Below are 52,640 nucleotides of genomic sequence, written 5' to 3'. Positions count from 1 at the left end.
CTGTAATCCCTCGGGTTTGGCACTATTGCCTTTACCTAAAAACCCTAGATTCACAGGAAATGCATCCGCAGCTTGCAGCATCCGGTGAATATTCCAAGCACCAGGAGTACAGGTAGTGGCGTTAGTGCCAGTGGCTGGACCTGTACCACCGCCGATCATAGTAGTGATACCAGATGCGATCGCAGTTTCAATCTGTTGGGGACAAATAAAGTGAATGTGAGCATCAATCCCCCCTGCGGTGAGAATCATTCCTTCCCCAGCAACTGCTTCGGTGCTAGGACCAATAATAATAGTGACATTGTCCTGGATGTAGGGATTTCCGGCTTTGCCAATGTTGACTATTTTCCCGTCTTTAATACCAATATCGGCTTTAACAATACCCCACCAATCCAGGATCAGGGCATTAGTGATCACCAAATCCACAGCACCCTCGGCGCGGGAGATGGGGGATTGTCCCATCCCATCTCTAATCACTTTGCCACCACCGAATTTAACTTCATCACCATAGGTGGTGTAGTCCTGTTCCACTTCGATCACTAGTTCTGTATCAGCCAAGCGGATGCGATCGCCTACAGTAGGACCATAAGTTTCGGCGTAGGCACGACGATCCATACGATAACTCATCAATAACTCCTTGATTGAGGGTAATGGGTAATGGGTAATGGGTAATGGGTAATGGGTAATGGGTAATAGGTAATGGGTAATGGGTAATTTTATCCCCTTGGCAAAACTCTGGGATTACCTCTCGGTAGCGCTTGCTTAAAAAAAATAGTAACTATATATCAACTTGAGCTATCAAGTTGACCATTAATTTTGCCATTGAAGCCGTACACCTGACGGCTACCGACAAGAGTGACTAATTCCACCTCTCGTTCGTCTCCCGGTTCAAAGCGGATAGCGGTGCCAGCTGGAATATTTAAGCGCATGCCTGTAGTAGCTTCCCGGTCAAATTGGAGAGCTTCGTTGACTTCAAAGAAGTGAAAATGAGACCCTACTTGAATAGGGCGATCGCCTGTATTCGCTACCCGTACTCTGATGGTGGCACGAAACGTTGGCATCTCGATGGTAGCTTAATCGATACGATTCCAGCCCATAGTCTAAAAATTGTCTGTTTGAGATTCAGTGGGGATGGTGAAATTATGGCTTCCGCTAGTGCTGATAAAACGGTGAAACTGTGGAGTTTGGATGGTAAACTGATCACTACCTTACAAGGACATCAAGCAGGAGTTAGAGGTGTTGTTTTTAGTCCAGACAGTCAAATGATTGCTTCCGTTAGTTCTGATAGGACGGTAAAGCTTTGGACTCGTGATGGTAAGGAATTCAAAACCCTAAAAGGACATCTTGCTCCTGTGTGCAATGCCTGTTTCCTGGCTGACGGTCAAACTTTGGTATCGGTCAGTGAAGATGGTACTGCTAAAATCTGGAATATCGATGGTACAGAAATCAAAACCGTTGGCGGACCGATTAATGGCAGTACACTCCTAGGTGTAAAACCTGGACAGGGGATAGTTACCAGGGGGAGTCATACCACTAGCTGTGATTTAACCTCTGATTTAAAGAATTTATTGGTGAAGGGGTGCTATTGGATCAGGGACTATTTGAAGCATAATCCGACCTTGAGTGAAAGCGATCGCAAATTGTGTGATGGGATTTTGCCAGAACTGTTGAATGGGGAGTAGGGAGTAGGGAGTAGGGAGTAGGGAGTAGGGAGTAGGGAGTAGGGAGTAGGGAATCGGGAATTGGGAATCGGGAATTGGGAATTGGGAATTTGGTCACCTGGGTCCGCACCTTGTCAGCCCCGTGGAAACCAAGCCAGTTGCTGATCTAACTCCCCATCTCCCCATCTCCCTATCTCCCCATCTCCCCATCTTCCCATCTCCCCATCTCCCTATCTCCCCACACCTCCCACACCTCCGACACTCCCCTCTCTTTCCCTACTCCCTTTAGAGTCTAAAAATTCTCCCGATTCCGATTTGCCTGCTCCATCTTTTCTACAACCAGGTCTATGGGCATCATTCCCAATTCCCCAGCGGCACGGGTACGAATATTTAAACTGTTTGCTTCGACTTCCTTGGCACCAATCACACTCATCACCGGGATTTTAGCCTTTTCGGCATTACGAATTGCTTTACCAAGCCTTTCCCCACTGGTATCGACTTCTGCTCGAATGCCATGCGATCGCATTTTTGCTGCCACTTCCTGAGCAAAAGGCAACTGTGCGTCCCCGACTGGTAACAATCGTGCTTGTACTGGTGCTAACCAGAACGGGAAGTCTCCCCCATATTCTTCAATCAATATCCCAGTTAGCCGCTCCAGGGACCCAAAGGGGGCACGGTGAATCATAATCGGCCGTTGGCGAGTACCATCTTCTGCCACATACTCCAAATCAAATCGTTCTGGCAAGTTGTAATCCACCTGTACCGTTCCTAACTGCCATTCCCTGTCCAGGATATCCCGGAAGATAAAGTCCAATTTGGGACCATAAAATGCCGCTTCCCCTGGTGCTTCAAAGGATTCCATGCCCAAGGTATCCACAGCACGGCGAATTGCTCCTTGGGCTTTTTCCCAAGCCTGATCGGAACCAATATACTTATCCGAGGCCGGGTCACGGAAACTCAACCGTGCTTTAAAGTTCTTCAGTTGCAGACTTTTGAACACTGACAGGATTAAATCCACCACACTGATGAATTCCTGATCCAACTGATCCGGCATCACAAATAGGTGAGAATCATCCACCGTGAAACCGCGCACCCTGGTTAACCCCCCCAGTTCCCCAGATTGCTCATAGCGATACACTGTACCAAACTCTGCCAAGCGCATGGGCAACTCCCGGTAGGAGCGCAATTCACTCTTATAAATTTGGATATGGAAGGGGCAATTCATCGGCTTTAGGACAAACCCTTGTTCTGCGGCTGCTGCTTCCTCATCCTCAGCCATCATCGGGAACATATCCTCTTTATAGTTCTGCCAGTGACCAGATACCTTAAACAAGTCCACTCGACCAATATGGGGTGTCACCACTGGTAGATAACCTCGTTTAAGCTGTTCTTGCTTGAGGAAATCTTCCAAAAGGGTACGCAAAACCGTTCCTTTCGGGGTCCACAGGGGTAATCCTGGTCCAACCGGGTCAGAAAAAATAAACAGTCCCAGTTCCTTACCCAGCTTACGGTGATCCCGTTTCAGGGCTTCTTGCTTACGGCGCTTATATTCCTGTAGTTGCTCTGGATTTTCCCAAGCTGTACCATAAATGCGCTGGAGTTGAGCATTACTCGCATCCCCTCGCCAGTAAGCCCCAGCCACACTTTCCAATTGAATTGCCTTAGGGTTGATTTCACTAGTGTTTTCCACATGGGGGCCAGCACACAAATCCCACCACTGATCCCCCAGGTGGTAAATCGAGATCGGGTCTTCTAAATCTGCCAAAATTTCCAGTTTATAGGGTTCACCCAGTTCCTTGATCCGCCGTTGAGCTTCTTCCCGTGGCACCTCTTCCCGAATTACCGGAAGCTTCCGCTTAATGATTTTGACCATTTCCTTTTGGATTTTCTTCAGGTCTTGCTCAGTAAACGGTTCTGGCTGATCAAAATCATAATAAAAACCATTTTCAATCCAAGGACCGATAGTCACCTGAGCCTTCGGAAATAGCTTCTGGACGGCCATTGCCATCACATGGGAGGTCGTATGACGGAGCCTTTTTAGGGTATCGGATTCGCTAGTACGGGGCAAATGAATTTTTTCAGGCTGTTCGGAGGCTTCTGAGTTAACCATCGGTGACTGTTCTATGGAATTGAGTAACGCGCTATGACCGTAACACCAATTTTGTGCTATTCCTCTATGATACAAACCTTAATTTTTGGGGCAGTACATGTTTCTGGCGTAGTACTCTCTCAATTTAGTTTTAAGGGCAACGGGTTACGGGTTACGGGTTGGCGTAATGGTTTTGGTACTTAATGGATAACACAAATGCATAGTACAAGGCTGCCTAATTGGCCAAGGTCTATTTTAGATCATGTCAGGATAATTACCCTTAATCAAAATCTGCCCCATTTAACCATCTGGCCATCAATCGTCTTTATGATGGGTATTCAACCGGACTTGAGCTTACCCCTCAATGTAAGCATTCAGCTATCAGCTTTCAGGGATCAGCTATCAGCTATCAGCTAATGGATCCGATGCGTCGAAGCCTGTGCCACGCTACAGATGGTGCTTTTGAATAAGCGATGCCTCAGGTGCGACCCGTGGCGAATTTAATTACGGGTCAAACGCACCATTACGGTCTTGGGGAGGCAGCGCGGTCTTGGGGAGGCAGCGCGGTCTTGGGGGTCTCCCCCATGAGCGACTGCCGTGGTTTCCCCCATGAGCGCTTTGCATCAAGAAAACAGGTAACCATTCCAATAATGCTGAGTTACGTCTGCTAACGGCTGACCGCTGACGGCTGACCGCACCTCAAGTAGCATCTCAAGTAGCGCATATGCTTACCCCTCAATTGAATTTTGAGGGAGTAGTAGTGTTCTAAAAGTGTTAAGGGTTATGTCACAAATTGTAAAAAAATGTAAATATAATTAAGGTAGACTATGAAAAAATAAACCCTTTTAATATCATGGATCAACCCCAGCCATCAACACCGGAGTTACTGAAAACCATATTGGAACCGCTACTAGTAGATTTTGAGTACTGGTTTGAGCGATCGCTTTCGTTGTTAGAAACTGAAGATATCACCTTTTTGAGCACAGAGGAACAATCTGACCTACTCAAGCGGGTAAAGCAAGCCCAGAAGGAGGTAAATACAGCTAAAATGCTTTTTGACGCCACTAATGGTCAAGTAGGAGTTGAACTTTCTACCATGATGCCATGGCACCAATTAGTGAGAGAATGTTGGGGAGTGGCAATCCGGTTGCGATCATTGGCATCCGGTGCATCCGAGTCAGCGGCCTCAGGGAATGACTAATCTTGACGCACCTAGATTCAGGAAATGAATGAGGAAATAGTGGACTACCTTTTGTTAAGGTTAACTAACCACCTATAAAAAGCCGTTTTTTATCCCTGAGCAAGACAAGGAGTTAAAGACCAACTATTTGGTCGGGAGGACAATACGATGTTACACCTAATTTATCTAATTGCCTTTACTGTTATAGCATTTTTAGCGATTGGGAATTTAATTCGTAACCTATTAAGTTTGAGTTTTGATTCCCAGCGTTCTTTCTCAGCATCGGGAAAATCACCCGCCCAATGGGGTCGGAATCAAGTGAATGCCAATCCATCTCCTGCTAAGTCAGTACCGCACCCGGAACTGCTTGATGATAGTGGCAACCCTATCAATGAACCGCTGTTAGTGATGCGGTCAATGACCGTTGAAGACGCTCGCCAACAGTTAGACGCTATATACAATTCTTCTCCCGGTAACAGCAAGGGGAAGACAGAAGAAAACCAGTAGTCTATTGATTTCACGTTAGGGCTAGACAAAGGGAAAGGGGATAACCAAAACTATTTCCCCTGACCGATTCGTGGGTGGAAAAACTATAGCGCTGCGCCCAGGCAATAGGAAATAGGGAATAGCGATGCAGCGCTGAATCCATTTTCCTTGACGAACACCATTCAATGATAAGTATTAAACCGGACTAGATCTGATTTATTTGCCATAGGCAAACCAACTTGCATTAGCACTGTAAACCCGCGTGTCTCCCCAGGTTTCCAATACATACTGAAACCCCTCTCGGTTGACATCAGTGACATCAACTTTTAATCGGAGATTTTCATCATTATCACTATCGATGTCGTTTAAAGCAATATAAACCACAGGCTCGGAAGCAAAGTTGGTATTAAACTTTTGCTCACCTGATATTCTTCGTCTGCCATCACCCTTTGATAAATTCCCTTCCCTAACAGAAATTTCTCCACTCTCCAGTTTAATCTGTGAACTAGCCACTTCTTCGATACTGCGAGAGATAGTAATCAGCTGATTACTATCTTGAGTTAAGTTATTTATCCGTTCAACTATATCTCCCAAGGCTACTGGGTCTGATTCTAGAAGAGCATTAAGTTTTTTCTCTATAGTAGAAGCGTTGATATCTAAGCTTTGTACCTTACTATTTAGATAGTGAGCTTGTTTTTGATAGTCTTGAGTTTGGGCTTTGATAGTTTGAGTTTGTTGCTGAAGAACTTGCAGATCAACTCGGTTATCAAATAGAGAATTGTTTATACGTTTGTTGAGTTTCTTAAGTTGTTCTTCTTGATCTTTGATATGTCCTTTTACCGAACTATCAACAAGACTAGACATAACTACAAAACCACTGACGGTGGTCAATAGGGTAGTGAAAACCAACAAGGCAATCACGAGGTGAAATTGTGTTCTGAATTCCTTCCTGAGTTCCTCAGCTATTTTTGGGGAAAATAGTTGTAATTCTGTATAAATTAAAGCTCTGATATCTGTAGAGCGCTTATCCAGATAACTTCGGTAGGTATCTAGTTCTTTCTTGAGATCATCTCGTTCGCTTCTTAGGCGATCGATAGTTTTTTTAAGTATGTCAAAATCATTCATAGTAACCAACTGGCTAAACACCGACAATTCCTTAGATAGTTTAGATAATAATCAACTATCTCCATTATTTCGACAAGCCCGCCAAATACCCTATGGGCTGTTATAGCTGAAATTGCTCTATTCGCCAACTACAGAGCCTGATCGGATGGCAGCCAGGATAATCCATGGTGAACAGTAAATGGTGATAGTAAATGGTGATAGGTAGGGGTTTGGCACAATTCTCTCTTACCCATTACCCATTACCCATTACCCATTACCCATTACCCATTACCCATTACCCATTACCCATTACCCATTACCCATTACCCATTACCCATTACCCATTACCCATTACCTACTATAGCGCTAGTTGCTCTAATCATTGAAGTTAAATAATGCTTCGGGAGACCGGTAGCTGGGGGGATTCCGCAGATCTAAATCTAAATTTAGAAATTTTATAATCAATTGAGACGATCAGCATCAGCCAAAGGATTCCAGACTTAATGCTCATGGTGAGGGGCGTTACGTACCTTCCTGATTGTATAGGGCAAAACCCCTACCAGCAGAGCAAAGGCTTCATCTGGCAGTTGGGCAATAGTGTTGGCATCAAAACCAAATCCCTCAAACTGTTCAAGAATCTGTTGGGTTCGTTGTATAGGACTTGGATATTCTGTAATTTGTTTAGTCAGTCGAATCCATTGCCGCCGAATCAAATAAGCACGCCGTCGCTCTTCAGCTGATTCTGGAGAAACCAATGATAGATTGCCCACTGGGACTACTCCCTGACAATCAAGATCAAATATTCCTCCTACAGCCGAACCTGGTCCTGCGAATTCTGCATGGTAGTGCTTATATATGATTAGGCCATTGCGACGCCTACTATTAACAATTAACAATTGTTTATCCCGAAATTGCGAGAGAATTTCTGATGGCTGTGAGTCTCTCATCTGATTCTTGCAGAGGTTCAGGCTTTCCTGGTTCATGCCACTTAGGGGTTGAGGATTGGCGAGACCCTGGTTGTGAGCAACCACCTCCTTTGGGTAAAGAGCTATCTGGTAATAGTGTTGGTATTCACTCTCCATCTGAAACTATATGGCGTAATATCTTAGAGCAGGTAAGCACCCAAGCTAAAAGCCCCGATCCGCTTTCCTTAAAATAGCTGTAAATTTTTGAAAATACACAAAACGGAGAGTCAAGTCTTGTTCAACTACCATTTCCAACTATAAACTTGGGTTTAACCTAAGTTACTAGTTATCAAAAAACACCTCAAAATGGCTTCAAGACACCAAAACTTTGTATGGCTAGATCCTAAATTATAGATTATTGGTATCAATAGCTACAATTTATTGGTATAAAGCAACTTTTGTGGTTTACTAGGGTAGATTTCATGGGATTTACAAGTAGACCGTAGCACAAATAAACTAAATTTCGATCCGGGCAAGGTCTTCAAAAACCAATTTTCTTGAAAACTTTATCAATAACCCCATTTTTGTTCTGTTACAAAAAAGATACTCTGCTACAGATAGTCAGCAGCCAAAATGTTGTATTACATATTTTGTTTGTTTTGTCAATGTGATAAATCCCCAAATGTATGTGTTATTGGTCAGCTTGATAACTCCATTATGACGAAATTCAGCCTACTAAGACAGACTCTGACCCGGTGAACTAAGACCAGCAGGATTAATCTGCTTGTGTAAGAGCAAGCGTTTGGGAAGCCTAAGCAATCCTCCGGTATAGCTTGGTTCTACCCGATGCAGTTCATATCCCCTCTTGAGATAAAGTTGCCTGGCCTGATAATTGTTTTCCAAAACATGCAAGTAGAGGTCTTGAAAGCCCCATTCTAGGGCAGTTTGCTCACAAGCCAAGAGCAAATTTTCTCCGACTCCTTGCCGCCGACAAGACTTTCTGACAGCCAGATTGGAGAGGTAAAGATGTTGGCAGTTGGGCTTTGGCCAGCAATAGCGAGAACGGAGTGTTAGCTCTACAGTACCAGCTAGCATCTCACTGGTACCAGCAGAACCGGAAACGGTAGTGACGGCGACTAAACACAGGTAATGGGGTAAACTAGATCGCAGTCTGTGGCGCAAATCTTCGTAAATACCCAGTCTTAATAGAGGGTGAACCCAGCTGATCAGCCCTTTTTGAGGGTGAAAGCTATCTGCAAGAATATCTGCTAGAGTGCTGATATCCTCAAATTGAGCATCACGTATAGTGACTTGAGATATACCACCAGCCAAGGTATCTTGACCAGTAGGGACAGATTTATGAAGGGTTAAGAAAGAAAAGCAGGAATCCACAACTACAAAATTATTTGGGAATGGTAAACTCTAACTAAAGTATGTAGACTATACGCCGAAGGGGTTCTAATTTACCCCTTAGCTTCCCGTAGATTGAAGGGAGCAGAAGGTATATGGCTAAGCACTTTGAATCAGGTATGAGCAATTGAGCTCGAAACTATTTACCCCATTTCAGGTCAGGTAAATAGTAAGGTAAATAGGAGACATTAAACGTTATACTTAATAATTAATACCTTTTTGACCAGTTTGAGCAAAATCGGCTGACGGGATTAGCTTAAGTCATTCCCGACCACCTTCAACTAGAAATTCTTCAACGTCAGGTAGTTCACATTATTCTATCGCTATTGAAACATGACGAATCATAAGACTGACTGGACCCCAATCATTAAGAAATTTGTGGCGATAGTAGGCAAAAATGGTGTGGTTCAACGTCGTGAAGAATTGTTGACCTATGAATGTGATGGTCTGGCCAGCTATCGCCAACGACCAGCGGTAGTAGTGCTACCACGCACTACCGAACAAGTCTCAGAGGTGCTTAAGATATGCGATCGCTATTCTATCCCTTGGGTGGCACGGGGGGCTGGCACAGGATTATCCGGTGGTGCTCTACCTATAGAAGATGGTGTGTTGATTGTCACTGCCCTCATGAAGGGTATCCTGGACATTGACCTGGAAAATCAGCGAATCGTAGTACAACCGGGCTTAATCAACAACTGGGTGACCCAAGCAGTCAGTGGTGCGGGTTTCTATTATGCCCCTGATCCCTCCAGTCAAATTATTTGTTCCATTGGTGGCAATGTGGCTGAGAACTCTGGTGGTGTCCATTGCCTCAAATATGGCGTGACCACTAATCACGTCATGGGATTAAAATTGGTTCTTCCTGACGGTTCAATCGTGGATGTAGGGGGATCAGTTCAAGAAATGCCTGGTTACGACCTAACTGGCTTATTTGTTGGTTCCGAAGGCACCTTGGGGATCGCTACAGAAATTACGCTGCGCATCCTCAAGAGACCAGAATCAATTTGTGTCCTCCTAGCGGACTTTACTAGCATTGAAGCTGCTGGTACTGCGGTTACTGACATTATTGGTGCTGGAATCATTCCTGCGGGTATGGAAATGATGGATAATCTCAGCATCAATGCGGTAGAGGACATAGTGGCAACAGGTTGTTATCCGAGGGATGCTGGAGCAATATTGCTCGTAGAACTGGATGGCTTAAAGGTAGAAGTGGACACTAATAAACAGCGGGTTGCCCAACTGTGTAAACAGAATGGGGCAAGAAATATCACTACGGCTAGTGACGAAGAAACCCGCCTGAAATTATGGAAAGGTCGCAAGGCTGCTTTTGCTGCGGCAGGGAAGATCAGTCCCAATTATTTCGTCCAAGATGGGGTGATTCCTCGCACTGAGTTAGCCGGGGTTTTGAGGGAGATTGAGGCATTAAGCGAGAAATCTGGGTACACAATAGCTAACGTATTCCATGCGGGTGATGGAAATCTACACCCCCTAATCTTGTACGATGAAAAGGTGCCTGGGGCATTAGAAGAGGTAGAAAATGTTGGTGGCGAAATCCTCAAACTCTGTGTGAAAGCAGGGGGTAGTATATCTGGGGAACATGGGATTGGTGCGGATAAGAACTGTTTTATGCCAGATATGTTCACTAAGGTGGACTTGGAAACGATGAAATGGGTTAATCAGGTATTCAATCCCAAGGGTTTAGCCAATCCAGGCAAGGTATTTCCGACACCCCGGACTTGTGGAGAGGCAGCAAATGCCAGAAAAATCAAGGAATTTGAGTCTATCGAGCGTTTTTAAACCAAGTTTTGTGAGTTCGACATGAGCCTTCGTTCCTTATCCAGGACTCAGGAGCTTCGAGTTAGGTTGAGATTAGGCAAAAAAATTACCTTTTGCCTTTTGCCTTTTGCCTTTTGCGGTTCCCAGTCAGTCGCTGATTTTCTTGCCAAGCCACAAAGGCAATTCCCCACAAAAAACTCAAACTGACGACTAATCCTGAAGGATTACCAAGACTGATTAACAGCAAGACGAAAAAAAAACTCCCAACTTGAGCTGTTTGCTGGAGTAGGGAATTCAATCCAGCTTTGGCTTCCTGCTCCAAAGTAATTTTGTTACGGCTTAACTTCATTCTAAAACCAAGAAGGAAAATACCTCAACCGATTTAAAAATGTTATAATTAAAAGTTTAATGAGATTAAAAATTATTGAAATGTGCCCACAAACGACCAATTATGCGACCAGCAATCAGGATCCAGAGCAAAAAATTAGCGGCACCGATGATTAAGCTGGCATAAAATTGGACACCAATGGTACTATCTAGACAAACACTAAAATCTAAGAAGGTGTTGGAGAGAATTAACTGCCCGATTAAACTAGGAATGTAGAGGATTACAAGCAGAGCGATCGCATCCTGAAAGCTCAGGTATACACTTCTCCACATATGCCCTAGTAAAGCTTTACCAAGCTTATCCACAGAAGTCCATATATTTTGCATCAGTTTCTTGGAAGCACAAATGTGATCTGGCAGGTTTTGACACTAAGCCAGTATTCATTTCCACCGAACCGAGATCCGGATACTGATGTATGGTGGTTTGTTGAAGGTTGAGCGTGGTTTCCACCCCAGTTGCTGATCTGAGTCCCCATCTCCCCATTTCCCCATCTCCCCACACTTCCCACACTCTCTCTGCCCTTTCCATACTCCCAACTCCAAGGGCGAGGTATCTCACCCAATAGAGAACTGCTATAAGGTATGAGTCCCCTGTTGCGGTTCGGTGTCGGCTGGATTAATCTAGAAGCATCATTTCCCGGTAGTCTAGATGTCTACTAAATCGAAAATTCATCCGAGATCTACCCAAGTCAGTGACTGGTCAATTGAGCAGTTGCCCGGATTAAGTATTCAAGATCAATCAAAACTCAAAGCATTGGGGATTACCACCACTAGGGAGTTGCTCGAAAAGGCAAGCACTGGCCAAGCTAAACAAGCGCTAGCTAACCAGTTAAAGGTTAAGACTCAGTACGTCAATAAATGGGTCGCCCTAGCAGATTTAGCCCGTATCCCTAGCATTGGCTGCCAATATTGTGGACTAGTGTTACATGCAGGAATATGCTCTTTAACCCAACTAGCTCAGACTCCCCCTCACCGCTTGCACCAAAATATTTTACGCCTACAGGTAGCAACCATGCAGCGCCGAGACCTTTGCCCTGGTGTTGATCAGGTGGCACGATGGACTAAACAAGCACGAGATTTAGTTCGTCATTGGTAATTTTTAATTTTTAATGGTCAATTGGCATTTTCAATTTGTGATTTTCAGGGATTCCTACTCTATTCCTTCACCAACACTCCATTGAGGAAAATATCAGCAATGCCTTCTGCCATTTCTTGAATCTCTTTGGGGGAGGCATCTGAATCGAGGATGGTATTGTGACTGAAACCAGCAACGGCAAACATGCCCAAGAACACCTGAGCCAAAATATTAGGGTTCATAGGGCGATAAATGCCTCGCTCAATGGCGGTTTCAAAAAAGGCTTCAGCCACATCCGTCATTTTAATAATTACTTCTGACTGAATGCGATCGCGCAATTCTGGGTGGAATTGGGCTTCCATAAAGCATACTCGCATCAGATCCGCATTCTCACCCATACGCATCATTCGCCGCCGCATCATCTGTGCTACTGCTTTATAGCTGCCCATTTCACTGAGTTCCGTGAGCAAATCGGTGAGAATGTCTACCCAACCCTGGGTGGCGACTTCTATCAGAATTGCCTTTTTGTTTTCAAAATGACGAAATAGGGTACCTTCAGCGACCCCAGCAGTACTGGCTAACTCCCTGGTGGTTGTCCCGTTATAACCTCGACTGGCAAACAAACGTCGTGCTGCTCTCAGGATACGTTGCCTGGTCTCTGTCTCTGACTGAGTTGGCTGATTAATTATTCCCATGGGTGTCAAAATGAAACTTGTAGCGCTATTATCCAAATTGTCCAACACTTCACCCCATAATTGTCAAATTTGAGACAGAGTTGGCTTGAGCTTCTAGTAGTAGGTGATGGTAATCATGCCTTGATTGTGACCAAAAATTTGGGTTTCAAGCTGGCCTTTGGCCACGCTACTTGAGGTGCCCATAAACGGGCGATTTTTCCGGAATTTGTCAAGGCAAAGGTTTATAATACAATAATTGTGTAGAAAGCGCACAGGTAGGATTCGTCGGTACTACCTGATTCAATAACGACAATTACGGGCAGGATGCCCGTTCCACGCAAAATGCTAGTACACGAGGCGCGAAAAACCTCGCCGGTGCGCTTTCCGTTCTCCGTAGGAGACGCGGGGCGCGTTCGGCTAATTAAATTCGCCACGGGTCGCACCGCTAAAACGCATGGGTCTTAACGGATACCGAAAACCAGTAAAGTAGCAAATTCAAAATATATAACGTACCGTGGGGCACACGGGAACGAGGGAAGGGAGAAACAGTTATATTAGACACTCCTAGTACCTAGCGCTTAGGGAGATAAGCCCACTGGGATTAGTTAAGTTAGGCTTGATGCTTGGTTGCTGATTGAACGGGTATTTGGCTTGAATATTGCCTTTCAGGATAGCTAATTTTAAGGCGTGTCGTAGAACTAAGAATCCCCGTTCTTACTTCGGCGGGGAGTGTCAAACACTTGATGAAGAGACGCTAGCTTATTAGTTGTTAACCTCACGCCGCCTAAAGGCGGTACCACTAAATCCCACCCTAGAAAGCGGTGGGCGTTGTGGGAGAGTTCTGTAAGTTCGTTACTGCCACCCTTGTATGATTAAACAGAATGGATTGGTCGTGTTTCTCCAGCGTGTTGCTGATCACTTAAGACCACTTCGGTGCTTATTCAAGACAGGATCTATCAAGTCCCTATCGATTTTATCTTATCTGGGGGCAGCAATCCTAATCTGGGGAACATTCTCGACTATTGCATTAGCCCGTACTGAAACCCCAGCATCACCCTCAACCTCAATCCAACCCTATCTAGACCGGGTGATCGAACGGGTAACTGAGTTTACCCTGGATAATGGCATGAAGTTCATTGTCCTAGAAAACCACGAAGCACCAGTAGTTTCTCTTCTTACCTATGCGGATGTAGGCGGTGTGGATGAACCGGATGGCAAAACCGGTGTGGCTCACTTCTTAGAACATTTAGCATTTAAAGGTACCACCCGGATTGGTACTACCAACTATGAGGCAGAAAAAATTCTGCTGGACAAGTTGGACGAGTTGAAAAAACAAATTAAAGAGTATCAAGCCACTGGGAATGAGGCAGAGGTAGCTAAGTTAAAAGAAGAGTTTGCCGAAGTCGAAGCTGAGGCGGCTAAGTATGTCCAGCAGAACGAATTAGGTCAGATTATTGAACAATCAGGAGGCGTGGGCTTGAATGCGGCAACGTCTACCGATTATACGGTTTACTTCTACAGCTTGCCATCGAACAAATTAGAGTTGTGGATGTCCCTAGAGTCGGAACGCTTCCTTGAGCCGGTATTTCGAGAATTTTATAAGGAACAAGAGGTAATCCTCGAAGAGCGTCGTTTGCGCACTGATAACTCTCCGATCGGTCAAATGATTGAGGCGTTCTTGGATACTGCCTATACCAAGCACCCTTATCGGCGTCCGGTGATTGGCTACAACAAAGACATTCGCAATCTTACTCGCCAAGATGTTCAGGAGTTTTTTGACACTTACTATAGTCCGAATAACTTAACTGTAGCTATTGCGGGAGATGTGGATCCAAAGCAGGTGAAACGGCTAGCTAAAGTCTACTTTGGACGCTACAACCATCAAAAGGAAATTCCTAAAGTCACTACGGTAGAACCACCACAGTCCGAAACCAAGGAAGTTACCTTGAAATTACCCTCCCAACCCTGGTATTTGGAAGGATACCATCGACCAGGGATTACCCATCCTGACCATGTGGTTTATGAAATTATGGGCAATTTGCTGAGTGATGGTCGAACCTCTCGCCTATATAAGTCTTTGGTAGAAGGGAAACAAGTAGCCCTATCGGCGGCAGGGTTTAGTGGCTTTCCTGGTGATAAATATCCTAATTTAATGTTGTTCTATGCCCTCACTGCACCAGGACACACGGTAGAAGAGGTGGCAAGTGCATTGGCAGAAGACATTGAAAAGCTCAAAACTGAACTAGTTTCACCCCAAGAATTGGAACGGGTAAAAACTCAGGCAAGGGCTAGCCTATTGCGATCGCTTGATTCCAATATGGGTATGGCCAGAAATTTGGCAACCTATGAGGTCAAAACAGGTGATTGGCGTAACTTGTTCAAGGAAATAGAAGATATAGAGGCAGTGAGTGCAGCAGACATTCAGCGAGTGGCTCAGGCAACTTTTCGACCAGAAAACCGCACGATTGGACGGATTTTACCAAGTCAGTAACTCAACGGTTCTCCTTTGAAGGTAGATCTCCGTTGAAGGTAGATCTCCGTTGAAGGTAGATCTCCGTTGAAGGTTGAAGGTTGTTTGGTTGAAGGTTGTTTGGTTGAAGGTTGAAGGTTGAAGGTTGAAAGCGATTGCGTGGCCAATAGGCCAAGGTTGAAGGTTAACCTTCAACCGGTTAACCTTCAACCTTCAACTGGTTAACCTTCAACCTTCAACTGGTAACTTTGAACCTTCAACCGGTTAACCTTCAACCTTCAACTGGTTAACCTTCAACCTTCAACTGGTTAACCTTCAACCTTCAACTGGTTAACCTTCAACCGGTTAACCTTCAACCTTCAACTGGTTAACCTTCTAACCTTCAACTACTGATCCAATTACCCATCACGAATGACCAATGACCAATCTAAAATCGAAAAGCCAAAATCCCAAATACCTGAGATGGATCGGGCTACTGGTAGTGACAATGCTAGTGGTAGTGCTTGTGTCTCGTCTACCAGCAATAGCTGATACCCCACGCCATTACGATGAATTAGAGTTTGACCCGTTACCACCAATTCAGCTACCGGACTACACTCGCTATCAGTTAGACAATGGGATGGTGGTCTATTTGATGGAAGACCATGAACTGCCTTTGGTGAGTGGTACCGCAATGATTCGCACCGGCGATCGCCTTGAGCCTGCTGACAAAATTGGCTTAGCGACTATGGCGGGAGTTGTGATGCGTACTGGGGGTACCACTGAACACTCAGGCAATGAGTTAAATGTGCTGTTAGAAGAAAAGGCAGCTTCGGTGGAAACTAGTATTGACACTAGTTCTGGCAGTGCGAGTTTTAGTGCTTTGAGCGAAGATTTGGACTTGGTCTTTGATTTGTTTGCTGAAGTTATTCAAAAGCCTGCCTTTGCTCGATCTAAGCTGGCTCTAGCTAAACAGCAACTAGCGGGACAAATTGCCCGCCGCAATGATGATCCCGGTGATATTGCTTCTCGTGAATTTACGAAACTGATCTACGGTGACACTAGCCCCTATGCCCGCACGATAGAGTATGAGCATCTAGACAATATCTCTCGTAATGATTTAATCACTTTCTCACAGAGGTATGTATATCCAGAAAATATGATACTGGGTATTGTGGGGGATTTTGACTCCGAAAAAATGCGATCGCTAATTGAGGAGAAATTTGGTAGCTGGAAATCTGCCTCTGCGCCAGCACAGCCAAACGTTCCACAAGCATCCCAGGCTCAGTTAGGGGGTATATTTTTTGTGGATCAACCTCAACTGACCCAAAGTAATATTCAAATGGGACATATCGGGGGCAAACTCAATAGCCCTGACTACGCCACCCTTTCTGTGTTAAATGAGGTGATGAATGGATTTGGGGGCAGACTATTTAACGAAGTGCGATCGCGTCAAGGTCTAGCTTACTCGGTCTACGGGGTTTGGAGTGTTCGCTATGACTATCCGGGTTTGTTTATTGCTGGGGGACAAACTCGCTCTGAAACCACGGTACCCTTTATTAAATCTGTTCTAGATGAAATCCAGAAATTGCGCACTAGTCCGATTAGCTCAGAAGAATTGGCTAAGGCAAAAGAAAGCGTTCTCAACTCCTTTGTGTTTAATTTCCAGAAGCCAGAGCAAACCCTATCTCGGCTGATGCGCTATGAATACTACGGCTACCCAGAGGATTTCATCTTCCGTTATCAAAAGGGAGTCACAGCTACTACGATTGAGGATGTACAGCGGGTGGCGGAAAAATATCTCAAACCTGATCAGATTGTTACCGTAGTTGTGGGCAATGCTTCCCAAATCGAACCAGCCCTGACTAGCCTTTCCCAGGACGTCACCGTGTTAGATATTACGATTCCAAAACCAAAAAACAGTTAGTTAATCAATGGCAAATTGTTAATGGTTAATGGTTAATTAAGAAAAAATCCGAAAAAATCGATTCACCATTTGCCACATACAATTTGCCCTTTGCTATTCTCAATGCGCATTCTATTCCTACATCCCAATTTCCCTGCCCAGTTTCGCCACATAGCAACTGCTTTAGCTAAAGATAACCGCAACCAGGTTGTCTTTGGGACTAGGCGCAAAGAAGGGCAACTGCCTGGAGTTGTCAAAGCTCTTTACAATAACTCTAGGGAAGTACGTCCAGAAACTCACCACTATGTTAGACCATTAGAAAATGCTGTACTTCAAGGTCAAGCTGTCTATCGCTTAGCCAATCAGCTCAAGGCTAAGGGATTTGTTCCTGATGTGGTCTATGGTCATTCGGGTTGGGGACCAACGTTATTTATCAAAGACGCTTTCCCCCAAGCTACATTACTGTGCTACTTCGAGTGGTTTTATCATGCCCATGGCACAGATGCTGATTTTGATCTATCCGAGCCCTTAAACGCTGATGATGAAGCCCGGATTCGGATGAAAAATGCCCCGATTTTGTTAGACCTAGCCAGTTGCGATCGCGGATTGTCTCCCACTTACTGGCAGCGCCAGCAATTTCCAGCGGACTTCCACAGCAGAATTACCGTGCGTCATGATGGGGTGGACACCGAGTTCTTTAAACCCAATCCAGGGGCAAAGTTAGTACTAAAACAGATAAACTTAGATTTGTCTGAGGTGAAAGAACTAGTCACTTATGTGGCACGGGGCATGGAACCTTATCGAGGTTTTCCCCAATTGATCGAAGCAATCGGTATCCTTCAGCAGCGACGTCCTAAGTGTCATGCTGTGATTGTCGGGGAAAATCGGGTGGCTTATGGTAAAAACCTACCCGATGGCAAAACTTACAAAGACTTGATGTTAGAAAAAGTACCCCTTGACCTAAACAGAGTCCACTTTACTGGTTTACTTCCTTACTCAGAATACTTACAAGTTCTTCAAGCTTCCTCTGTTCATATTTATCTTACCCGTCCTTTTGTTCTGTCTTGGTCGATGCTAGAATCCCTTTCTACAGGTTGTTTGGTAGTAGCGTCTGATACTCCCCCAGTGACAGAGGTGATTGAAGATGGGATTAATGGTTTGTTAGTAGACTTTTTCTCGCCAGAGGAAATTGCCGATCGGGTTGAGGAAGCTCTCGACCACCCAGAACAGATGGCTGCTATTCGCGCTAAGGCAAGGGAAACCATTCAACAGGGTTATGATTTAAATCAGTTATTATCCCAGCATTTGCAGTGGATACGAGAAAGTCAGTTGTTCGCGTAGCGTGGCCAATAGGCCAAGGTTGAAGGTTGAAGGTTGTTCGCGAAGCGTGGCCAATAGGCCAAGGTTAAAGGTTAGAAGGTTAGAAGGTTGAAGGTTGAAGGTTGAAGGTTGTTCGCGAAGCGTGGCCAATAGGCCAAGGTTAGAAGGTTTAAGGTTAGAAGGTTTAAGGTTAGAAGGTTTAAGGTTAGAAGGTTTAAGGTTAGAAGGTTTAAGGTTAGAAGGTTTAAGACTTTCAACGACCCAGCTTCTGGCGCACACGAGCTACAAACATATCGACCTCTGGTAACTTCAACTGAGTTGCTAACAAACCAAACACACCTAAGCCTACCAATCCAGCTAAACTCAATTGCAGCAACTGCACCCAAATAATACTGGTTTCTAATACTTGCTCACACCCCCAACTGACTCCCCAACTTGCGGCACCAGCTACTACACTACTCACAGCTAAACCTAGAATTGGCAACATCCACTCTTGCCAAGGTAAGCCATTTAGCCTGCGGTTTAATAGCCATAACAGCACTACCATGGAAAAGGCATTGACACCAATGGTGGCAAATACGATACCGGGTGTGCCAAAGGCATCGATTAGAAAATAATCTAGTACAGCATTGAGAATAATATTAATCACACTCAGACGAAAGGGTGTCTGTCCATCTCCTAAACCATAAAATACCCGCACTAGCACATCCCGTCCCAAGTAGACAAACATGCCCATCCCATAAGCCATGAGCACTGATGCTACTAACCGAGAGGCATTAGCATCAAAGGCTTGACGCTGATACACTACCTGCACGATGGGCATGGCTAAGGTCACCATCAATGCACTTAACGGTAACATTGTCAAGGCAGTGAGCAGAATTCCCTGGCGAATCCGTTGCTTGAGTTCTGGCCAATTTTCGGGAGCGGCTAGTCGGGAAAATACTGGCAGTAGGGGGACTAGAATGACATTAGAAATAATGCCTAGAGGGGTATTCACTAAAAGATTGGCATAGTTTAAGCTAGCAGCAGCGGCATCGGCTTGGGGCAGAAAGGAGGCAAAGAATAAGTCGGTGTAGACATTAATATGCAGCATCCCAGAGGAAAAGGTTGCAGGAGCCATGACCTGCATCACGTCTTTGACTCCAGGGATACCCCAGTTAAATCGTAGGCGTATTTTACCTAGGCCACTGCGCCACTGAGCGATTTGCTGCACTATCCATTGAAGAGTTGCTCCAGCAAGGGTACCCCCAGCTAAGACAATCCCACCGATCATGGCAAATTCGGGATTACTAATTTCTTTGCCCAACTGTAGGGCTAATATTCCTAAGCCAACAATGACGGTGATGCTGGAAAATAAGGGACTGACGGCGGGTAGCCAGTATTGATCGCTAGCATTGAGGGTACCAAAGCCAATGCCAATTAATCCGGCTAGCACTGCCATGGGTGCCATAATCTGTAATTGCCGGATTGCGATCGCTCTTACTTCTAAGCCTTCTGGAGTATCCTGAAACCCTGGTGCTAGAACATCAATTAAGACCGGAGCAAATAGCACTAGAGCAATGGTTACCAGTAACAGGATGCACGCGACTAAGGTAGTTACTGTTTCCACCAGCCGTGGGGCTTCTGATTTATCTCGTTTAGCGAGAACACTAACTAAGGCGCTATGAAACGGTCCGTTAATGCCACCGAGGAGGATTAATAAAAAGCCAGGGATCACGTAAGCATAGCTGTAGGCGTTGATAACCGGACCAACTCCAAAGGCTGCTGCCATGGCTTGTTGGCGGACTAAGCCAAATACTTTACTAATAATGGTGGCTACTGCGACAATCCCGGCAATGCCAGCTAGGGAACGAGTGGTTTTCTGGTTTTCAGACACAAATCGTTAATAAAATTAATAGTTAACGTGCTTATTTTAAGGGATCCCTTGTTGTTGACCCTTGACAGTTGACGGTTGGTAGGGTGTAGCAGCTAGCTTGGTTTTATCTAAGTGCCTTTCAGGGTGTTATCACCCTAGTAAAAAGGTTTGTTATTTCTTTAGATTAAACCATGACTACAGAATTTTTTTATGCTAATTTACCCCTTTTAGAAAACTTCATCGATATTACTGACTCTCGTAATTTTGAATCGGTTCCCAGGGATTGGTATGTTGTGATTAGCGATATTATTGGTTCGACTCAAGCTATCGAATCAGGACGCTACAAAGAGGTTAACCTATTAGGAGCCTGCTCCATTGTCGCTGTTTTAAATATAGCAGGTAATTTAGACATTCCTTTTGTGTTTGGGGGAGATGGAGCAACTCTGTTGATTCCTCCTTCTCTGTTTGCCCCTGCTCGGGAAGCCTTATTAGCCACTAGTCAGCTAGCCAGGGAAGAATTTGGGATGGAATTGCGGGTGGGTGCAGTACCTATGTCTGATGTCAGAGTAAATGATTATGATGTTAAATTAGCGAAGCTCAAGGTATCTGAAAATTATTATCAGGCTATATTTACTGGAGATGGTTTGAGTTATGCTACTGAATTGATTAAACATCCAAATACGAGTAACCTCTACCTTTACCAAAACCCTACTGATAATGCTAAAGCTGATTTTTCTAATTTAGAGTGTCGCTGGCAAGACATTCCAAGTAAATATGGTGAAACGATCAGCTTGATTGTTAAAGCAACGTCTAATCAAGGAGATTTAGCTAATTTAACTTATCGAAAAATTATTGAAAAAATTGACACTATATATGGAAGTGAAGAGCTTTTAAATCCAGTTGATAAAAACTATTTAAATCTAGGGTTTAGTTATCAAAAATTAAGTGCTGAAACTCGGCTGTGCGCCCAGTCGAGTAAGCTAAGCCATAGGATGCTCTATTTTTTAAAAATCTGGTTTGAGAATTTCTTGGGCTGGTTGTTGATGAGGTTGAAAGTGAAATTTCCAGATGGAGACTGGGGAGCCTATAAACGAAATGCGATCGCAGCAACAGATTACAGAAAGTTTGATGATATGTTACGCATGGTGATTGCTGGCAATGAAGCACAACGAAAACAATTAACAGACTATTTAGAAAAGAATTATAAACAAGGTAAATTAGTGTATGGTCTGCATATTTCAGACCGAGCACTGATGACCTGTCTGGTATTTGAGCGCCATGGACGCCAAGTACATTTTGTGGATGGTGCAGACGGAGGCTACGCCGTAGCGGCGAAAGATATGAAGGATAGACTTAAGGAGAATGCTACTGATAGCAAATCCGCTTTTAGAACACCCGTTAATCCAGATGACTAGCCATCAATACAAGTTAGGATAAATCAGATAAATCAGACTAGCATAAGGCAATAGCTATAGCGCTGCGCTAGTTCCCTACTCCCTACTCCCTACTCCCTACTCCCTGTTCCCTGTTCCCTGTTCCCTGTTCCCTGTTCCCTTTGCTATAGCGAATAATTACACTGGCTTAATAGTAATGTCTTGATAGTCGGGATGTCTAAGAATAAAGCATTTTGCGCCAATAGTGATTTGGGCAATCTGGGATGAAAGCTTACATAATCCATCCCTGACTTCTGAATTTGGACAGTGAATGATTAAGCTGTCAGTAGCAGTAACCCACTCTAGCTTACAGAGTTGAGTTAGAGGAATTTCTGTCTTAATTTGGCTTAGTCCTTGACTCAGTTGTTTAAATTTATGTAGCCATTGGGACTCTTGCAAGTTTTTCTCTAGCTTGCTTTTCAATGGGTCTTCTTCTTGATTAGGCATGATATCATGATAGGATTTGTTATTGTGTCAGGAGTCAGGAGTCAGGAGTCAGCAGTCAGCCTGGTTGACTTACAAAAGATCATAGCGTAGGTTGGGTTGAGGCAACGAAACCCAAAACCAGTCAGGCTTTTCTTGGGTTACGCTATCCCTAACCGCTCCCTACGGGATAATCAGCATTTCAAGGGTTTTGTCAGTCAATCAGCAAATTTACTCATCTCCAAAATTTGGTTTGAGTATATAATCACAAAAAAGGCTTACATATTTTTGTAATGTATTTAGTCTTGGGTAATTAGCGATTTTAAATAAAAAAAGGAGAACAAATATGCCAAGAAATGGATGGTATACAGGAGATAGTGATAACGTTACCGATGATGGTAACGTTAATGGCTGGGCAGATTTGTCAGGTCAAGCTTTTGGAAACAGTATTGCAGGTGGTTTGTCCTATAGATTTGGATCTGTTATCAACAACTATGGAACTTGGGGACAGCTTATCTATGCGACTAAAAATGACTTAGCAGCTGAGGACTTATCCAATCCTTCAGGACTTAATGGAAATATGCCAAGTAACCCAGGACCAGGCAATTCTAATTGGGTACAAGGACATTTGGTTAATGGTGAGTGCGGAGGTAGTGGAAATAAAGCCGCTTATCTGACTCCTATTACAGGCAATTTGAATAAGTTGCATGCGGGGTATGAAGCTGTCTTACAACGCCTTGTCAATCGTGGTTCAGCATCAGGATCGTCAACTATCAGTTTCAATCCCAACAAGATACCAAATTCGCGTTTGATTTATCGAACCCATGGGTTGACTCCTCCTGCGCCTGGTGGATTTACGACTGTACCTAAAGCAATATGTGTAAGTCTTGGAATAGTTATTAATGGATTAATGAAGTCTGAAGCTGATGTTCAAAATGAATTTAATAATCCTGGAACAACCAAATGGTTTGCTGACAGGTACTATAAATCTGAAGGAAAGAGTGATCGAGACAAGATAATACAAATGATCGGAGGAGTAGAATTGGGCTACTAGGACTTACGCATTGACAAAATAGAAAAAATGTGCAATCAAAAAGAGCCGCAGAGCGGTGTGCGTGCTTTTTTCTCTACAGTGTTTTACTAGGGGATAAGCTATATATAGCGTTTCTCATAGCTATGAGGCACAGAGATTTTTTTCATTATTACCTATTCCCTGTTCCCTAAAATTACCTGTTCCCTAAAACCCATAATTTTGTACCTCATGAGTTGGAGAATTGCTATATAATATAATGGTTCAAAAATAATCCCCCTAGTAAGTTCTTTGGATGTTGAGACATCAGGAGAGACGGATTGATCCGTTTTCTCCTGTTTTCATAATATGCAAATTAAGGGTAAAAACCTACGAGTATGCTTTTGAATAAGTTTTATCAGTCAACCAGGCAGTCAGCAGTCAGCAGTCAGCAATCAGCTTATTTTGTTCAAAAGGACTTCAGGTAGCGTGGCCATTCGCCAAGGCCAATGGCTGATACGCGACACGCTGATAGCTTACGTTATTGTGATCTCCTCAATTCCCCTGGAATAATTCAGCAACTTTCCCCCTTAAAGCCTCAACGCTCAGCGGTAAATTGCTTATAAGCTGTTTCGAGATTATCCTTGTATAATCCTTGGAATTTATAAGTCTTATAAGCAGCAGGGATTTGGGAATAGTTGGCCAGCACTTGTTCTTGAGTCAGAGACTTTTCTTTCCAAGTTAACGCTAATTGTTCCAGTTGCTCTAAGTAAGTATGTAAGGTGTCCCCAAGGAGTTTTAGATGGCATGATTGATAGTTAGCTTCCTAAATTCATCATTTGTTAACGCACTACTGCTCCTGATCCAACCAAACCGCTAAATCCGTTGCTGTCTCAAAATTCAACAACGCTTCACTCAATTCCTCCAATCGAGTAATGGATAATCCCTCAATCCGCTGTTGGAGCACAGGGTCAAGTAAACCTAACCTCAGGGTTAGCAAACGCATCACAATTAATACCGCTTCCTCCTGCTTGCCGCGCTGGCGTCCCTTTTGGATAATATCTTGATAGGTAACTGATTCTTCCATAACTTCCTCCCTCAACAATCGACGGACTAAATCTTTCTCAAACCGTAAACCAGCCAGCACATCCACACAGGCCGCTAGGGTTCGGAGTTGACCTTGTTCTTCAATTCTATCGACTTCAGCAACCACTTGCTCTAACAATAGATTAGGCCGATTACTCCTAGCTAAAGTGGCCAAGGGTAACAGAGCGCGATTGGCCAACAGTGGTTGAGGGTCTTGCTCCCAAAGACGAATTATTCTATAACGATGCCAGGTGTTAGTATCCCTAAACTCATTAGTAAATACCATCTGTGATGTCGTAGACTTGAGAAAAATTACCACCTGCTCAATGGGACATCGGTACTTGCGGTGTAGTCTGACCCAATAGTCCAACATCCGAAATGGTAATGGTGGCTCGGATGGGGGTAGGGTTTGAAATTCTAGGTGCAGAATTTGGTTTGTACTTTGGAGTACAGTCAGAGCATCAGCTTGAATTGGTTCACTACTCAATTCGGTTTTAAGTACCTGAATATCCCGAGGTTCTTCACCCAATAGCCAATGAAAAAACTCCGATGGGTATTCTTCGGCTAAGTATTTACAAATATTATCGTAGGCCAAGGCAAATTGTTCAAAGTTAACACTATCTCAGATACTGTAGTGAATCTGAGCTAAAAAAGTGATCGCACCCGGATCTTGTTTATTGAGTCAAGTTATGATAGCCGAGCACTTTTGATTTTGATATAGCAATTCGATCCCCCGTTGGTCCCCCTTATCAAGGGGGACTTTGAGGTTGAGAAGCCTACCTCATAAAAGCAATAAACGCACTTAAAATCTAGAGAAGACCTGATGAGATTAGGTCTTCTCAAAATTATTTCTGTCAACTTACGGCGGTTTGCATAACTATCAGGTGCGCTTTCTGTATTAAGAATTAAATTCGCCACGGGTCGCACCTCAGGTACACAGGATTGTTTTCCCACTTCTGACTTCCCCTCCTGGGAGGGGTTAGGGGTGGGTTCCTCTTCCCTACTCCCTGCTCCCTGCTCCCTGCTCCCTAAAAACCCAGAACTTTGTACCTAACTGAATTGCAAACCGCTGTAAGAGCACCATTAACCCGTTCACCCACACCCGAAAACTTATTATCCCGTAACCAAATCCTCAACTGCTTCTAGATCAGTCGGTAAGCCAGCGGTCAACACCTCTGCTCCTGTCTCGGTAATCAACACATCATCTTCAATCCGAATCCCCCGCACATCATCAAATTGTGCCAATCTATCCCAGTCCACCACATCTTTGTAAGTTGACCGTCGATCTGGGTCATTCAAAATCCCTGGAACTTGATAAAATCCTGGTTCAATTGTCACCAACATCCCTGCTTCCAACAGTCGGTCTAGTCGCAGGAAGCCCAAGCCAAAGCGATCGCTTCTTACCCGTCCTGGTGCATACCCTGCCAAATCCCCTAAATCTTCCATATCATGGACATCTAATCCCAGCAAATGACCAACACCATGGGGAAAGAATAAAGCATGGGCATCCATTGCTACTAAATCCGAGATGTCTCCTCGCAGAATCCCCAAATCTATCAATCCCTCAGCGATCACCCCTGCTGCTGTCATATGAATCTCTCGATATTCCACCCCAGGGTAAAGATTCTTGATACAGAAATCATGGGCTTCTTTGACCACATTATATATATCCCGCTGAGTAGGGGAAAATTTGCCACTCACCGGCCAAGTACGGGTAATATCCGCCGCCCAACCCATAGGGGTTTCTGCTCCTACATCCGCCAGTAGTAACTCTCCCGGTTGCAGGGAATGGTGATACTCACCATTGTGCAGCACTTCCCCATGAACGGTAACAATACTTGTGTAAGCACGGGTCATATTATGGGCAATAATTACCGATTCCATCGCCCCCCGCACTTCCGCTTCCCGTTTAGCCTTGGGAGTAGCTGCCATTCCCGCTTTATGAGCAGCCATCGAAACTTCAGCGGCTTGGCGCAACTCCGATAATGCCCCCTCGTCATGGTATAACCGTAGGGATATTATCGCTTTCGCTAAATCTAAGTCAATCCCTTCTGGAGCATCAGCGGCTCCCACAGCACGACCTAATAGTTCCTGTTGTTGGCTGTAAGTAGTGGGATTTTGAACAGCAATGGTTGCTGCTCCCTGAGAATGCGATTCGGCAAAGCCGACGCTATGCGAACGCAATTCTGAAAAGGGAAAAACCCGATCAGCCCCAATCATCTCAGCAATTTCCTCAGGTGAAGGCACTTCTCCGTGCCACAACGCACTACCAGGGGCTGGCTTATCCATGAATAAATCCAGTTTGCCATCATTGAGGCCAATTACCGCATTAGTTAGAGGTAAACCAGCAAAATACAAGAAGTGACTGCTAGCCCGAAACGGGAACGAATTGGCTCGAAAATTCCGAGGACTAGGATGTCCAGACCAGAGCATTACTGGAAAATCCACCAGCTGAGCCAGCTTTTGACGCCGTTGCTTTAGTGTAGTGGCTAAAGAGCCGTCATGGTTGTTAATCATCGGATTTATTATAATTTATTTGTTGAACCTTCACCGTTGAATAGTTATAGCGTAAATTCCACAGGTCTTGTGGAATTTGTTTAAAATTATCCCCAGGATCTACCTGAGACTAAGATGCTGCCAGTGATCGGGTTTGGGACTAGCAATGGCAAGGTTCTTGGTCTAACCAAGATCTAACTGTGGAAAATGAACCAGAACAGATTAACACAACAGATTAATGCGAAAGCATCATCTCCAATGCTCTGGCTAACACTTATAGAAGTTATATAGCAATTCTGTTTCCCATGAGGTACAAAGAGATCCCCCTAAATCCCCATTAAAAAGGGGGACTTTGAGCTTGATAATTGTACCTAATACATGCAATAAACGCTATAATACTCATTAGCGAAACAAGATTTTTTCCCAATCCCCATGCTCTTAACCCTGCTCCCTGCTCCCTATTCCCTGTTCCCTAAAAACAAAAAAAAACTCACCCAATTTATAACTGCTATAGTAAATACTTGAAATCTTAAACACAGAAATATGGTTATCGCTCAACTGTTTAATATTGCCAATATCTTCGTTTTGCCCTTTTGGCTCCTGATGGTTTTCTTGCCAAATTGGGGCATTACCAAGCGAGTAATGGAATCCTATCTTCCCTTCGTCGCTCTAGCAGGTTTATATATTTACCTATTCATTAATAGCATTACACCAGAATCCGCCCAAGCCTTATCCAATCCTCAGTTAGCCGATATTGCCCGTTTCTTTAGTGATGAAACCGTTGCTGCTACTGGCTGGATACACTTCCTAGTCCTAGACTTGTTTGTCGGGCGTTGGATTTATTGGCAAGGGCAACAGGCTGGTATTTGGACTATTCACTCCCTAATTCTATGCTTATTTGCAGGACCAATCGGACTACTTTCTCATATTATTACAGCTTGGATTACCAAGAAATCCACTTCAGATACTCCCTTAGAGTCTAACACTACGAGTCCATCACAAACATAATCAGCGCTTTTTTATTTGATTTGTAAACACAGGTATTGCTTAAAAAGGCAATAGGCAAGAGGCAAAAGGCAATAGGGTAAAAAGCTCTGGAGTTTTATTGGACAGTCAAAAAAGACATTTTAGTTTACATCTCATTTATAAACCCTATACTCGATCATCACCAATAATCCACTGGCTAGTTTTTGCCTAGATTAAGAAATATTTAAATTGGCCAGTTATCTTGACAGTTTTGTATTCTTCATGCTAGCTTTATATAAAGCTTTAAAAGCTAACTAAGAGGAGATATGAAAAGTTTTTTGATCCTGAATTTTGCCCCCCTAGCCCCCCAAGCGAGGGATTGCTCGCTTGGGAGACCAACGGGGGCTTGGATGTAGCAAATGAGACTTTTCAGACAACCTCTAAACTAAAACTAAAAAATGCGAATAGGTTGCTCTACCATCGTTACAACTCAACACTAAAGGCTTTGATCATAATGAGAAGCAACATCAAAAAGATTTTTGAAGCTGTTGAAGAATCAATCAATAATATTAATAAGGAATGGTGTAGTTTTCAAGATCAAATCCGTGAGCAGCTACCCCCAGAGTACCATAGTGAACTCGAAAGTTTAAACAGCCAATTCCAGGTGGCGGTAAGTGAATTAGTGAAAGAACTCAGTGAACCGGTTCTTACCTTAGCGACAACAGGAACCACTAGCAGTGGTAAAAGTACCCTGGTCAACTTCTTGTGTGGGGCAGAAATTGTCCCAGTTGCTGTACAAGAAATGAGTGCAGGGGTCGTGATTGTAGAATACAGTGAAACGAAATCTCTGAAAATTGATCAAACCCCAGGGGCACTTTGGGAATGTGGAGAATGGAAAAATATTACAGACGAAGACATTTATGACCGTTTAGACCAAGCAATGAAGTCCTATCTTCAAGCTAATCGAGACGGAAAAACTAGTGTTGCTTGTCCACAAACAACGATATATTATCCTTTCCGGCTTGTAGCCGATCCTAAACTGCTTGATTTGCCTGAAAAAACCAAAGTGCGAATCATGGATCTTCCCGGTTTAGCTCATGTGGGTGATGAAGGGAATGGCTCTGTGATTAGAAAATGTAAAGAAGCCTTATGTATAGTTACCTATAATAGTGCAGAAACCGATAGACAAAAAGTTAGTAATTTACTTCAAGAAGTGGTTGATCAGGTCAAAGAACTAGGAGGCTCACCAGCCCGGATGCTTTTTGTTCTGAATCGGATTGATGAGTTTCGTAAAGACCAAAATTGGCCGGATAGTGAAAGAGATTTTTTCAAAAGAAATGTTCACGATATCAAACAGAAGTTAACCAAGGAGCTAGAAGAATATCAAGAAGATATTAGTGCTTTAAAAGTCATCAAAATGAGTGCTTTACCAGCTCTATTGTCGATTAAAATGAAGAGGAATAATCAGCAAGAAAGCAATCAAGCATCTCGAAAAATCGACAGTATGTTTAACTTCTTAATCCCAGAAGATATTATAGAAGATTTACCCAGAAAAGTAGAGCGATGGGAACACCATGAGCGCCATCGTGTTGCCCAGACTGTTTGGGAAGCCTCTTACGCAGAGGAATTTCATAAATATCTGAAAGTAGGGAGCTTGTAGGGTGGGCAAAAACAGTTTGGTTATTTTGATAATTAATGATTAGATTACTTTGCCCACCCTACTCCATCTAACTTCAACCTTCAACTGCTTTGAAAAACATCAAGTTTTAGCAAAGGGAAGTTTGAATGTAGAATTAAGAATTAAGAATTAAGAATTAAGAATTAAGAATTAAGAATTAAGAATTGATAATTTAGACTTCTACATTCTACATTCTACATTCTGCATTCTACATTCTACATTCTTAATTCTGAGTATCAACCATACCAAACCGATTCAACCTTCTCAATTACCTCTTGTACCGAATTCCCATCACTCAAAACTGTGACATGACCTAACTTACGTCCTGGGCGGGATTGAGTCTTACCATACCAATGGACAAACGCTCCTGGTAAACTGGCTAAGGTCTGCCGTTTCTGTTGGTAATCATCCTGGGAAGACTCATAACCCAAAAGATTGACCATTACTGCACTGGCACAATGCATCTGTGGGCTACCTAAGGGTAAACCTACCACGGCTCGCAGTTGCTGCTCAAATTGAGAAGTTTCGCAAGCATCAATGGTGTAATGACCAGAATTATGGGTACGAGGGGACACTTCATTAACCAAAACTTTATTATTGCTAGTCAGGAATAACTCAATTCCAAAGACTCCCACTACCTCTAAACTAGTCAGCAGAGTTTTTGCGATCGCATTCACCTCCGCCACCGTATCTGGGCTAATCTGGGCTGGTGCAATAACTCGCCGACACACCTGTTCTTGCTGCTGAGTTTCCACCACCGGGTAAACCACCACCTCCCCATCTACAGAACGGGCAGCCATTACTGCCAACTCCCGTTCAAAGGGAATAAACTCTTCTAGCACCACAGGCTGATTGCCTAACTGCTTCCAAGTTTCCTGTAAGCTATGACTGTCTTTAATAATAAAGGTACCCTTGCCGTCATAACCTTGGCGTCGCGCTTTCAGCACCAGAGGAAACTCTAACTGACTCAGGTTGATTGGGGTCCGAGAAGGGCGTTGCTGATTCTGGGTATGATTTTGCCCCCCTAGCCCCCCAGCGAGCAATCCCTCGCTGGGGGGAACAAAACTCTGAAAGTCCCCCAAAGTTGGGGGATTTAGGGGGCTTGACCAAAACCAAACGATCGCGGATTCATACTTCAATTCAGCAACGCCCCGAGAAGAGGCTAGGGACTTTAATTCCTCCTTACCCACTTCCCCCTCCAGACTGATGAACTCTGGCTGGGGTAAACCAATGCGATCGAAATAGCAGCGTTGGTGATATTTATCCAACAGTGGCGCTAGAGCCTCTAGTCGGGGGTAAAAGCAAATTCCCCGCTTTGCCAGACATTTCAGGGCATCGAGGTTAATAAATTCATTCTCAAAGGTAATCACATCACAGCGAGATGCCATTTGCTCGGTAGCGATCCCATCATCAATAGCAGCAAAGATAGTTTCAGCAGCAACACGGACAGCTGGATCAGTAACATTAGGAGTTTGAACCACTAGCCGAATACCCAAAGACTTGGCAGCCATTGCCATCATCCAGGCCAGTTGTCCTCCACCAATTACACCTACTCGTTTAATCGACATCCCAAAGACTCACAAGCGCAACACCAGTTTTCAGATGCACCTTGCTTAGCAAACAGTTATCAAATTTGGACACCATCCAGCATACCATCGCTCAAGTCAGCCCCATCGATCGTGAATGTTAACCGTTGACCATCAAATAGTCAACATTCAACATTCAACAGTCAACAGTCAACATTCAACATTCAACATTCAACAGTCAACATTCAACAGTCAACATTCAACACCTTACCAACACCCTAAAGACTTACGAGTCATCACACCAGTGGTAGGGTTCACGCCAGTTGCTACATCGCAGAGTTTTAACCGTTCTCTGACCGGTTGGATCAGGGTGCTACTAAAATCAGCACCAGTGATGTTAGCCCCATCAAAACTGGCACGTTGCAGTAAGGAACGAGTAAAGATGGCATCAGTTAAATCTGCACCATTGAAGCTAATGTTGTAGGTGTCGCTGTTGGTCAAGTCTGCTCCATGGAGATTAGCATTATTCAGGGTAGTATGTTTGATAGATGCTTTGATCAATTTGGCATCGGCTAAGTTAGCCTGGTCCAAATTGCAATAGGTAATTTTGACTTCCTGTAAGTCTTGACCAGATAAGTCTGCTCCCACGAGTTGTTTCCCATCGCAGGCTATACTCTTGGCGTGAACGGGTAAGGGATAACAAAAAACAGAGCACGCAAATAAGAATGTAACCAGTAGCCGGAAAAACATAAAGATTTATTGCTGGAATCGTCCAACTCAATCATACTGTGCTGCATAATCACTTGAGTTACACCCAAGTAACTAGCACCAAATACTGCTCAGCCATCTTACAGCTTAATAGATCATGGCGAGCACCTTGAACAAATGCGATCGCTCTTTAGGACAACAAGGCTAATGTAAGCATATGCGCTACGCCCACGCTACGCGAACAGCTATCAGCTATCAGCCGTCAGTGGTCAGTGGTCAGTGGTCAGTGGTCAGCGGTTAGCCGTTTGCCTTTGGCACCTCAAGTAGCACCATCTGTAGCCCATAAGCTGATAGCTGATAGCTGACGGCTGATAGCTTACAGGCTAATCTTGCCAGAATCGCTAAAATCATAGTAAGCGATATTTTTGTGAGATCGATGCTTAATATACTTTTGACTTGGCTGCTAAGTGCTATCTCACTAATGATTACTGCTTACCTGGTACCAGGAATTACCATTAGTGGTTTTGGTGCAGCTGCTGTAGCGGTAGTAGTCATTGGTTTAGTTAACGCCATCATTAGACCGATTCTAGTGATTCTGACCTTGCCCATCACAATTTTATCCATGGGACTATTTCTGTTGGTGATTAATGCTATCACCCTCTCCCTGGCATCCTATTTCACTCCTGATACGTTTGTAGTGAACGGTTTCTGGGCAGCTTTTTTCGGGGCTATCGTTCTGACTTTGGTGTCTAGTCTTATCAATAGCTTGGCTTCTAATCAAGTTTAATCGGATGGCCGGGACTTGTCAGCTTGGTTACGGGCGCGAGTTATTATATAGCTGGCACTACTTTAGCTGGCACTACTTTAGCTGGCACTACTTTTAGTAAACTATGCTTCTTAGCTTAAGTTTTCAGCTGCAAGGGCTGACTAGTAAATAGCTGATAAATAGCTGAAAGCTGACAGATCAAAGTATAGCTTTAGTTGAAGTTAGTGTACAGTTTTTTTTTAATTGCCAAGGCTCAAAGTACAGGAAACATAGATTTAGACTAACCCAAGCTGTGTAAATTTCGGGGTGCTTAAAGGGTTAGTATATAGATTCGTTTATGTCAAACAACTATAGTACAACCACACCATTTTACCTTGATAGTAATACTTATAAATCAGAAGCTAAAACGATTAAACTAATCAAAAACTAAGAACATAATCAAAAACTCATCAAGTTTAACAACTATAGCAGCAAGTTTCAATTGGTATACTTCTGATAACGTCCTAGGGAGTAGGGATTAGGGAGTAGTAATAAAAAAGGCAGGGACATTATCAGTATCATAAACGCTATAATCAAATTGTTTTTATTTAGGAATTGGTTAATTATAATATTAAGGTAAAATTTTCAAGCTTTCATAAGTTTTGATAAGTCATAATTATGATAATTCATAATTTCTCTTTCTTTTCAGAACACCAAACTAGTGATTAATCGATGAAAAGACTAAAGTTCTTGATATTCTGTCTGTGTGGATTCGTCTTGGTACTATCCCCTTTGTACCTCCAAACCATAGCTCTATCTACTCCAAGCGGCAATAGTTTGGGTCAACATTTGGATCAAAAGATTGTTTACTCGCCCCAGCTAACCTTAGCCCATAGCCAAGTTCAAACTACAGAAATTGCTGAAGACCCCTCAGAGGCACCCTCAGAGGAGTTATCCGATTCAGATAGTAGTGATTCCAAGTTAAAGCCATTTGATAAGGTCGTAGAAGATGCGGAAAAATTAGCAGGATTACTCACCCTCTACCGCAATAAAGAAAAAGAAAAAATTTATTTAGAAATTGAACCGGATCAACTAAATCAAAATTTCCTATGTGTTGTCACCCTTGCTTCGGGAATTGGGGAGTTGGGGCTCCAAACCGGTTGGCCAGTTAATGATTTTTTGTTCCAATTCCGCCGCCGACAGAAGACCATAGATTTAGTCATACCAAATATCTACTTCCGTACTCGACCCGGTGACCCCCAAGAGCGTTCTGTTAAGCGTTCCTTCAGTGATTCGGTGCTATATTCCCTGCCCATTACCAGTATTCATCCAGAACGAAAGACTCTGTTGGTGGATTTAACACCACTCCTCGTCAGCGATGGGTCTTTTTCTGGACTAGCATCGGCTTTTCCTTGGATATTAGGAGGTAGTTATGTAGTAGACCCTCAAAAATCCTATGTCAGTGACGCTCAAGCATTTCCGTTGAATGTAGAGATTGAGTCAGTTTATGGCTTTTCTGGTGGGGGAGATTTATTCTTTCCCTTAAGGAGTCTCCCAGATCAACGAGCATTTAATCTTAGTGTCCGCTATAGCTTTTCTCAACTACCGACTAACAATGGTTACCGTCATCGACTCGCGGATGAACGAGTAGGCTATTTCATCAGTGCTTATCAAAATTTATCCAATCAAAACCGCAAACAACCCTTTATCCGTTATATCAGGCGCTGGCATTTAGAAAAACAAGACCCTACTGCTACGGTATCCCCCCCAAAAGAACCGATTGTGTTTTGGATTGAAAATACTGTACCTCTAGAGTACCGAGATGCAATTCGGGAGGGGATTTTGATGTGGAATGAAGCGTTTCGGGAGGCAGGGTTTGATAATGCCATTGAAGTGCGGCAAATGCCAGATGATGCAACCTGGGACCCGGCTGATATTCGCTACAACACCATTCGCTGGTCGAATTCTTTTCCCTCATTCCCAGGCATTATCGCTATGGGGCCATCCCGAGTGAACCCCTTGACTGGGGAAATCTTGGATGCAGACGTGATTATTGATGCTAATGCGGTGCGCTGGATCAAAGCGGAATACCAGGCTATTGCTTCCCAGCCTCAATCCCAGGCATTATCTGGGTTATCCCAATTCGCGTTTAATAGTTCCCTGTGTAGTAATGGCATCAAAGTTCCTTACCTCAAATTGCAGGAAATCCTCAAGAGCAATCCTGGCAAAGCGGCTCAGTTGAGCCTACCAGCTGGGCAATTCCTGAGCGGACTAACCCAAGTCCCAGACCATGAGTTATGTTTTGCCATGGTATCAGCTCAGCAAGCTAAGTTTGGAGCATTGTCTCTATCGATGGTAAACCACCAGTTGCCCAGTGGTGAGGAAATGAAAACCTTCATCAATCAGTATTTGCGCTACCTGACGGCTCACGAAGTTGGTCATACTCTGGGATTGCGCCACAATTTCCGGGGCAGCACCATGTTGAGTCCAGAGGAATTGAATAATACTGAGATTACCCGCAATAAAGGGCTAGTCGGGTCAGTCATGGATTATGTCCCAGTTAATCTAGCGCCAGAGGGAATGGAACAGGGAGATTATTTCTCTACAGTGGTTGGTCCCTATGATAAGTGGGTGATTAAGTATGGCTACACTCCGATTGATGCTCTGACTCCTCAACAAGAATTACGCACACTGCGCAAAATTGCGGCTGAAGGCTCTGAAATGGGGCTATCTTATGCTACAGATGAGGATACTTTCGATTTTATTGACCCAGAAGCTAAGGTTTGGGACCTTAGTAGTGATCCATTGCGCTACTCTCAGTGGCAAATGGAGAATGCTAAGGGAATTTGGAAACGCTTGAACACCAGTTACCTGTTGCCTCAAGAAAGTGCTGGGGATTTACGCGATCGCTTTGATACGGTCTTCTCCTATTTCTTTGAAAACGCTATGTCCCTTACTGGTTATATTGGGGGACAAACTTTTAATCGAAACTACACTGGTGGCAAGACTGGCACACTCCCCTTTGAACCCATCCCTGTGGAAAAACAGCGTCAGGCTCTAGCCATGCTCGGGGAGTATATGTTTGCAGAAGATACCTTTAACTTCTCACCCCAACTCCTCAACCAGTTAGCCCCATCTCGCTGGACTCACTGGGGTACTTTTCCCACTATTTTCCCCCTAGATTATCCCATTCATGACCGAGTGATGTTAATTCAAACTATGGTGCTGGGGGATTTATTTTCATCAGAACGGTTGGCTCGTTTGCGGGATGCTCAACTCAAAACTAGTTCCGGGGAAGCCTTGACCATGGCAGAAGTGTTTGACACTGTTCAAGATAGCATCTGGAAACTAGATACTAAAGCTAAGATTGAGCCAATCTCTAGCTTGCGTCGGGGATTGCAACGGCAGTATATGAGTCTTTTAGTGAACATGGCACTGCGCAATTCCAATAGTCTAGAAACTGCCCGCACCTTCCCTGAATTTATTATTGCTATCCAAACCTTTAATACTCCCGAGGATGCTCGGGTGTTAGCCCGGTATAAACTCCGTCAATTGCGGGATGCGATCGCAAACACCTTGAACAAACAAGGGAAAAACCTTGATACTGCTAGCTTAGCCCACTTAGAAGGGGCACGCGATCGCATTACTAAAGTGTTGGATGCACCGTTGCAATCGGAATGAATCATGACTTGAGCCGTAAGCTATCAGTTTTCAGCTATCAGCTATCAGCTATCAGCTGATAGCTATTAGCTTATGGGTTAGGTCACAGGCTGGAAGCCTGTGCCACAGTGCTTGAGGTGCTTTTGAATTAAATAAGCTGAGCGCTGACCACTGACCACTGACCACTGACGGCTGTTCGCGGTGGAACAGGCATCTTGCCTGTTTCGCTGGAAGCCTGTGCCACAGTGCTTGAGGTGCTTTTGAATTAAATAAGCTGAGCGCTGACCACTGACCACTGACCACTGACGGCTGTTCGCGGTGGAACAGGCATCTTGCCTGTTTCATTTCCCGGCTGTGGTCTTCTCAGGAATTTTTTTTTCCTTGCAATAGTACCCTTAAGGGTACTGCCGACCTAGGAATACTTTTTAGATATTAGAAAAGGGTTGAAGGTCAGTGAGATTGATTCACCTGATTTCCAGCCCTAAGTACCTAATTGAATTAAAAAGTAAACCAGAGTCATGAGTAATCTAAAAAAGAGTATCTTGATCGTTTTAAGTTCTTTGATTGTTGCAGCAATAACGATGTTGCCAGCCCAGTCTGCCTTTGCCGCTAATGGGTGTGGTGGAAGTGACTGCATCCAACATGAACTTCGCACTCAAGCTGCTTGTACATTGCAAGGATCTGACCAGTCTGGTCTACCTCCAACTGGAAAAACTCCTGGATGGTATAAAGGACTAAATACAGAGATCGACCATCAGATTTTAGGGGGTGATGTTGTTGCCTATAAAATTCGTTGGTTCAATGGTTCATGGTCTGGCTGGTATGTCACAGGAGTTAATGATATCGATTGGAAGTTTAACACTAGTCCTAATGATATGCGTCGTGTTTGGAGCTATTTTACTGACCACCAACATCAATACATTTTGTGTAAATAACTGGTGCAAATAACCCTGATGTCTAATAGATTTATTGATAGACAATAAGACTATCAAGACGTTTATAGATGTCTTCCTCTATGGAAGACATCTTCCTCTTTTATGGGATGCCAGGATTACCTCTGGAGGGTGAATCGCAATGCATGCTGTTTGACCCGGTGGGTGTAACGGGCATCTTGCGCGGTGGAACAGGCATCTTGCCTGTTTCATTTTCCCACGCAACTTTTGCCTATTGCTAGCATGCCTATTGCCTTGCGCGTAGCGCTATACCAATCCGTTGCCCATGTTGCCTGATCTGAGATACCCTATGCCTTGGTTCCATTTAAGAAAATCATGGTCACTAAGCTCCTTACCATTCTCCAGAAAGCCCTATCACTCACAGGATTAGTACTACTCCTGTGCTTCTCAGCCTGGTCACTGCCAGCCACAGCAGCCGCCAAGATTACTCCTGAACTAGAACAACAAATACTCGAAGTAATCCGCAACCACCCAGAAGTAATCCTAGAATCAGTCCAGAGATACCAGCAGCAACTGGAACGGGAAAGCCAGCAGCGACAGCAAGCCATCTTGCAGGGCTTCAAAACCAATCCCCAAGCCTTCATTGGTTCCTCTCCCGCGACTGGCTCCATTGAAGATAAAATTGTGCTAGTAGAATTCTCAGACTTTCAGTGTCCCTTCTGTGCCAGAGCTCACGACACCGTCAACCAGTTTATAGCAAACCATGGGGATGAAGTTACCTTAGTTTACAAACACTTCCCCCTCACCGGAATTCATCCCCAAGCCCTGCCAGCGGCTCAAGCAGCTTGGGCGGCCACTCAACAAGGCAAATTCTGGCAGTACCATGATGCTCTCTTCGCTAATCAAAAGCAATTAGGAGAAGATTTATATCTTGCCATTGCCGAAGCCCTAGATTTAGACCTAGAACAGTTTAACCGAGACCGGAACGTAGCTGATAGTGCCATTGCAGAAGACATGCAGCTAGCACAACTATTGGGACTGAGCGGCACACCTTTCTTTGTTATGAATGGTGAAGCCTTCTCTGGTGCCGTGCCCCTAGAACAGATAGAAGCGATATTGGCACGAGTGCGCTAAATAAAGTAGGGTGGGCAAATTAATCTAATCTCGAATAGTCACAAGAACCAAATTGTTTTTGCCCACCCTACTCCCTACTCCCTACTCCCTATTCCCTATTCCCTTAGGTGGTGCGTTACGGGGCGGACTATCGCAACGCTGGCTACGAAGCGGAAAATGAGTGCAAGTCCGCCCCTAACGCACCCTACGCACTGTTTTTGCCCACCCTACTCCCTACTCCCTACTCCCTACTCCCTATTCCCTAATCCCTTTGCTAAAAACAGTTGCTATTTCCTCCGCTGTTCTTTTTTCTCGCCAAAGCCACTGGTTATCCTGACCATGCTCCCGAATATAATAGATAGCTTCATCAAGTAATGATGGGATTTCATCAAAGGTTTTAAAGGTTGAACCCACAGAGACTGGCCAATTAACTTGATGCCGGAGTACTGGATAATCAGAAGTAATTACATAGCAACCACAGCAAGCGGCATCACTCAATACACCACTGGTACGGTAGTAATAGCGATGTTTTTCGTAATGGGCTACTAAAATATCTACCTCATTTAACAAATCAAGATATTGTTTTTCAGTAGTTGTATCATACATTTTGACTCCCAAGTTATCTAAATCCTTAGGCTTCTGCCAAAATGGTACCCCAAGCACTAGCTCAGATTTATGGTCAGATAATTTAGTATAGTCTTTCAAGATTTCAATTATCTTAGCGATTGGCTTATCCTTACGAATCATGCCAACCACACCGATTTTAATTTTTTTATCGGTAGGCAGCCTTTCTCCTGGCTTTAAATTGGGGTAAGCATCGCTCCTGATTGGCATCGGTATTTTTACTTTGGCAGACGCTGGTAATCTAAACCGTTTGGGTAAAACCTCATCATCCATTTCAAATAAAACTGCCTTAAGGTTAAAATACTTGAGGAAAAACTTGAGGTACATTAAGCCCAAAAACTTTAAAGTACTGTGCATAGCTAATTGTTGATTCCAGTGAAGACAAATCCAAACGGGTTTGCGATGCCATGCCAGTAATGGGAGAAGTAAATAGATATTTTGGAGATAAATTTCAAAGAGAAAAAGTCCATCATAGTCTTGACGCTCTTCACTCGTCAAAGACCTTATGCCCATAGCAATATGACGATATTCCCGACGTAAGTGTAATCCTATCCTATAGGGAAACAGGTTAGTAAAATTTTTGATGGAATCAGGGATAGGAATTTCAATGGACAAAAAATCGAGCTTAATTTCCTGAGAGTAAAAATTAATCAGGAGTAGGTCTTGGAGACCATTGTGCATTATTTTCATAGCAGCTTATATTGGTAAGATTAGATTTATTTCAGGGAACAGGGAACAGGGAACAGTGGACAGTAATTGACAAAAAAGTAGAGGTTTATTTGAGAGTAGGTAACTGTTACCAGAGATAAGTAGGTAAAAAAAATAAACCCAGCCATCAGAACTTTTTCCAGCAAAGATTGACTGTGGTTTATATGTCACAGCGGTAATAATTATGCCTACCTACTTAGAGAGATTTGCTTGGCTTGATTAAGGAATCTAGATTAAGCAATCTCTAAGTGATACTTAGATAGTTCCCTAAAATTTTGTGGAAGTAACAGTAAGGCAGAATGGAGAATGAAGAATGTAGAATTAAGAATGCAGAATGTAGAATGCAGAAGTTGCGTAGGGTGCTTTAGGGACGGGCTCGCCCTCATTTTCTCGGTAGCCAATTTTGGGACAGTCCGCTCCGAAAATTGAAACGGGCAAGATGCCCATTCCACAACAAGATGCCCATTCCACAACAAGATGCCCATTCCACAACAAGATGCCCATTCCACAACAAGATGCCCATTCCACAACAAGATGCCCATTCCACAACAAGATGCCCATTCCACAACAAGATGCCCATTCCACAACAAGATGCCCATTCCACAACAAGATGCCCATTCCACCCACCAGGTCAAACAGCTTTTAGGAGATGCACCCAAAGCACAAGGCAGTTGTCAATGGGGTTTTGTACCTCAACCAATTGACAACTGCTATCGGGTTTAGCGGCAGGGGCGAGGAAACAAGCGGCATCGCTACTCCCAGATCTGCTGTTCTTTTATTCGCTGTTCCCTAAAACCAAGTACCTCAGCCCATTGATAAATACTGTAAAATTAGAGTAGTTAACTGACTACGCCCGAACCAAGACTTATGCGTGACCTAGAACAACTAACAAAAGATATTCAAGAACTACCAGAAGATGCTCAAAAAATTATTGCCGATATCATTGAAGTGTTCAAAAAACTGTATTTAACGAAAAAAACGCCATCTCTTCACCCTCTGGAATTAGACAATCAACCTTTTATTGGTATGGGTCGTGATCGACAAGATACTCAAAATAGTAGCGAATGGGTGAGAAGAATTCGACAACAGCATTGGCAGGGCTAAAATGGAAGCAATTCTAATCGACACTGATATTTTGATTGATCTTGCCAATAACGACTCAATTGCTAAATAACGCCTGGTAAGAGAATCTAAAACATCTCTATTGAAAATCAGTATTATTACTAAACTATAATTAATTGTTGGTTGTCGAAATAAACAAGAATTAGACTCTTTGGATAAATTCCTCAGGCAGTTTTATATCATTCAACTCAATCCTCAGATATCCCTCAAAGCCGAACAGTTGATGGGTAGTTACTATCTCAGTCATGGACTCCTAATCCCAGACGCTCTAATTGCTGCTACCGCTATTGAAAATCAAATTCCTCTACTCAGTAAAAATCAACGAGATTATCGCTTTATATCAGCACTCAGTCTATTGAAATATCCATAACATTGATGGAAAACTATTGCTAGCATGCCTATTGCCTACTCCCTACTCCCTACTCCCTACTCCCTACTCCCTACTCCCTACTTCCACCATCGGCTAACATCATCAACCGCTGCCACCGTTTCTCTTAGGGCTTCAACACTCCCAAGCTCGATGATTAAAGGAGCTAATTGAGGAAGATGGTTAAGAAAATCGGGACGGCTTAGACTAGCTAAACAATCAAGAATTTGTTGCCAACCAGAAAAATCAATCAACGAAGGATTTAATTTCTTAAGCAAGTTTTCTAAGAAAGAGGTTTGGGAAAATCCATTCAGGGTTCTGACGACACTTAAGGCTTCTGGTAACAACACTTCCGGTAAGTAGGGTTCTAAGCCCCCCAAGGCATTGCCTTGCTGATAATCAGAGCGAATGGCTCTGGCGCAATCTAAGGCTTGGCCTAAAAACACTGGCGGTAAGTGGGGGGCTAAGTCAGTTAAGAGATCGACTCGTTCGTAGTCATTCTCGGCTCTGACACAATCTAAGACTTCTGGTAACACTTCTGGAAAATGGGGGGCTAAGCGGATTAAGGCATAGGCTTGGGAGGATGGACTCCGAATGGCTCTGATGCTATCTAAGGCTTCTGGTAATAGTTCGGGTAAGTGGGGAGCTAAACGGATTAAGGCATGGTCTCGGTGGAATTGATTCCGAATCGCTCTGGCGCAATCTAAGGCTTTTGGTAACAGTTCAGGTAAGTGAGGGACTAAGGCTCCCAAGGCTAAAGCTCGGCAGTATTCATCCCGAAGGGCTCTAGCACAATCTAAGGCTTGCTGTAACAACACATCGGATACGTGGGGGGCTAAGGCGATTAAGGTATTGGTTAGGTAGTATTCATGCCCAATCCCTTTGGCTTCATGTAAAACTTGCCGTAACAACACATCGGGTAAGTGAGGAGCTAAGCCGATTAAGACATCGACTCGCAGGGATTGATAATCAAAGGTTCTGGTGTAATCTAAAACTTGCTGTAACAACACATTTGGTAAGTGGGGAGCTAACCTGATTAAGGTCTTGACTTGGAAGGATTTATCCGGAATGGCTTTGGTAGCATCTAAGGCTTCTGGTAACACTTCGGGGAAGCGGGAGGCTAAGGCAATTAAGACATTGACTGGTGGGTCGTATCTGGGAAGAGCTCTAGTAATTTCTAAGGCTTGGGGTAACAACACTTGAGGTAAGTGGGGCGCTAAGGCTCTTAAGGTCTGGACTCGGTGGTATTCATTCCGAATAGCTCTGGTAATTTCTAAGGCTTGGGGTAACAACACTTGAGGTAAGTGGGGGGCTAAGGCTCTTAAGGTCTGGGCTCGTTGCTTTTCATCCCGAATGGTTCTGGTAACCTCTATGGCCTGGGTTCGGAAAGATTTAGACATTTCCGGTAAGTGGGGAGCTAAGGTGATTGAGGCATGGGCTCGCTGGTCTTGATCCGGAATGTTTCTGGCGAAATCTAAGGCTTCTGGTAACAATTCGGGGAAGTGGAGGGCTAAGCCGATTAAGGCATAGCGTTGCAAGTATTCATCGCCAATCCCTGGGACGTAACGTAAGACTTCTTGGTCTAAGAACACTTCCGGTAAGTCAAAGACAAAGAGGATTAAAGCCTCGGCTCGGTCTTCTTCATCCCCAAGGCCTCTGGCGTAATCTAAGGCTTGGTGTAACAACACTTCCGGTAAATGAGAGGCTAACTCCTTTAAGGCCTCCTCTCGGTCTCCTTTATCCTGAATAGCTTTGGCAGCATCTAAGGCTTCTGGTAACACTTCCGGGAAGTTGACAGTTAAGGCAATTAAGGCATCGGCTCGCCAGTATTCATCCCGAACCCCACTGGCAACCTCTAAGGCTTGGGGTAAGAATACTTCCGGTAAGTAGGGGGCTAAGTTTTTTAAGACTTTTGCTCGTCGCTCGTGTCGCTCCTCATTAATATAGAAGCTATATTTTAATTTAAAGAGATAGATTCGCTTGTCTGTACCCTCTAAGGTATCGGCGTGGTCATATTCATGCCCAAGGGCTCTCGCACCATCTAAGGCTTCTGGTAACACTTCCGGAAAGTGAACAGCTAAGGCTCCTAAGGCATCGACTCGGTCTGCTTCATCGCGAATTGCTCTGGCGAAATCTAAGGCTTCGGGTAACACTTCCGGGAAGTTGGCAACTAAGGCTCTTAAGGCATCGACTCGGTATGTTTCATCCCAAAAGGACTTGACTCGGTATGTTTCATTCCAAAGGGCTCTGAGGGAATCTAAGGCTTCTGGTAACACTTCCGGGAAGTGGGCGGCTAAGTCAATTAAGGCTCTTGTTCGCTGGTTTCCATCAGGAATGGCTTTGGCACAATCTAAGGCTTCTGGTAATACTTCCGGGAAGTGTGGGGCTAAGTCGATTAAGACATGAGCTCGGTAGGATTCATGCTTAATCTCTCTAGCACAATCTAAGGCTTCGGGTAACACTTGAGGTAAGTAGGGGGCGAAGCCGATTAAGGCTTGTGCTCGGTCCTCTTCATCCCCAATCTCTCTGGCACAATCTAAGGCTTGAGGTAACAACCCTTGAGGTAAGTGGGGCGCTAACCCGATTAAGAAATTGACTCGGTTGAATTCATCCCCAATCTCTCTGGCACAATCTAAGGCTTGAGGTAACAACCCTTGAGGTAAGTGGGGGACTAAGGCGATTAAAACATCGACTCGGTTGAATTCAGCCTTAGTCTCTCTGGCACAATCTAAGGCTTGGGGTAACAACCCTTGAGGTAAGTGGGGAGCTAAACCGATTAAGGCGTTAGCTCGGGGATTAGGTCGCTCGCCTTTACTCGCAATGGCTCTAGCACAATCTAAGGCTTGAGGTAACAACCCTTGAGGTAAGTGGGGAGCTAACCCGATTAAAGCATTAGCTCGATGGTATCTATTCCGAATGGCTCTAGCAATGTCTAAGGCTTCTGGTAATAAAGAAGGGGGAAGATACTCACTAATTGCCTTCAAACCTTCTGCTTTATTTTCAGAATCTTTGCTCTGTCGCACATAAGCTAGTGCTTGAGCTGGGGTCCAGATTTCTTTTTCAACTAATGCTCCCATTAACTCTGGACCAATATTTCCAGCCAAGCTGTTGAGGGATGTAGTAATCAGAGCATACCGACACTGTAGACTAATCGATTCTGTAGGATTTTCTGTAAAATTAGCTGCTGCTATTGCCCAAGCTCTCGATACATCCTTGATAAAATTAGCAGTTTTTCCCTGTCTCTCACACTGCCAATACCAACCGTTATCTCCTGCTGGCGTTTCTTCTTTCAGGAGTTGATGAATGTCATTAATTTTTTTTGCTTTCTCTAGATGCCAGATTAAGTGATTATAGATGTAACCATCATCGGGTAAGGTATGCCATAATCCCTTTTCAGTCTTAGTTTGATAACGTTCTAATAATTGTTGATGGGCTTCGGTAATTGATAATCCTAGCTCTGATTGTACCAGACTACGGGCTAAATCATGTAACAAGTCATGGAGGCGATAGTTAGTGTCTGGTGTAGTAGAGACCCCTGGTAGTAATAAGGCTTTTTGTCGTAAGTATCTTAACGTATCTTTGGCTTCAACTAAATTACAATCCCATAAGGTAGTCGCCATAGACTCAGTAATGGTGACATCCTCCGGCAGTATCCCTAACCAAGCAAAGTTTTTAAATCTATCGTCGTCGAATAATCCCTTTAAACTGAGATTAAAGGAAGCCACTAGACTATAGTTTTTGCGCTTAGCGTCACTTGGCTCTTCCTCTGCTTTCAATCGATCCAAAGCTTCTACACCAATAATTAAATCTTGTAACTCATCCAGTAAATCCTGCCAAGAGATGCCATCCCTAACTTGGGCAGCAGCTAATTCTAATGCTAGGGGTAAGTAGCCGACAGTTTTGGCTAAGGTTTCAGCATATTCGAGTTCTTGATTAGTTAATTTTTTATTAGTTATCTCGTTGGTTAAACAAGACGCTAATAACTCCAAGGATTCATTGGGAGTCATCACGTCCAAATCATAGGGAATCGCATCTTTAACCTGGGCTTCTCTGGTAGTTACTAAAAGCCGACAGCCATCCCCAGCCACTCGAAAGGGTTCAACATGGTCAGGATGCCAAACATCATCGACAACTAGCAAGGCTTTTTTATCGGATAATAATGTTTTTAGTTGTAAAGAAGCTGCCTCAGTGTTAATTGGTTTAAAATCATAATCTCCTAATTGCTGTATCCAGCTACTTAGAAAAGATAAAATATCAGGTTGCTGACCTAAGGTTGCCCAAAAAATCCCATCGGTAAAATGGGATTGAACCTCTTTGTCATGGGCTAATGCTGCAGCTAAGGTGGATTTTCCAATTCCTCCTAAACCATAGATAGCACTAACAACTAACGTGCCAGCTTTAGCGGTTTCTTGGGATAAAAGGATTTGTTTTAGTCGTTGGCTTACTTCCGGGCGTTCCACATAATAAGGAGGTAGTGGGGGAGCTTGATTGAATCGAGTTTGGTTATTCATATTATCAATGTTGTAATTTTCACTAGTAGTCACTAAATGCTCGATACTTTGGACAACTTCCGGATTTTGTTTCGCTGCTGCTTCTACTTCTAATACCACTTCGGCATAATCAAGAGATTGTCTGGAGCTTTTGCGATCGCAGTTACTGTATATGGAGACTGGTTTCTCAGAGATTCCACAAACTGGCTAGTATTGTCCCAGACAACTTGCCCGACATTTCCCCCAGTTTTTTCTATAGCTTTAGTGGCGAGCACAGTAGCAATAGCGAAAACGGCAGCAGCGAATAATTCCATTGTTGAAGGAGATGACTCACAATTTCAGTATACAGAGGTTTTCAATTCGGTCAGGTAAAAATGTCTGGGTTTTAGGGAGTTAGTTAGTAGGGTGGGCAGTGCCTACTAATGCTATCGCCAGCTACTGTTATCTATCTTTTGCACTGCCCACCCCACATCAATATTCTCGCTTTGTGATTGATTCGCCCGGTGGGCAGTGCCTACTAATGCTATCGCCAGCTGCTGTTATCTATCTTTTGCACTGCCCACCCCACATCAATATTCTCGCTTTGTGATTGATTCGCTATTTTAAAGTTAGTAGGGTGGGCAGTGCCTACTAATGCTATCGCCAGCTGCTGTTATCTATCTTTTGCACTGCCCACCCTACATCAATATTCTCGCTTTGTGATTGATTCGCCCGGTGGGCAGTGCTTACTAATGCTATCGCCAGCTGCTGTTATTTATCTTTGGCACTGCCCACCCTACATCAATATTTTTCTTCTGTTCCCTGTTCCCTATTCCCTGTTCCCTTTGCTATGGCATACATTCAACAGTAAAGGCAAAGATTGCTCGAATTGATTCTGGAGTTAGTGTTGGATAGCTTTCCAATATCTGTAACTCTGTCCAACCAGCAGCAAACAAGCCTAAAATAAACTCAACGGATAAACGAGTGCCTTTAACCACTGGCTTCCCTAATAAAATGTTGGGATTGGAATGAATGTATTCTCTCCAATTCATGATGATTAGTTGTTTACTTAGATTTATGGTTAATCTAGTTTATAGCATTTATCGAAAAATTAGGTGTCGTCAAGGATTTCATTAAGCTCCTTAACTTGATTGGTAGCAATATCTGCTTCTGCTCTGGCAATAAGCTTGTCTAGCTTTCCAGATTTTAGGTCAGATTCTAGCTGCTGGTCCCACCTATTATCGCGCATCATCTAAATAATTTTGTAAGCGGGCTGCCAGCTCTATAATCTCGCTGTTCGGTAATTGTCGAATAGCTGTTTCGATTTCATCAAGGGTTAACATAACTAGTCTGTAAATGATGATTGATACTATCCTATAGCATTTTGAGTTTAAATGTAAACATAGGATTGATGTAAAAAGGGAGTAGGGAGTAGGGAGTAGTAAAAGGGAACAGGTAACAGGGAACAGGAAACAAAAATTATTACAATTAATTTACAATTGCTATAACCCAAAAAAACTAGCTAAATCCTACACAAATTTGAGTATAAATCCTGTTAAAAATTTTAGTTGTAAATAAATGTAAAAACTTTTAATTGCCCCTTGCTTTTTTTCGAGTAGTTATGTATAGTATAGAAAGTGACGACCGATACTAATAACCGCGCTGGTCATAACCATTAATCCACACCAGCGCGGTTTTCCTCCCACCTAAATAGGAGTTACTTCTATGATGCCAAAAATATCACGATCATTAATTCTGGCTTTTATATCAGCTAGAAGCCTATTCCACATGTCACAGGCTAGAAGCCTATTCCACATGTCACAGGCTAGAAGCCTATTCCACATGTCACAGGCTAGAAGCCTATTCCACATGTCACAGGCTAGAAGCCTATTCCACATGTCACAGGCTAGAAGCCTATTCCACGGTACTTGAGCTAATTTTGAATAAAAACTGAATGCTTACCTCAAATCCCTCTAAAGACTCAAGTCAAATCTTGCTTTAACTAGAGAAAATAAAATATAATAATTGTTTTATCAAAAACTGCCAGCATCCAGAACAGGAGTCTACCACCGGTGGTTATAGAAATCCCCAAAAGCACTTACGAAGCCAAAACTCAGGAAATTGCCAGAGAACTTCTAGCCGCAACTCGGGAGAAAGGTTCCTTTCTTGCCCAAATGCGAGACCAAATGCGGTGGGATGATAAGTTACTAGCCTGGGCAATGAGTAATCCAGGACTACGGGTGCAGCTATTTCGCTTCATCGATACCCTACCGGCACTGCGTAGCCAAACGGAAGTTGCTCGTCACTTTCAAGAATACCTAGGGGATGAGTCAGTAGAACTGCCTGCTGCCCTGAAGGGAATGCTCAATTTCACCAATCCCGACTCCATACCAGGACAACTGGCAGCCAAAACCATATCTGCTGCTGTAGCCACCCTAGCCCAAAAGTATATTGCTGGGGAAAATCTCAACCAGGCCCTTAAAACCATTAAACGCCTGCGAAACCAGAAGATGGCATTTACCCTAGACTTATTGGGAGAAGCCGTAATTACAGAAGTAGAAGCTCAGTCTTACCTAGACCGCTATCTGCAACTGATCGAACAACTCACTGAGGCAGCAAAACAGTGGTCTAAGGTAGAGGAAATTGATGTTGCTGATGGTAAATCCTTGCCACTCGTCCAAGTATCGGTTAAACTGACAGCATTCTACTCTCAATTTGATTCTCTTGATCCTCAGGGTAGCCAAAATCGGGTGTGCGATCGCATCCGCAAATTGCTCCGCCGTGCCAAAGAATTGGGGGCGGCGGTTCATTTTGATATGGAGCAGTATGAGTACAAAGACATTACTTTCTCCATACTCAAAGACTTGTTAATGGAAGAAGAGTTTCGCTCTCGCACCGATATCGGTGTTACCATGCAAGCCTATCTGCGAGAGTCACAACAAGATTGTCAGGACTTGATTGCCTGGGCAAAACAGCGGGGTAATCCAGTAACCATACGCTTGGTCAAAGGAGCCTATTGGGACCAAGAGACGATAACAGCACTCCAAAACCATTGGCCCCAACCAGTATATAACCAGAAAGCCGCCACAGATGCCAATTTTGAGCGTATCACCCAACTGCTGCTAGAAAACCACGAGTATGTTTATAGCGCTATTGGTTCCCATAACGTGCGCTCCCAAGCTTATGCGATCGCAATTGCTGAAAATCTCAATATCCCCCGTCGCTGCTTTGAGATGCAAGTCCTCTACGGTATGGGAGACCAACTCGCCAAAGCCTTAGTCAATCAGGGTCATCGAGTCAGGGTTTATGCACCCTATGGAGAGCTCCTACCAGGAATGGCTTACCTGATTCGGCGGCTATTGGAAAATACCGCAAATAGTTCCTTCCTACGACAAAGCTTAGAAGATAGACCCGTAGAGGAATTGATTGCACCACCACAACAGTTACAGGAACAGTTGAATGTTGGCACGTTGAATGTTGGCACGTTGAATGTTGGAAAGTTGAATGTTGAAAGTTCACAACCGTCTTCAAACCTACCCTACGGGAACGCCAAAGGCGAACAACCTACTAACCTACCCTACGGGAACGCCAAAGGCGAACAACCTACTAACCTACCCTACGGGAACGCCAAAGGCGAACAACCTACTAACCTACCCTACGGGAACGCCAAAGGCGAACAACCTTCCAACCTACCCTACGGGAACGCCAAAGGCGAACAACCTTCCAACCTACCCTACGGGAACGCCAAAGGCGAACAACCTTCTAACCTACCCTACGGGAACGCCAAAGGCGAACAACCTGCTAACCTTCAACCTACTAACCCATTCACCAATGCTGCCAATACAGACTATGCTCAGCTAGAAGCCAGAGAAAAAGCTAAACAAGCCTTACTTACCGTTCGCCAACAACTAGGTAAGACCTATTTACCCTTAATCAATGGGGAATATCAGCCTACAACAGACACAGTAGATTCTGTTAATCCCTCTAACCCTAGGGTCGTGATCGGGAAAATTGGATTAATTTCTGTAGAACAAGCAGAATTAGCAATCGAGAAAGCTAAAGCAGTATTTCCCAGTTGGCGACGTACACCAGTAAGCGAACGTGCTGGTATTTTACGTAAAGCAGGAGACTTGATGGAACAACGCCGTGCTGAATTATCAGCATGGGTCTGTCTGGAAGTTGGTAAACCATTACGAGAAGCGGATGCAGAAGTCTCCGAAGCGATTGACTTCTGTTATTACTACGCATCAGAGATGGAACGGCTAAGGGATGGATATAACTACGACATTGCTGGAGAAACCAATCGCTATGTCTATCAACCCCGAGGTATTGCCCTAGTAATTTCTCCTTGGAACTTCCCCATCGCCATTACTACAGGAATGACTGTAGCAGCCCTAGTGGCCGGAAATTGTACTCTACTCAAACCCGCAGAAAACTCCTCAGTGATTGCCGCGAAAATAGCTGAAATTTTAGTAGAAGCCGGGATACCCAAAGGAGTATTTCAATTCGTTCCAGGCAAAGGCTCAACCGTCGGTGCCCATATGGTCAAGCATCCCGATGTCCATCTAATTGCCTTTACCGGTTCCCAAGAAGTCGGTTGTCGTATCTACGCCGATGCTGCCATTGTGCAACCAGGTCAAAAACATCTCAAGCGAGTCATTGCGGAGATGGGAGGTAAAAATGGAATTATCGTAGATGAAAGTGCTGACCTCGACCAAGCTGTAGCTGGAGTCGTCAAATCAGCATTTGGCTACAGTGGTCAAAAGTGTTCCGCTTGCTCCCGAGTAATTGTGTTAGAGCCAGTGTATGATAACTTCCTAAAACGGTTAGTGGAAGCAACGCGATCGCTTAATATTGGAGCAGCAGAAGCACCCAGTACCCAGGTTGGTCCAGTGATAGATGCTACTGCACGCGATCGCATTCGGGAGTACCTTGAAAAAGGACGTCAGGAAGCCAACGTAGCATTAGAAATGCCAGCACCTGACACCGGATACTTTATTGGTCCAGTTATCTTTAAAGATATCTCCCCCAACGCCACCATTGCCCAAGAAGAAATCTTTGGTCCAGTAGTAGCCGTAATGGCCGCAAAGAATTTCCAAGAAGCCCTTGATATTGCCAACAGTACCAACTATGGGCTCACCGGAGGCTTATATTCTCGTACTCCATGCCATATAGAACAAGCCTCAGCGGAGTTTGAGGTCGGTAATCTATATATCAACCGCAATATTACCGGCTCCATTGTATCACGGCAACCGTTTGGTGGTTTCAAGATGTCTGGAGTAGGGTCAAAAGCAGGAGGTCCCGATTATCTAGTACAATTCCTCGAACCCCGTACTATTACTGAAAATATCCAGCGACAAGGCTTTGCACCCATTGAAGGCATGGAATAGTTTCTAGGTAAGCTATCAGCGTGTCACGTATCAGCGTGTCGCGTATCAGCTATCAGCTTTTGGTTAGGTCACAGCGTCGAAGCCTGTGCCACAAAGCTGATAGACTTTTCTGGTGACTTTCAATTCTCATTAATTTATCAATATTAAATTCTCCCAAATGAAGTTTGTTTTAAGCTGACCGCTGACCGCTGACCGCTGACCGCTTACTTATGAACTTAGTAGGAAATTCCTCGATATTTCTTTTTAGGCCGTTGTATAACAAACCCTTGAGCATCGGTCGGTAACTGGATTAAGATAGCTTCCACTTCATAGACAATCCCTCGATATTTTTTTTTAAACACCCGTTTAACAGATTGCTTAGTAATTTGCTGACCACTAGGATTCAGGTCGCCCTCAGCTTTTGGTGTATTGTTCTGGTCACTGACTGCTGTCTCAGAAACCACTTTCTCCTGATCGAGATTACCAGTAGGTACTTTTGGATTTTCGGGGGAATCAGATTCTGTCGAATTGTACCAGTATCCGGGGTTTTGAGTTACTATCGAAGCTTCGGAAGCTGAAACATCTTCCGGGAGTGAATCAGGTAAAACTGGCGTAGTAAACTGGTTATGATTTCTGGATTCTTCACTATCAAGATGTCTAGGAGTTTCCGCTTCAGATCTAGCTGTTCTTAGTGATAAAACATCAGTGAATTTAGGTTGATCACTATTTATTGGTGAACTAAAAACTTTGTTGGTTAAACTTCTTTCTTTTTGCTCAATCCAAATTGTCAGATAATGGGGATATTCTAAAACTAAATACAGAGGCCGAAATTCCTGAGAGATTTCGCAACTACAAAACTTTAAGGATTTTTTATAAGCATTTGGGGAAAGATCAAAACCTCTAGTGAATATTTTATTTTGGAAAATAATTGTAGATTCATCCAGCCACTGAATCTCTTGATTAATCTTTTCTGGATCAATTATTAACATTTGGGTAGTTTACCCCCTACTTGATCTATTTTTGGAAATAGCTGGTGAGATTGTGGCAATTTTGCTCTGGAAGTGTCAACGGAAGAATGTAGTCAATTGCGTCGTAGATTTGGCTACATCCTTGACCCAATCTATTGATAATTTATTTCATTAACCCTGGGATTTTGGGCATCGAGCTGGAGTCTTGCCCAGTCAATTAACGGTTTCACGCCTATGTGGGTAAAGACAAATTATTTAGGATGGAGTAAATAACGTTAATAATATTATCACAACTAAAGTGATTTGTCAATCATAAAATGTAGCTAGTTTGACAATTAACCCAACCTTCCTTGTCTCCCCTGTCTTGATGCAATAGCGAGTGGGGAGGGGCTGCGTGTTAAGACAGAACCTTGGACAGGGGAGCCTTATTTCATGTAACTTAAAATTATTACGCCGCTTATAAAGACTCCCCTCTCCTTACGGTAATTCAAAGGGAACCTGCGTCCGCACCGCTGTTTGCTCCGTGGAACGCCAGTTGCTCATGGGGGGAACCACGGCAATAGCGAGTGGGGGAACCACGGCAATAGCGAGTGGGGGAACCACGGCAATAGCGAGTGGGGGAGACCCCCAAGACCGCGCTGCCTCCCCAAGACCGCGCTGCCTCCCCAAGACCGCACTGGCTCCCCAAGACCGCACTGCCTCCCTTCATGAAGGCGCTGCATCGCTTTCAGAAATCGCTACATTTCTGTCTTGGTAATTGGGTATCTGATTATGATCTACTCCATTCAATTGACACTCCCCGGTCTAAAGACGCGGGGATTCTTCACTCAACGATCCAACTTGCTGAACCTGGCCGGAGCCAAGAACAGTAGAGGTCAAAATTAAACTAAGCCGGTGAGTCGCCCCACCGACTCGTCTTCAAAACCGTACGTGATACTTTCGCATCATACGGCTCCTCATCAAACGGAACCATTGTCATTGGTACCTTCTAGAATGGGTTTTC

The 52,640-nt window shown here is 44.0% G+C and carries 52 protein-coding genes; 24 read left to right on the top strand and 28 right to left on the bottom strand.

The genetic code is table 11. The annotated features are described in order from the left end of the window. A partial coding sequence (locus F6K49_RS04985) for an urease subunit alpha (RefSeq protein WP_293094715.1) occupies positions 1–624 on the bottom strand: 624 nt, incomplete at its 3' end. 158 nt (positions 625–782) lie between these two features. Beyond that, positions 783–1,058: an urease subunit beta gene (locus F6K49_RS04980; protein ID WP_293094712.1), complete on the bottom strand. Its 276-nt coding sequence runs from the start codon at positions 1,056–1,058 to the stop codon at positions 783–785. Between F6K49_RS04980 and F6K49_RS04975 the strand changes: the two genes are divergently transcribed. Next, positions 984–1,679 (top strand): hypothetical protein, encoded by a 696-nt coding sequence (locus tag F6K49_RS04975; protein WP_293094709.1) that lies wholly within the window; start codon positions 984–986, stop codon positions 1,677–1,679. The genes F6K49_RS04980 and F6K49_RS04975 overlap by 75 nt on opposite strands. Here the strand turns inward: F6K49_RS04975 and F6K49_RS04970 are convergent. Both F6K49_RS04970 and thrS read right to left on the bottom strand, forming a co-directional pair. After that, positions 1,588–1,776, bottom strand: coding sequence for a hypothetical protein (locus tag F6K49_RS04970; RefSeq protein ID WP_293070998.1), 189 nt, complete (start codon positions 1,774–1,776; stop codon positions 1,588–1,590). The genes F6K49_RS04975 and F6K49_RS04970 overlap by 92 nt on opposite strands. A 174-nt stretch (positions 1,777–1,950) precedes the next feature. After that, positions 1,951–3,768 (bottom strand): threonine--tRNA ligase, encoded by a 1,818-nt coding sequence (gene thrS, locus F6K49_RS04965; protein ID WP_293094706.1) that lies wholly within the window; start codon positions 3,766–3,768, stop codon positions 1,951–1,953. A gap of 832 nt (positions 3,769–4,600) precedes the next feature. Here thrS and F6K49_RS04960 point away from each other — a divergent pair. Next, complete coding sequence (locus F6K49_RS04960) at positions 4,601–4,948, top strand: DUF2605 domain-containing protein (RefSeq protein WP_293094703.1); 348 nt, start codon at positions 4,601–4,603, stop codon at positions 4,946–4,948. Positions 4,949–5,095: 147 nt separating this feature from the next. Continuing rightward, a complete protein-coding gene (locus F6K49_RS04955) occupies positions 5,096–5,434 on the top strand; it encodes a DUF2973 domain-containing protein (RefSeq protein ID WP_293044052.1) in 339 nt (112 codons plus the stop codon). A gap of 195 nt (positions 5,435–5,629) precedes the next feature. Here F6K49_RS04955 and F6K49_RS04950 read toward each other — a convergent pair whose 3' ends face one another. Beyond that, positions 5,630–6,538: an H-type lectin domain-containing protein gene (locus F6K49_RS04950; RefSeq protein WP_293094700.1), complete on the bottom strand. Its 909-nt coding sequence runs from the start codon at positions 6,536–6,538 to the stop codon at positions 5,630–5,632. Between the two features lie 191 nt (positions 6,539–6,729). On the opposite strand from F6K49_RS04950, the gene F6K49_RS04945 reads away from it, so the two are divergent. After that, positions 6,730–6,903 (top strand): hypothetical protein, encoded by a 174-nt coding sequence (locus F6K49_RS04945; protein WP_293094698.1) that lies wholly within the window; start codon positions 6,730–6,732, stop codon positions 6,901–6,903. A gap of 114 nt (positions 6,904–7,017) precedes the next feature. Here the strand turns inward: F6K49_RS04945 and F6K49_RS04940 are convergent, their stop codons facing one another. After that, the gene (locus F6K49_RS04940) at positions 7,018–7,599 is read right to left on the bottom strand and encodes a hypothetical protein (protein WP_293019789.1); all 582 of its coding nucleotides are present in this window, start codon (positions 7,597–7,599) and stop codon (positions 7,018–7,020) included. Positions 7,600–8,157: 558 nt separating this feature from the next. After that, a complete protein-coding gene (locus tag F6K49_RS04935; protein ID WP_293019791.1) occupies positions 8,158–8,814 on the bottom strand; it encodes a GNAT family N-acetyltransferase in 657 nt (218 codons plus the stop codon). 351 nt (positions 8,815–9,165) lie between these two features. Between F6K49_RS04935 and glcD the strand changes: the two genes are divergently transcribed. Next, positions 9,166–10,629, top strand: a complete 1,464-nt coding sequence (gene glcD / locus F6K49_RS04930) for a glycolate oxidase subunit GlcD (protein WP_293019793.1) — start codon at positions 9,166–9,168, stop codon at positions 10,627–10,629. An 85-nt stretch (positions 10,630–10,714) separates the two neighbouring features. Here glcD and F6K49_RS04925 read toward each other — a convergent pair whose 3' ends face one another. The 3 genes from F6K49_RS04925 to F6K49_RS04915 all read right to left on the bottom strand — a co-directional run bounded on the left by F6K49_RS04925 (position 10,715) and on the right by F6K49_RS04915 (position 11,524). Further along, on the bottom strand, positions 10,715–10,957 hold the full coding sequence (locus F6K49_RS04925; protein WP_293019794.1) for a hypothetical protein: 243 nt from the start codon (positions 10,955–10,957) through the stop codon (positions 10,715–10,717). Positions 10,958–11,022: 65 nt separating this feature from the next. Next, positions 11,023–11,268, bottom strand: coding sequence for a hypothetical protein (locus F6K49_RS04920; protein ID WP_293019795.1), 246 nt, complete (start codon positions 11,266–11,268; stop codon positions 11,023–11,025). Positions 11,269–11,293: 25 nt separating this feature from the next. Then, positions 11,294–11,524, bottom strand: coding sequence for a hypothetical protein (locus F6K49_RS04915; protein ID WP_293019796.1), 231 nt, complete (start codon positions 11,522–11,524; stop codon positions 11,294–11,296). Positions 11,525–11,644: 120 nt separating this feature from the next. On the opposite strand from F6K49_RS04915, the gene F6K49_RS04910 reads away from it, so the two are divergent. Further along, entirely contained in the window at positions 11,645–12,091 is a 447-nt protein-coding gene (locus tag F6K49_RS04910) for a DUF4332 domain-containing protein (protein WP_293019798.1), read from the top strand. Positions 12,092–12,150: 59 nt separating this feature from the next. Here F6K49_RS04910 and F6K49_RS04905 read toward each other — a convergent pair whose 3' ends face one another. Further along, positions 12,151–12,765, bottom strand: coding sequence for a TetR/AcrR family transcriptional regulator (locus F6K49_RS04905; RefSeq protein ID WP_293036647.1), 615 nt, complete (start codon positions 12,763–12,765; stop codon positions 12,151–12,153). A gap of 847 nt (positions 12,766–13,612) precedes the next feature. On the opposite strand from F6K49_RS04905, the gene F6K49_RS04900 reads away from it, so the two are divergent. Next, positions 13,613–15,235, top strand: coding sequence for a pitrilysin family protein (locus tag F6K49_RS04900; RefSeq protein ID WP_293094695.1), 1,623 nt, complete (start codon positions 13,613–13,615; stop codon positions 15,233–15,235). Here the strand turns inward: F6K49_RS04900 and F6K49_RS04895 are convergent. Continuing rightward, a complete protein-coding gene (locus tag F6K49_RS04895) occupies positions 15,229–15,381 on the bottom strand; it encodes a hypothetical protein (RefSeq protein ID WP_293094692.1) in 153 nt (50 codons plus the stop codon). The two genes, F6K49_RS04900 and F6K49_RS04895, sit on opposite strands and share 7 nt — an antisense overlap. Positions 15,382–15,632: 251 nt before the next feature. On the opposite strand from F6K49_RS04895, the gene F6K49_RS04890 reads away from it, so the two are divergent. Together F6K49_RS04890 and F6K49_RS04885 are read left to right on the top strand one after the other, a co-directional pair. Beyond that, positions 15,633–17,120, top strand: a complete 1,488-nt coding sequence (locus F6K49_RS04890) for a pitrilysin family protein (protein WP_293094689.1) — start codon at positions 15,633–15,635, stop codon at positions 17,118–17,120. A 102-nt stretch (positions 17,121–17,222) separates the two neighbouring features. Then, complete coding sequence (locus tag F6K49_RS04885) at positions 17,223–18,440, top strand: glycosyltransferase family 4 protein (RefSeq protein WP_293094686.1); 1,218 nt, start codon at positions 17,223–17,225, stop codon at positions 18,438–18,440. Here the strand turns inward: F6K49_RS04885 and F6K49_RS04880 are convergent. Further along, positions 18,393–18,698 (bottom strand): hypothetical protein, encoded by a 306-nt coding sequence (locus tag F6K49_RS04880; protein ID WP_293094681.1) that lies wholly within the window; start codon positions 18,696–18,698, stop codon positions 18,393–18,395. The genes F6K49_RS04885 and F6K49_RS04880 overlap by 48 nt on opposite strands. Then, positions 18,673–20,295 (bottom strand): murein biosynthesis integral membrane protein MurJ, encoded by a 1,623-nt coding sequence (murJ, locus tag F6K49_RS04875; protein WP_293094676.1) that lies wholly within the window; start codon positions 20,293–20,295, stop codon positions 18,673–18,675. The genes F6K49_RS04880 and murJ overlap by 26 nt, the downstream gene beginning before the upstream one ends. A gap of 170 nt (positions 20,296–20,465) precedes the next feature. Between murJ and F6K49_RS04870 the strand changes: the two genes are divergently transcribed. After that, on the top strand, positions 20,466–21,689 hold the full coding sequence (locus F6K49_RS04870; RefSeq protein ID WP_293071450.1) for a DUF3095 domain-containing protein: 1,224 nt from the start codon (positions 20,466–20,468) through the stop codon (positions 21,687–21,689). Between the two features lie 156 nt (positions 21,690–21,845). On the opposite strand, the gene F6K49_RS04865 is transcribed toward F6K49_RS04870, so the two are convergent. Beyond that, complete coding sequence (locus F6K49_RS04865) at positions 21,846–22,154, bottom strand: hypothetical protein (RefSeq protein WP_293018725.1); 309 nt, start codon at positions 22,152–22,154, stop codon at positions 21,846–21,848. A gap of 322 nt (positions 22,155–22,476) precedes the next feature. Here F6K49_RS04865 and F6K49_RS04860 point away from each other — a divergent pair, with 322 nt between their 5' ends. Further along, complete coding sequence (locus F6K49_RS04860; RefSeq protein WP_293018723.1) at positions 22,477–23,184, top strand: hypothetical protein; 708 nt, start codon at positions 22,477–22,479, stop codon at positions 23,182–23,184. Between the two features lie 805 nt (positions 23,185–23,989). Here F6K49_RS04860 and F6K49_RS04855 read toward each other — a convergent pair. After that, positions 23,990–24,820, bottom strand: a complete 831-nt coding sequence (locus tag F6K49_RS04855) for a DUF4351 domain-containing protein (protein ID WP_293071451.1) — start codon at positions 24,818–24,820, stop codon at positions 23,990–23,992. A gap of 518 nt (positions 24,821–25,338) precedes the next feature. After that, positions 25,339–26,742: an aminopeptidase P family protein gene (locus tag F6K49_RS04850; protein WP_293094662.1), complete on the bottom strand. Its 1,404-nt coding sequence runs from the start codon at positions 26,740–26,742 to the stop codon at positions 25,339–25,341. A gap of 522 nt (positions 26,743–27,264) precedes the next feature. Between F6K49_RS04850 and F6K49_RS04845 the strand changes: the two genes are divergently transcribed. Together F6K49_RS04845 and F6K49_RS04840 are read left to right on the top strand one after the other, a co-directional pair. After that, the gene (locus F6K49_RS04845; protein ID WP_293094656.1) at positions 27,265–27,729 is read left to right on the top strand and encodes an ABA4-like family protein; all 465 of its coding nucleotides are present in this window, start codon (positions 27,265–27,267) and stop codon (positions 27,727–27,729) included. A gap of 472 nt (positions 27,730–28,201) precedes the next feature. Continuing rightward, positions 28,202–29,347 (top strand): dynamin family protein, encoded by a 1,146-nt coding sequence (locus F6K49_RS04840; protein WP_293094649.1) that lies wholly within the window; start codon positions 28,202–28,204, stop codon positions 29,345–29,347. 254 nt (positions 29,348–29,601) lie between these two features. Here the strand turns inward: F6K49_RS04840 and F6K49_RS04835 are convergent, their stop codons facing one another. Further along, entirely contained in the window at positions 29,602–30,933 is a 1,332-nt protein-coding gene (locus tag F6K49_RS04835; RefSeq protein WP_293094642.1) for a 5-(carboxyamino)imidazole ribonucleotide synthase, read from the bottom strand. Between the two features lie 225 nt (positions 30,934–31,158). Then, positions 31,159–31,539, bottom strand: a complete 381-nt coding sequence (locus F6K49_RS04830) for a pentapeptide repeat-containing protein (protein WP_293071454.1) — start codon at positions 31,537–31,539, stop codon at positions 31,159–31,161. Positions 31,540–32,035: 496 nt separating this feature from the next. On the opposite strand from F6K49_RS04830, the gene F6K49_RS04825 reads away from it, so the two are divergent. Both F6K49_RS04825 and F6K49_RS04820 read left to right on the top strand, forming a co-directional pair. Then, a complete protein-coding gene (locus tag F6K49_RS04825; protein ID WP_293018709.1) occupies positions 32,036–32,386 on the top strand; it encodes a phage holin family protein in 351 nt (116 codons plus the stop codon). A gap of 690 nt (positions 32,387–33,076) precedes the next feature. Beyond that, positions 33,077–36,025 carry a zinc-dependent metalloprotease gene (locus F6K49_RS04820; RefSeq protein WP_293094636.1) on the top strand — a complete coding sequence of 983 codons (2,949 nt, stop codon included), beginning with the start codon at positions 33,077–33,079 and terminating at the stop codon, positions 36,023–36,025. Between the two features lie 77 nt (positions 36,026–36,102). Here F6K49_RS04820 and F6K49_RS04815 read toward each other — a convergent pair whose 3' ends face one another. After that, positions 36,103–36,300: a hypothetical protein gene (locus tag F6K49_RS04815; RefSeq protein WP_293071456.1), complete on the bottom strand. Its 198-nt coding sequence runs from the start codon at positions 36,298–36,300 to the stop codon at positions 36,103–36,105. Positions 36,301–36,522: 222 nt separating this feature from the next. Here F6K49_RS04815 and F6K49_RS04810 point away from each other — a divergent pair, with 222 nt between their 5' ends. The 3 genes from F6K49_RS04810 to F6K49_RS04800 all read left to right on the top strand — a co-directional run bounded on the left by F6K49_RS04810 (position 36,523) and on the right by F6K49_RS04800 (position 38,276). Further along, positions 36,523–36,939, top strand: a complete 417-nt coding sequence (locus F6K49_RS04810; RefSeq protein WP_293018706.1) for a hypothetical protein — start codon at positions 36,523–36,525, stop codon at positions 36,937–36,939. Between the two features lie 333 nt (positions 36,940–37,272). Beyond that, positions 37,273–38,031 carry a thioredoxin domain-containing protein gene (locus F6K49_RS04805; protein WP_293080102.1) on the top strand — a complete coding sequence of 253 codons (759 nt, stop codon included), beginning with the start codon at positions 37,273–37,275 and terminating at the stop codon, positions 38,029–38,031. A 110-nt stretch (positions 38,032–38,141) separates the two neighbouring features. Continuing rightward, positions 38,142–38,276 carry a hypothetical protein gene (locus F6K49_RS04800; RefSeq protein ID WP_293018703.1) on the top strand — a complete coding sequence of 45 codons (135 nt, stop codon included), beginning with the start codon at positions 38,142–38,144 and terminating at the stop codon, positions 38,274–38,276. Here F6K49_RS04800 and F6K49_RS04795 read toward each other — a convergent pair. Next, complete coding sequence (locus F6K49_RS04795; RefSeq protein WP_293018701.1) at positions 38,266–39,315, bottom strand: glycosyltransferase family 1 protein; 1,050 nt, start codon at positions 39,313–39,315, stop codon at positions 38,266–38,268. The genes F6K49_RS04800 and F6K49_RS04795 overlap by 11 nt on opposite strands. Before the next feature lie 35 nt (positions 39,316–39,350). Further along, the gene (locus F6K49_RS04790; protein WP_293018699.1) at positions 39,351–39,488 is read right to left on the bottom strand and encodes a hypothetical protein; all 138 of its coding nucleotides are present in this window, start codon (positions 39,486–39,488) and stop codon (positions 39,351–39,353) included. 331 nt (positions 39,489–39,819) lie between these two features. On the opposite strand from F6K49_RS04790, the gene F6K49_RS04785 reads away from it, so the two are divergent. From F6K49_RS04785 to F6K49_RS04775, 3 genes are all read left to right on the top strand, one after another. Further along, positions 39,820–40,065 carry a hypothetical protein gene (locus tag F6K49_RS04785; RefSeq protein ID WP_293073995.1) on the top strand — a complete coding sequence of 82 codons (246 nt, stop codon included), beginning with the start codon at positions 39,820–39,822 and terminating at the stop codon, positions 40,063–40,065. A gap of 144 nt (positions 40,066–40,209) precedes the next feature. Continuing rightward, a complete protein-coding gene (locus F6K49_RS04780; RefSeq protein WP_293073992.1) occupies positions 40,210–40,446 on the top strand; it encodes a hypothetical protein in 237 nt (78 codons plus the stop codon). 133 nt (positions 40,447–40,579) lie between these two features. Next, on the top strand, positions 40,580–40,834 hold the full coding sequence (locus F6K49_RS04775) for a PIN domain-containing protein (protein ID WP_293074004.1): 255 nt from the start codon (positions 40,580–40,582) through the stop codon (positions 40,832–40,834). 77 nt (positions 40,835–40,911) lie between these two features. On the opposite strand, the gene F6K49_RS04770 is transcribed toward F6K49_RS04775, so the two are convergent. Further along, positions 40,912–45,441 (bottom strand): NB-ARC domain-containing protein, encoded by a 4,530-nt coding sequence (locus F6K49_RS04770; protein ID WP_293080110.1) that lies wholly within the window; start codon positions 45,439–45,441, stop codon positions 40,912–40,914. Further along, complete coding sequence (locus F6K49_RS04765; RefSeq protein WP_293018690.1) at positions 45,432–45,635, bottom strand: hypothetical protein; 204 nt, start codon at positions 45,633–45,635, stop codon at positions 45,432–45,434. The genes F6K49_RS04770 and F6K49_RS04765 overlap by 10 nt, the downstream gene beginning before the upstream one ends. Positions 45,636–46,042: 407 nt before the next feature. On the opposite strand from F6K49_RS04765, the gene F6K49_RS04760 reads away from it, so the two are divergent. Next, a complete protein-coding gene (locus F6K49_RS04760) occupies positions 46,043–46,171 on the top strand; it encodes a hypothetical protein (protein WP_293018688.1) in 129 nt (42 codons plus the stop codon). Here F6K49_RS04760 and F6K49_RS04755 read toward each other — a convergent pair. From F6K49_RS04755 to F6K49_RS04745, 3 genes are all read right to left on the bottom strand, one after another. Beyond that, the gene (locus F6K49_RS04755; protein WP_293018686.1) at positions 46,149–46,352 is read right to left on the bottom strand and encodes a DUF433 domain-containing protein; all 204 of its coding nucleotides are present in this window, start codon (positions 46,350–46,352) and stop codon (positions 46,149–46,151) included. The two genes, F6K49_RS04760 and F6K49_RS04755, sit on opposite strands and share 23 nt — an antisense overlap. Before the next feature lie 59 nt (positions 46,353–46,411). Next, entirely contained in the window at positions 46,412–46,552 is a 141-nt protein-coding gene (locus F6K49_RS04750) for a hypothetical protein (RefSeq protein WP_293018684.1), read from the bottom strand. A 138-nt stretch (positions 46,553–46,690) separates the two neighbouring features. Continuing rightward, positions 46,691–46,813 (bottom strand): hypothetical protein, encoded by a 123-nt coding sequence (locus F6K49_RS04745; RefSeq protein WP_293018682.1) that lies wholly within the window; start codon positions 46,811–46,813, stop codon positions 46,691–46,693. 559 nt (positions 46,814–47,372) lie between these two features. Here F6K49_RS04745 and pruA point away from each other — a divergent pair. Further along, positions 47,373–50,690 carry an L-glutamate gamma-semialdehyde dehydrogenase gene (gene pruA, locus F6K49_RS04740; RefSeq protein ID WP_293094619.1) on the top strand — a complete coding sequence of 1,106 codons (3,318 nt, stop codon included), beginning with the start codon at positions 47,373–47,375 and terminating at the stop codon, positions 50,688–50,690. A gap of 215 nt (positions 50,691–50,905) precedes the next feature. On the opposite strand, the gene F6K49_RS04735 is transcribed toward pruA, so the two are convergent. After that, entirely contained in the window at positions 50,906–51,658 is a 753-nt protein-coding gene (locus tag F6K49_RS04735) for a hypothetical protein (RefSeq protein WP_293094616.1), read from the bottom strand. Positions 51,659–52,178: 520 nt separating this feature from the next. Here F6K49_RS04735 and F6K49_RS04730 point away from each other — a divergent pair. Continuing rightward, positions 52,179–52,394, top strand: a complete 216-nt coding sequence (locus tag F6K49_RS04730) for a hypothetical protein (protein WP_293094613.1) — start codon at positions 52,179–52,181, stop codon at positions 52,392–52,394. Positions 52,395–52,640: the final 246 nt, after the last annotated feature.

The organism is Moorena sp. SIO3I6 (assembly GCF_010672095.1).
This window is presented reverse-complemented; position numbering and strand designations above follow the sequence as displayed.

Excerpts from the sequence above, each read along its gene's own strand:
- F6K49_RS04780 (WP_293073992.1), top strand. The coding sequence starts at position 40,210 with ATGCGTGACCTAGAACAACTAACAAAAGATATTCAAGAACTACCAGAA.
- F6K49_RS04945 (WP_293094698.1), top strand. The coding sequence starts at position 6,730 with ATGGTGATAGGTAGGGGTTTGGCACAATTCTCTCTTACCCATTACCCA.
- F6K49_RS04845 (WP_293094656.1), top strand. The coding sequence starts at position 27,265 with ATGGTTATCGCTCAACTGTTTAATATTGCCAATATCTTCGTTTTGCCC.
- F6K49_RS04905 (WP_293036647.1), bottom strand. The coding sequence starts at position 12,765 with ATGGGAATAATTAATCAGCCAACTCAGTCAGAGACAGAGACCAGGCAA.
- F6K49_RS04890 (WP_293094689.1), top strand. The coding sequence starts at position 15,633 with ATGACCAATCTAAAATCGAAAAGCCAAAATCCCAAATACCTGAGATGG.
- F6K49_RS04975 (WP_293094709.1), top strand. The coding sequence starts at position 984 with ATGAGACCCTACTTGAATAGGGCGATCGCCTGTATTCGCTACCCGTAC.
- F6K49_RS04870 (WP_293071450.1), top strand. The coding sequence starts at position 20,466 with ATGACTACAGAATTTTTTTATGCTAATTTACCCCTTTTAGAAAACTTC.
- glcD (WP_293019793.1), top strand. The coding sequence starts at position 9,166 with ATGACGAATCATAAGACTGACTGGACCCCAATCATTAAGAAATTTGTG.
- F6K49_RS04825 (WP_293018709.1), top strand. The coding sequence starts at position 32,036 with ATGCTTAATATACTTTTGACTTGGCTGCTAAGTGCTATCTCACTAATG.
- F6K49_RS04920 (WP_293019795.1), bottom strand. The coding sequence starts at position 11,268 with ATGTGGAGAAGTGTATACCTGAGCTTTCAGGATGCGATCGCTCTGCTT.
- F6K49_RS04955 (WP_293044052.1), top strand. The coding sequence starts at position 5,096 with ATGTTACACCTAATTTATCTAATTGCCTTTACTGTTATAGCATTTTTA.
- F6K49_RS04840 (WP_293094649.1), top strand. The coding sequence starts at position 28,202 with ATGAGAAGCAACATCAAAAAGATTTTTGAAGCTGTTGAAGAATCAATC.
- F6K49_RS04765 (WP_293018690.1), bottom strand. The coding sequence starts at position 45,635 with ATGGAATTATTCGCTGCTGCCGTTTTCGCTATTGCTACTGTGCTCGCC.
- F6K49_RS04925 (WP_293019794.1), bottom strand. The coding sequence starts at position 10,957 with ATGAAGTTAAGCCGTAACAAAATTACTTTGGAGCAGGAAGCCAAAGCT.
- F6K49_RS04785 (WP_293073995.1), top strand. The coding sequence starts at position 39,820 with ATGCCCATTCCACAACAAGATGCCCATTCCACAACAAGATGCCCATTC.
- F6K49_RS04860 (WP_293018723.1), top strand. The coding sequence starts at position 22,477 with ATGCCAAGAAATGGATGGTATACAGGAGATAGTGATAACGTTACCGAT.
- F6K49_RS04900 (WP_293094695.1), top strand. The coding sequence starts at position 13,613 with ATGATTAAACAGAATGGATTGGTCGTGTTTCTCCAGCGTGTTGCTGAT.
- F6K49_RS04820 (WP_293094636.1), top strand. The coding sequence starts at position 33,077 with ATGAAAAGACTAAAGTTCTTGATATTCTGTCTGTGTGGATTCGTCTTG.
- thrS (WP_293094706.1), bottom strand. The coding sequence starts at position 3,768 with ATGGTTAACTCAGAAGCCTCCGAACAGCCTGAAAAAATTCATTTGCCC.
- F6K49_RS04885 (WP_293094686.1), top strand. The coding sequence starts at position 17,223 with ATGCGCATTCTATTCCTACATCCCAATTTCCCTGCCCAGTTTCGCCAC.
- F6K49_RS04950 (WP_293094700.1), bottom strand. The coding sequence starts at position 6,538 with ATGAATGATTTTGACATACTTAAAAAAACTATCGATCGCCTAAGAAGC.
- F6K49_RS04805 (WP_293080102.1), top strand. The coding sequence starts at position 37,273 with ATGGTCACTAAGCTCCTTACCATTCTCCAGAAAGCCCTATCACTCACA.
- F6K49_RS04850 (WP_293094662.1), bottom strand. The coding sequence starts at position 26,742 with ATGATTAACAACCATGACGGCTCTTTAGCCACTACACTAAAGCAACGG.
- F6K49_RS04750 (WP_293018684.1), bottom strand. The coding sequence starts at position 46,552 with ATGATGCGCGATAATAGGTGGGACCAGCAGCTAGAATCTGACCTAAAA.
- F6K49_RS04940 (WP_293019789.1), bottom strand. The coding sequence starts at position 7,599 with ATGGAGAGTGAATACCAACACTATTACCAGATAGCTCTTTACCCAAAG.
- F6K49_RS04735 (WP_293094616.1), bottom strand. The coding sequence starts at position 51,658 with ATGTTAATAATTGATCCAGAAAAGATTAATCAAGAGATTCAGTGGCTG.
- F6K49_RS04730 (WP_293094613.1), top strand. The coding sequence starts at position 52,179 with ATGGGGGGAACCACGGCAATAGCGAGTGGGGGAACCACGGCAATAGCG.
- F6K49_RS04960 (WP_293094703.1), top strand. The coding sequence starts at position 4,601 with ATGGATCAACCCCAGCCATCAACACCGGAGTTACTGAAAACCATATTG.
- F6K49_RS04865 (WP_293018725.1), bottom strand. The coding sequence starts at position 22,154 with ATGCCTAATCAAGAAGAAGACCCATTGAAAAGCAAGCTAGAGAAAAAC.
- F6K49_RS04980 (WP_293094712.1), bottom strand. The coding sequence starts at position 1,058 with ATGCCAACGTTTCGTGCCACCATCAGAGTACGGGTAGCGAATACAGGC.
- F6K49_RS04810 (WP_293018706.1), top strand. The coding sequence starts at position 36,523 with ATGAGTAATCTAAAAAAGAGTATCTTGATCGTTTTAAGTTCTTTGATT.
- F6K49_RS04910 (WP_293019798.1), top strand. The coding sequence starts at position 11,645 with ATGTCTACTAAATCGAAAATTCATCCGAGATCTACCCAAGTCAGTGAC.
- F6K49_RS04915 (WP_293019796.1), bottom strand. The coding sequence starts at position 11,524 with ATGGAAAGGGCAGAGAGAGTGTGGGAAGTGTGGGGAGATGGGGAAATG.
- F6K49_RS04755 (WP_293018686.1), bottom strand. The coding sequence starts at position 46,352 with ATGAATTGGAGAGAATACATTCATTCCAATCCCAACATTTTATTAGGG.
- F6K49_RS04835 (WP_293094642.1), bottom strand. The coding sequence starts at position 30,933 with ATGTCGATTAAACGAGTAGGTGTAATTGGTGGAGGACAACTGGCCTGG.
- F6K49_RS04795 (WP_293018701.1), bottom strand. The coding sequence starts at position 39,315 with ATGCACAATGGTCTCCAAGACCTACTCCTGATTAATTTTTACTCTCAG.